The following is a 42110-nucleotide window of genomic DNA, read 5'->3' as shown; positions in this document are numbered from 1 at the left end:
GCCGTCGCCGATGAACTCAACGGCCGCCCACGCAAAACCCTCGGCTGGGACACCCCAGCCGAAGCCATGGCCAAGCTACTGTCGACGGCCCACGACGACGGTGTTGCGTCCACCCCGTGAATTCACCGGACCTGATCCACGCTGGGCAGCTCAGCGGCCGCGGGCGGGCGGGGGCTCGGGGTCGGTGAGCCGGGGGCCGTCCATCCGGCTGCCGGCCTGCTTGACCCGGCGCAGCACGGTGGAGGTCTCCATGGTGCGCACCGGCAGCGAGCCGACCTGCTCGGTGAGGAAGCGGTACAGGTGGGCGGTGTCCCGGCAGGTGACCGCCACCATCAGGTTGACCGGGCCGGTGACCACCGCGGTGAAGGCGGTCTCCGGCTGGCGGGCCAGTGACTCGCCCACGTGGGCGATGTCGGCCGGGGCCACGCCCAGCCAGAGCATGGCGCTGACCGGGTAGCCGAGCAGCTCGTTGGCGATCTCCAGGTCGAAGTACAGCGCCCCGGCCGCGCGCAGCGCCTCCACCCGCCGGGCCACCCGGCTCTCCGACCAGCCGGTGACCCCGGCCAGCTCGGCGTAGCTCAGCCGGCCGTCGGTGGCCAGCGCCCCGAACAGCAGCTCGTCCTCCGGGTCCAGGGCCAGCGGGCTGGTCGGCGTCGGCGCCGGGGCGGGACGCAGCGCCGCGAGCTGGTCGTCGGTCAGCGGGTCCTCGAAGCCGGTCCACTCGTACGCGCCGCCGACGTAGGCGTGCAGCACCGAGAACGCGGTCAGGTCGATGACCTGCACGGTGCGGGGCAGCCGGTCCAGCAGCAGCGCGTCGCGCTGCCGCGGCGTGCGCGGCCGGGTCGAGCAGGTGATCTCCGCGCCGCCGGCGGTGATGCTGACCCAGGACACCTCCGGCCGGCGGGCCAGCGCCTCGGCGACGGCACCGGCGGCGGCCGGCTGGACCCGCACCCGGATGTGCCAGCTGGGCTCGGTGGCGGCCGGGGTGGCCAGGCCGAGCACGCGCACCACGCCGTCGGCCCGCAGCCGTCGCCAGCGTCGCGCCACCGTCTGCTCGGAGACGCCCAGCACACCGGCCACCCGGCTGAACGGGGCGCGGCCGTCGACCTGCATGGCGTGCACGATCTGGCGGTCGGTGGCGTCGATCACGGACACGATCCTGCAGCACGTCCGGCTGCGGTGGAGGATACCGTCAGGACGACCGGGTCGCCGGGCGTGTTGTCCGGGGCAACGGCCAGAGTGGACGGCATGCGCAAGTGGTTGCCGCTGGTGGCGGTCTGCACCGGCACGTTCATGCTCCTCATCGACGTCACGATCGTGAACGTCGCCCTGCCCGACATGGCCACCGACCTGCAGACCAGCTTCGGTCAGCTGCAGTGGGTGGTCGACGTCTACGCGCTCGCCCTGGCCGCGCTCGTGCTGGGGGCGGGGTCGCTGGCCGACCTGTACGGGCGGCGGAGGGTCTACCTGACCGGGCTGGGGCTCTTCGCCGTCGCCTCGCTGGCCTGCGGGCTGGCCCCGGACGCGGAGCTGCTCATCGTCGCCCGGGCTGTGCAGGGGGTCGGGGCTGCGGCGATGCTGGCCACCACCATCGCGCTGATCAACACCAGCTACGAGGGCCGCGACCGGGGGACGGCGTTCGGCGTCTGGGGTGCCGTGGTCGGCGCCGCTGCCGCGCTGGGCCCCATCCTCGGTGGGCTGCTCACCGAGCTGTCCTGGCGCTGGATCTTCTTCGTCAACCTGCCGATCAGCGTGTTCGGCGTGGTGGTCACCCTGATGGCGGTGCAGGAGGCGCGCCAGCCGAACGCCCCCCGCCCCGACGTCCCGGGCATCACGCTGTTCACCCTCGGCGCCGGCGGCGTCGTCTTCGGGCTGGTGCGGGCCGCCGCCGACGGGTGGAGCGCCCCCGTCGCCGCCGGCCCGCTGGCCGCCGGCGTCCTCGTCCTGGTCGCGTGGGTGCTGGTGGAGCGGCGCCGCCGGGCCCCGATGCTCGACGTCTCGCTGTTCGGCAACCGCTCCTTCACCGGCATCATGCTGGGTGCGCTGCTGCTGAACGGGGCGGCGTTCGCGCACAACCTGTACATCTCGCTGTGGCTGCAGTCGGTGCTCGGGCTCTCGCCGCTGCAGGGCGGGCTGGTCTTCATCCCGCTGTCGGCGCTCAGCTTCTCCGTGGCCGCCTTCGCCGGCCGGTTCCTGCAGACGCTGGCCCCGCGGTTCGTGGTCGGCGGTGGCCTGGTCGTGATCGGGGTGGCCGGTCTGCTGCTGACCGTGGTCGACGCCGACTCCTCCTGGACGGCCCTCCTGCCCGGCCTCGCGGTGCTGGGCATCGGCGTCGGCGTGGCCAACCCGACGCTGGCCTCGGCCGCGCTGGCCGCGGTGCCCCGCGAGCGCAGCGGCATGGCCTCGGGTGCGGTCAACACCTCCCGGCAGCTGGGCTTCGCCCTCGGGGTGGCGGTGCTGGGCAGCGTGTTCACCGCCCAGACCGCTGACGTGCTGCGCGAGGGTGGCGCGGCCGACCCGGCGGGCACCGCCTCGGCGCTGACCGGAGGGCAGGCCGGGCAGCTGATCGGCGCGGCGCCCGCGGGCGACCGGGCCGACCTCGCCGACCTGCTGGGCGGCGCGTACGCCAGCGGTCTGCACGACGTGTTCCTGGTCAGCGGCACCGCCGGGATCGTCGGTGGTCTGCTCGTCCTCTGGCTGGTCCGCGCCGCCGCGCCCAGCCAGGCCGGCCACCGTCGGCAGCAGGCGGAGCAGCCGGCGGCCGCGCCGACGCACTGAGCGGGGGAGACTCGCGGGCATGGCACCCCTCCCGTTCCCCGACGACTGGCACCGCGCGCTCGTCGTCGCCGCGCACCCCGACGACATCGAGTACGGGGCGGCGGCGGCGGTGGCGGTCTGGACGGCGGCCGGCAAGGAGGTGCGCTACCTGCTCGCCACCCGAGGCGAGGCGGGCATCGCCGGGCTGCCGCCCACCGAGGCGGGCCCGCTGCGGGAGGACGAGGAGCGCCGTTCCGCGGCCGTGGTCGGCGTCTCGGAGGTGGAGTTCCTCGACCACCGGGACGGCGTCCTGGTCGCCGACCTGGAGCTGCGCCGCGACCTGGCCGCCGCGATCCGCCGCCACCGCCCCGACCTCGTGGTCACCATGTGGGGCGGGGACACCTGGACCCCGCCGGGAGCGTCGCCCGGGGCGCTCAACTCACCGGACCACCGCGCGCTCACCCGCTCGGTGCTCGACGCGGTGGCCGACGCGGCGAACGAGTGGATCTTCCCGGACCTGGCCGAGACGCCGTGGTCGGGCGTGGAGCACGTCGCCGTCCACACCGTCGAGCGGCCGCCGCCGCACGTCGTCGACGTCGGCGACGCGGTCGAGACCGCGGTCGCCTCGCTGTCGGAGCACCGCCGGTACCTGGAGGCGCTGTCCGAGGACCCGGTCGAGGAGCAGGCCCGTCGACAGGTCGACATGGCGACCCTCACCGAGGACGGCGACCGCCGGGTGGGCTTCCGGCTGTTCTGGGGCTGACCGCCAGGTAGGCTCTCCGGCACGACGGACGAGTCGGCTGGGCGGTCGCGTCGGTGGGGGAGACCCTGCCGCCGAGGAACGTCCGGGCTCCACAGGGCAGGGTGGTCGTCAACAGCGACCCGGGGTGACCCGCGGGAAAGTGCCACAGAGAACAGACCGCCAGTGCGTGCACTGGCAAGGGTGAAACGGCGGTGTAAGAGACCACCGCACACCGGGTGACCGGTGTGGCTCGGTAAACCCCACCCGGAGCAAGGTCGAAAGGGACGGCGGCTCGCCGCCGTCCTGCGCAGGCGATCGAGGGCTGCCCGCCCGAGCCTGCGGGTGGACCGCTCGAGCCTGCCGGCAACGGCAGGCCTAGATGGATGGCCGCTCATCGGGACGCCGTGAGGCGCCCGGGGACAGAACCCGGCGTACAGGCCGACTCGTCCGTCGCCCACCCCTGACCTGCACTTATGCCGTCAGAGGCTGGCGTCAGTCCGCACAGAGTCCGCAACTCGGCGGAGAACAGAGTCGACGGCGACCCTCGTCCGGTCGTCGGAGTCAGGCCAGAGATGGCTGTAGGTGTCGAGCGTCTCGGCGGCGCTGGCGTGCCCGAGCCGGGCCTGGACGGTCTTCACCGACTCCCCATGCCGGATGAGCAGGCTCGCGTAGAAATGGCGCAGGGAGTGCATGGTGACGCCGCTGAGGCCGGCCCGCTTCAGCGCCGGGCGCCAGATCCGCTCGGAGAACGCCGTGCGGCGGATCGGGTCGCCGAGCTCGGTGGTGAAGAGGAACTCGTCGGCCGGCCAGGTGGCGAGGTGGACCGCCAGGGCGTCGACGACGACCTGGGGGAGGGGGACCACCCGGGCGGACGCCTGGGTCTTGGGCGGCGCGAGATAGGGCGCACGGTCGGGCATGGTGACGAGCTGCCGGTCGACGGTGAGCTGCCGGCGCAGGAAGTCGATGCGGTCCGTCGTGAGACCGAGCATCTCGCCCTGCCGGAGCCCCGTGCCCGCCGCGAGGGTGACCAACGCCCGGTACCTCTCCGGCATCGTCTCGGTCAGGGCCTCCACCGCCTCGAGCGTCATGGGTTCGATGCGTTGCCGGTGGACCTTCGGCAACTTGGTGCCCTGGCACGGCGAGGCGACGATCCGGCGGTCGCGGACGGCGGCTTTGAAGATGCCCGCGAGGATCCGGTGGATCACTCCCACGGTCGCTGGTGCGAGGTCCAAGGACAGCTGCTTGACGAGGGACTGGACGTCGCTGGGCAGCACCGAGCCGAGCCGCTTGTCCCCGAGCCGGGGGTAGACGTGGCGGCGCAGCATCGTCTCGACGTGGGCCGCGGTGGTCGGCCGGTGCACCTGCGTGGCGCGCCACCGTTCGGCGTACTCGCGGAAGGTCACCCGACCGGCCGCGGGGTCGACGTACTGACCGGTGACCATCGCGGCGGTCATCTCGTCGAGCCACCGCTGGGCGTCGACCTTCCGCTTGAAGTGCCGGGCGTGCTCCTTGCCGGACGCGTCACGGAACCGCGGCCGGAACGTTCCGTCGGGCCGTCTGGCGATCGACGCCATCGCTTCATCGCCTCGCTCTCATGCTCGTCGTTCTCCCGCGGCGACCCGCTCCTCGAGTGCCTCGCGGGCCAGCTGGGAGACGGACTTGCCCTCCCGGGCGGCGATCTCAGCGGCCCGGTCGCGGGTGCCGGGAGCGATCCGGAAGGTGATGCGGGGTGAGGCGGCAGCGTCGCCGGTCAGGGACGGTCGCCCGACGCGGCGGCGGACCTCGTCGACGATCTCGGCCGCTCTGTCCTCGGTCAGTCGGCTTCCGTCGGCCAGCCGAACGTCCTCGGCGTCGAGGTCGACGTCGGGGCCAATGGGCGTGGTGGGGGTGACGTTGGGCGGGATGCGGTCGGCCATGGGGATCATCCTCGGAGCTGGGTGGGCATGACGTGGATGACGAGCAGGTACGGCTGCGCGGCGTCGGCCGGCTGGACCTCGAGCGCGATGATCTCCGGCTCGCGCCCTCGTTCATCGGGTCCGATGTAGAGCCAGGCATGGGCGCCGCTGCTGGTGCTGACCGGCGTGGGGTCGGTCGTGGCCAGCACATGCCGGGCGGAGGCCCGGCCGATGCGGTGCCTCCTCGCCGACTGGGTGAACCGAACCTCCCTGCGGCCAGTATTGTCCGACATAATGGCTCCGGTCAAGAGCGGCCGGTGTCGGCTTGCCGGCGTTGGGCGTCGATCCAGGAGTGCAGCTCGTCGCGGCGGTAGAGAACACGGCGGCCGAGTCGGAAGCTGCGCGGGCCGGTGCCCAGGTGGCGCCAGTACCGGAGCGTGGCGACGGGGGCGCGCAGCAGCTGGGCGGCCTCGGCGATGGTGAGCAACTCGGACGCGAGCTCGGCGGTGTGCTCAGGGCTGGGAGTCTGGTCGGGCATGGCTGTCTCCGGGGCTCGAGGGGTGTGGGCGGGGATTCACCTGTAGAAGGCGTCGTTTCGCGGCCATTGGTGACAGTCCACAGCCAACCTCTCCGGTCTTTCTCCGGATTTCCTCCCGCAGGCTGCCGTGCCCACGATCCGGTACGAGCGGCGCCCGAGGTCAGCGTCCGATTTCGGGGCCGGCGCCGGTGGACCGCAACCGGTAGAGGACCGGCTCCGGCGGACGCATGCTGCCCGTCGGGTCCGGTGGGGATGCCGCGGAGGCTGCCGTCCGGCGGGCGGCGCGTTCAGCGTCGTGGCCGACGCGCCAGGCGTCGCGCTCCTGGGCCAACCTGTCGGCCGGTTGGGTGAAAACGGCCGGCTCGGCGGTGAGATGGGCGATGCGTGCCCGGGCGGCGGTGAGCTCCTGCCGGGTGGCGGCGATGCCTAGGTCCAGCTCGGCGAGCCGGGCCTCGGGCTCGGGGGTCCAGGCGGCCGGTTCCAATCCCCGGAGTCGCCGGTCGCGTTGGCGGTGGGCCTCGGCCAGCGCGGACCGGGCCTGCGCGTGCTGCTGCCGGGCGGTGTCCGCTTCCCCGCGCAGGGCGGCGTGCTCGGGGTGGGCCTCTTCTGCCTCCTTCCGGGCGGAGGTGTCGAGCGCAGCCCACAGCGCGGGCCGGTCGTCGAACCAGCCGGCCAGGCGCACGAGCTCCTTCGCATCGCTGGGCAGGGAGGGAACGTGGGTGCGCCACCGGTCGGCCCAGTCGGCGAGCCGCTCGCCGGCGCGGGCGACCGCGCCCCGGCGCAGCCCGAACCGGCCGGCCCCGTCGAGCACGACCTTCGCCGCCGCGCGGACGGCGCCACGTTCGCCGTCCCAGGAGCCCAGCAGTCTGTCGCGGATCCGGTCGGCGTCGGTGGCGACCGCGGCCGCGCTGGCCTGGGCCCGCTGGTGGGCCTGCTGGGCGGCGATCGCCGCCCGCTCTCGGGCGGCCTCCAGCCTCGCGAGTTCGCCGGCGTGGGGAGCTTCGAGCGTGACCACCTCCCGTAGCTGGTCGCGCTGCGCCTGGTAGAAGTCCAGCCGATCCAGGCAGTTCTGCTCGACGGTCCACGCCCGGTGCAGGTCGGCCACGACCCGCTCCGGCGGACGGGGCGGGGAGTAGCGGGCGGCCTCGGCGGCGGCCTGTTCGGCGGCATGGGCGGGGCCGAGGTCGGCGCGGTCACGGGCGAAGACGGCGACCCAGTGCTCCCGCGCCTCCCCCGCGTCGGCGGAGACGAGGTGGGCGCTGTTGGCCTCGCGTCCTCGGGTCATCCCGACGTACGCCGACGCGGCGCCGGTGTGCTCCCCGACCACCAGGTGCGCGGCGGTGACGGTGTCGCCCTGGACGCCGTGGGCGGTGGTGGCGTAGGCGAGCTCGACGTGCGCGGTGACGTAGTCCGCGGGCAGTACCCGGGTCCCTGGACCGTCGGGGGTGACACCGCCGGACCCGTCATCGGGGACGGTGCCGGTGGGGGTGACAGCGACGAGCAGTCCGCCGCGGCGGCCGACGGCGGTGACGACCCAGACGTCGCGGTTGGCGACGTCGAGATGACGGTCGTTGCGCCGGGTGGCGATCCGGTCCCCGGCGCCGATCCGCTCCCCGGCCCCGGTAACGACCACCGTCCGGTCATCGACCCGGCCGGCGGCCACCAGCCGTTCCCGGATGGCATTGTTGAGTTCGGCGGCCTGCTCGCGGGTGTCCACCACCACGGCCACCCGGCGGCATTCGGCATAGGACTCGGCGACGGTGGCGGCCAGCGTGTCCTGCAGCGCGGCGGCGTCGGGGTGCAGCTGGATCTGGCCGCGGGCGAGGAGGGCGTCGAAGACGGCGCCGGGGTCCTCGCCGGTGCGCATGGCCAGGGTCAGCTCGGCGTAGCCGGTGTCGGGTGTCGTGCGACCCTGCTCGTCGGTTCGGGTGAAGCGGTGCACCGCGTCGAGTGTCAGGTGCGCGGCGGGGTCGGCCTGGGCGATGGCGAGATCCAGGACGCCGCCGCGGCCGACCGCGGACAGCTGGTGCCGGTCGCCGAGCAACGCCACCCGGACCTGGCACTCGTCGGCGACAGTCAGCAGGGCGCGGGCGGTGTCCTGATCGAGCATCCCGGCCTCGTCCACCAGCAACAGATCCCCGGGCCGCAGCCGCGCGGCCTCGCTCGGCCCGGCGTAGACCCGGCCGGTCGCCGGGTCGAGCTCGCCGACGGTGAGCCGGGTCCAACGCCCCTCGTCGTTCCAGCGCCAACCGTGCTGGAAGGCCAGAGACGCCGCCGACCCGGCGGCCGCCCCCACCTCACCGGCGGCCACCTTGGCCGCCTTGCGCGTGGGAGTGACCACCACCAGCCGGCGGCCCCGCGCCTCGAGCAGGCCGCGGGTGGCGGCCAGCGTGGTCGTCTTGCCCGCCCCGGCGGCGCCCTCGACCACCACCAGGGGCCGGTCGCCGGAGAGCGCGACGACCGCCGCGGCCTGGCCGACATCCAGCCGGCCGGCGGGTGCAGCGCGCTCGACCGGGACCGCAGGGCCGGTGTCAGGTACGGCGCGAGCGGCGAGCCGGGTGGTCAGGTCGGTCTCGACGTCGAGGACCGTTCGCGAGGTCCAGGCGCGGATGTGCTCCGGTACCCCGTCGCGGTCCAGCAACGGCATGCAGTGGTCCATCGCGCGGGCGGTGAGATCCTCGGCCAGTTCGATGCGCACCGCGGCGTCGGCGACGACGCCTTCGGCGGCGATCAGCCGCTCGGCCTCGCCCCGGATGTCGGCGGCGTTCCACGCCGACCGGCCGGCCGCGAGCCGGGCCAGTACCCGGTCCACCGCCTGCTCGCGGTCGAGCGCGCCGATCGGGCTTGGGGCCAGGTCGACCGGGCCGACCGGGTCGCGGTAGCCGAGGGCAAACAGCTCGGCCCGCCAGCGCGCCTCCAGCCTGACCCCGGGCTGGGCGGTGACCTTGTCCGGGCGGCCGTCGGCCCACGCCCGAGCGTCCCAGGATCCGCGCAGCCCCGGCCCGGGGGATTCGCCGGGGTGCGCCGCGGTCCATTCCCGTTCGTAGCGGTCCACATTCCGGGCGATCTGCGCGTGCCGTGCGCTGAACGGGCCCGCGTAGTCGGCGACCTCCTGAATTTCTCCCGTAGCGCCCTTCCGGTAGCCGTGCGCGGCGAAGGCGGCGTTCAATTCCGGGTCGCACGCCATCGCGGCGTGCCCGATCCCGTTGATCGCGCCCAGGAAATCGCGGATACCGACGGTGTGCAAACCGCGCCACTTCCCGGCCGCGAAAACCCGGGACAGCAGCTGCAGGTGCAGATGCCAGTGCGGGTCCTCCGCGCGGGAGGTGTAGTGCCGCACCGTGGCCGCCTCCAACACCTCCAGCGGTACCTGCACCTGGCCGCCGCGCGGCCCGACCCGGGTGGTGGCGTGCTGGGAGAGCCAGGCGATGATCTGCCCTGCCGCCCGGTCCTGCGCCGCCTCGTACGCCCGAGCGATCTCCGGGTGCAACGCGGCGGCCAGCGACCAGGTTTTCGGGCCGTTGACCACCACCTCGGCGAACCGCACCGCATGCTCGTCGCCGCGCAGCTGCCCCCTCGGCTCACCCGTCTCCGGGTCGCGGCCGGCCACCCACGTCTCGTAGCTGTCGCCGGTCAAAGGCGCCAGCTCGGTCACGCGACCGGCGGTGGCGGTGAAGCGGCGAGCCACCCCAGTGCCCTCGGTGAGGTAGTAGTCGTCCGCCCGGCCCCGGTCGGCCTCCACGTAGTGCCGGGCAGCCGCTGGCGCGCCGGCGTAGATCTTGATTCCGCCGTGCATTTTCAACGCCACCCGACAATAGCCAACGAGTCACCCCTAGAAACGCCACTGGGCCCCGCGAAGCGGGGCCCGAGCTACCTCAAAAGGTAGCATTCGTGCCGCTATTAGGTGAAGGCCTGAGCTTGCACGGAAAAGGCCGGAGTGGCGGGCGTAAAGTCGTCGCGGGCGCCATGGCGTTGGCCGTTTACGGCGATCGTCGATTGCGAGCAGGTCGCGTTCTTCCCGGCTACAGGGCTGATGACGATCAGCTCCGCGATGCACCGGCTCCCGTCACGCGGCCCCCTGCGACACGGTGGCGTGGATGTTGAGCGGCTGACAGACGACGAGGCTGCCACCGTCCAGCAGGGCATCCCGGTTGTCCTCCCCATGCGGGAAAATTCACCGGGCGGGTCTTAAGGGACGGCGGACGAGGGGCACCTGCTGTGTCCTGCGGTGTTCCCAGTAGGGGTTCCGGCTTCGGGACGGTCGACTCGAGTCGTGGGGGACCACCATGCGTGGCCGCGCGCAGTTGATGCTGCCGGTTAGCGTGTCCGCCGTGGAGTTCGATGCCGAGGCACCTGTGGCCTACCTAGGCGGCGACGACGTCATCGACGTGGAGCACCCCAAGGTGCAGGAACTCGTCATGCACCTGGCCGGGCAGGCGCCGGCCCCGGTCGAGTACGCCCGCAGCGCCTTTACATGGGTTCGCGACAACATCCGCCACTCCCTGGACGCCCAGGACTCCCGCGTGACCATCACGGCATCGCAGACCCTGCACGAGGGCGTGGGCCTCTGCTTTGCCAAGGCCCATCTGCTGGCCGCTCTCCTGCGCGCCCGTGGGATCCCCACTGGTCTGTGCTACCAGCGCCTCGCCGACGGAACCGGTTACTGCGTACACGGGCTGATCGCGGTGCACGTGGAGGGCGTCTGGCACCGGCAGGATCCTCGCGGCAACAAGCCCGGCGTGGACGCCCAGTTTGACCTCACCCAGGAGCGGCTCGCCTGGCCCGTCGATGTTGATATGGGTGAGGTGGACTATCCGCAGATCTTCACCGCCCCGCACCCCAAGGTCTTGGCCAGCCTCCGCGGGGCCGACGATGCCTTGGCCCTGTGCGACGGCGGGCTCCCCACCCAGTTGTAGGACCAGCTGGCAACCAGTGGACGAGCCGCCGCAGCCAGCTCGCTCCGTGGCAGTCCAGTGGGCTCGGACAGGTGACGCGCGAAGGCCGACCAACTAGCCCGTCCCCCGGAAGCGAAACCCTCAGCGGTCGCTCTCGTCAGGTGAGGAGACATCCGGCTTGGTGTCCCAGAGGGGATCCCGCTGGGACCATCTTCGGCCCAGGCGGCAGCTTGGCGGACTGGGGCCGTAGTGGGCGAAGGGCGTGCCGCCCGGAGGTCATGGTCTGGGTGACCGTGAGTGCAGCCGGGGTGATCTGCTGGGAGGAGCGGAACCCGGCACTGGTCGACCGGGTTCCGCTCCTGTCGCCGCCCGCCGGTATCGGCGGTTCTTGGCGATGTCCAGCTAGTGATCTGACGGTGGCGCCTCCACGGCAACCGCGTCAGTCTCGAGGGGCACGGAGTCCAACGGGTGCTCGCTTTCGTCTCGTGCCAGGCGACCAGCGGTCACGGCGACGACCGCGGCGAAGGCCGGGACGGCCGCCGCGAAAAGGAAGATGACCGGTATCGGGACGACTGTCGCCAGCGGCCCGGCGAGGGCGATCGACAGTGGCATGAGGGCGATGGAGACGAAGAAGTCCAGGCTGGCGACGCGCCCGATCATGTGCGGAGGCACGCGGCGCTGCAGCAGCGTGCCCCAGATGACCATGCCGGCGCCGGTCGAGGCTCCGATAACGAACAGGCAGGCCAGCAGCAGCCAGAAGGCGCTGGTGAGACCGACGAGCGCCAGCGGCAGGGTTCCGGCTCCCCAGAGCAACACCATGGTGGTGAGGTAGCGGCGCGGCAGACGCAGTGAGGACATCACCAGCGATCCGGCGGCACCGCCGACGCCGTAGGCGGCCAGCAACAGGCCGAAGGCCTGCTCCCCGTTGGAGAACTCCTCCCGGACCCGGAACGGCAGGAGCACCTCCAGCGGCCCCATGATCGCCAGCGTCATGACCGAGGCGAACAGCAGCGTCCACAGCAGCCATCGAGTGCGTACGACAAACGTGACGCCGTCGCGGAGCTCGGTGAGCAGCCGCGGGCGTGGCGTGGCGTCTCCGGCCGTCGGGGGCAGGTCGTGCCGTGTGCTCAGCAGGAGCGTGCAGCTCAGGGCGACGGCGGACAGCACCGCGGCGACGAGGGCGCCGACTCCGGGCATGGTGGCGCCGACGACCGCTCCGCCCAGGGCGGGGCCGAGGCCTTGCTGCATGGTCGGGCGGAGCGCTCCTTCCAGGCCGTTGGCAGCCAGCAGTTCCTCGCCCGGCAGCACCTGGGGAAGGTAGGCGCTGTAGGCCGGGAAGGTGAACGCGCTGCCGGCGCCCAGCAGGGCCGAGGCGAGCGCAAGGTGCCACAAGCCCACCGCTCCGCTCAGGGAGAGCGCGGCGACGGCGCTGAGGGTGAGCGTGTTGAGCAGTTGGACAGCCACGAGCACCATGCGGCGGGGATACCGGTCGGCGGCGACGCCACCGACCACGGCGAAGGCCAGCAGGCCGGCGCTGAGGCAGGCACCGACCGCAGACAACGCCTGGGGGCGGTCGTCGATGGCCAGTACCTGGAAGACCATCACGATGGTCCACATGCCGATGGCGCACAGGGACGTGGCGAGGAAGCCGAACAGCAGCCGGTAGTCGCGGTGGCGCAGCGGACGTAGTGCGCGCCAGCCGGCCAGCCGGCCGGGCCCTTCTGCGGTCGGGAGCGGCTGGTGGTCGGTGAGGGGATCGGGAGAAGTCATGAGGCGAGTCCTTCGCATTGTTCGGGGGAAGAAGGGGACGTGGTCTCGATCGCCAGGCGGGGCCAGGCGTCGAGGTCGTGTTGCAGCTGCCGGTCATGGGTGGCGACGACTACGGCCGCGTCGGTGGCCTGAAGGGCCTCGGTGAGCTCGTCGACCAGAGCGATCGACAGGTGGTTGGTCGGCTCGTCGAGAAGCAGCACCTGAGGGCGGCTCGCCAGCGCGAGCGCCAGGTCCAGCCGCCGCTGCTGACCCATTGACAGGTCCCCGACCGGCCGGCGCAGGTCAGCTGAGCGGAACAGCCCCAGACCTGACAGCGAGACGGCCGCGCCGCCGCCCCCGACGCCGGTCTGCACCAGGTGCTGTATGTGCGCGGCGAAGACCTCTGCCGCCGTTCGGGTGTCCGCGCGCGGGGACTCCTGACGCAGCAGGCGCACGCGGGCGGCCAATGAGCGATGGACCCGGCCCGCGGTGGGCGGTAGCTCGCCGGCGAGAACCGCCAGCAGGGTGGACTTCCCGGCACCGTTGGGGCCGGTGATCACCAGCCGCGAGCCGGACTGGACCTCCACGCTGACCGAGTGCGGCAGCCGACCGGTAACCCGGACGTCGTCCGCCCGCAGCAGAACGACACCCGGCCGGCCCGGCAGTGGCGGCATGCGGAAGCGAAGCGGCGGCTCCGGTGCATCCACCACGTGGCGCCGCAGCTCCTCCTGGCGGCGGTGCACCGCGCGCACCAATCCCGGGGCTCGGGTGGCCCGCTGGTGCTTGCCGGTGCCCTTGTCCGGCCGCCAGCCGGTCTGCAACCGGTGCTGCGCCTGAGAGAGGTCGTGGGCCAGGCGGGCCTGCTCGGCCTGCTGCTCGTCGAACTCCACCTGCCAGCGCGCGACCTCGGCGCGGCGTCTGGCCTGGTAGCCGGCGAAGCCGTCTCCGTAGACACGAGGGCGGCCGTCCTGGCTAGGGTCCAGGTCGAGAACCGACGTGGCGACGTCGGACAGCAACGCCCGGTCGTGGCTGACCACGACTACCCCGCCCGGATGACTGCGCAGCCGGTCGGTGAGGAACGCCAGGCCGGCCGCGTCGAGGTGGTTGGTGGGCTCATCCAGTAGCAGGAAGTCATGCCCCGCGCCGAGCAAGCAGGCCAGCCGAACCCGGTAGCGCTGCCCCACTGACAGCTCCGCCAGCCGTCGAGAACGGTCGGTCACCGCCCCCAGAGCCTCCAAGGCCACGTCGACCCGACGGTCGGCGTCCCAGGCATCCAGCACCTCGGCGGCGGCCAGCGCCGTGGCGTACTGCTCCTCCGCGCCGGGTGACCCGTCGGCCAAGGCGGCGGAACTCACCTCGAGCGTTCGCAGCGCCGACCGTGCTGCGGCCAGCTCATTCTCGACCGCGTCGGCGACGGTGGCGCCGTCGTCGGCCCGCAGTTCCTGCTCGGCCACCCCGATAGTGCCGATGAGGTGCACGGACCCGGCGTCGGGCGGCAGGGTCCCGGCCAGGACATGCAGCAGGGTCGACTTGCCGCGGCCGTTCTCGCCGACCACACCCCACCGGTTTCCTGGGGCCACGGTCAGCGAGACCCCGTCGAGGACGAGGTGCCCGCCGCGTTGAATGCGTACTTCTTGAACTGACAGTTGCGCCTGCGCGCGCGCAGGCAAAGATTTCGTGATCGTCACTGTTCCTCCGGACGGAGGCACACCCAAGCCCTGAAGAGGGAGAAGGGGGTGTGCTTCGTACTGACCCGGCCGCCCAGGCAGCCGATGACAGGTCAGGACGACCCGCGGACTCGCTCAACAGCGAGGCGGGGCCGTCCGAAGGTTGGTCAGAGGAACAGCAACTGAGGCACGGAAGCACCCTAGGCAGCGGGACAAGCGCTGGCAAACGCATTCCCCCCGAAGTGGTCGATCCGCTCCTCCCCTTTCTGGCATCGCGGCGGCAGGCGTGGGACAGCCAGTGCGCTTCGACGTGCTATCGCTCGAACGGCGGGCAACTTGCGGCCTCCCGATGCCACACCGTCACGACAGCAGGTTCTCCGCGGTAGCCGCGCCCGGCGGATCGGCGATGTCCCGTGACCTTCTGCCGAGGTGTCAAGCCGACGGGCCGGTCAGTCCCCGAACGCGCGAAGTGTCCGGGTGACGTGTGCGCGGACCCAGTCCGGGTCGATCGGCTTGGTCCTCAACAGCCATCGGTGGAACACCGGCCCGTAGAGCAGCTCTGCAGCGGCCTCGGCGTCCTCGACACCTCCCCGCGCGATCCGCCGCTCGACAGCCCGGAATTGCGGCTCCAGCAGACGGACGCGCAGCTGCTCAGCGAGATTCTCCCGGGTCTGGATCTCTGCGGTCACCGCACGCAACAACCGATCGGTCGCCGGATTGGTCATTTCCTCGGCCGTGGTCAGAAGAAGGTTTTCCAGATCGCGGGCCAGGTCTCCCGTGTCCGGGACGTCGATCTCGCCGTCCTCGTCGGTGCTGCGGGCCAGCAGCGCATCGAAAAGGATCGCCGCCGTCGAGGGCCAGGACCGGTACAGAGTCTGCTTGCTCAGCCGGGCCCGCGCCGCTATGCCTTCCATCGTCACAGCCGCGTAACCGCCCTCGGCAACGAGCGCGAGGACGGCATCGTGAACGCGAGCGACCGTACGGGCTCGTGCCACGAACCCACCATAGCAAACGAGACGGTCCGTCCAGTTCTGGTTATGGTGGGCGCATGACTACGGAACTGACCTGGCTGGTGACCGGTGCGAGCCGGGGACTGGGGCAGGCGCTGACCACCGCAGCGCTGGAGGCGGGGCACCGAGTCCTGGCCACCGTCCGGGGCGAGCACTCGCTCCCGTCACACGAGAGACTTCTCGTGCATCGACTGGACGTCCGCGACCGCGACGGCGCGCACGCCGCCGTCGCTCGCGCACAGGACCACTTCGGACGTCTCGACGTCCTGGTGAACAACGCAGGCTATGGACTGGTCGGCGCGGTTGAGGAAGTGGCCGAGGAGGAAGCCCGGCAGATCATCGACACGGATCTGCTGGGAGCGCTCTGGCTCACGCAGGCCGCCCTGCCGGTGATGCGCGCCCAGGGCGCTGGCCACATCGTGCAGATCTCCACCGTCGGTGCCGTCGGCACGATGCCGACCCTGGGGCTATACAACGCGGCCAAATGGGGGCTGGAGGGCTTCAGCGAAGCGCTCGCCGCGGAGGTGAGCCGGTTCGGCATACGCGTGACCATCGCCGAGATCGGCGGAATCGACACCGACTGGGCCACGGGCAGCATGCAGTTCGCCGCCCCCATCCCCGCCTATGACGAACTACGTAACGAGCTGTTCGGGAGCCCTGTCGTCCCGTGGCCGAGCACCGGCGGGACCGGAGGCGGCACACCGCCCCAGGAGGTAGCGACAGCGATCCTGCGACATGTCACCGACCCGCAGGACGACCGCCTTCGGCTAGTCGTCGGCGACGATGCAGCCGAGCAGGTGCTCGCAGCCCTCCGACTGCGCCACGTCGACTACCAGCGCGATGAACGATTCCACGGGGCCTTCTGACGGGCCGAGGACCGCTGCGTAGCCGGCCGCGGTGGTTGAGGCAGTCCGCGATGATGAAGCGACCGCTCGGATGAGGAAGTGATGACGACGCGACCGACCCTGTACCTGACCGTGGGACTGCCAGGCACCGGGAAGACCACAGAGGCGCGGCGCATCGAGGCCGAGGAGAAGGCGCTCCGCCTCACGAAGGACGAGTGGGTCAAGGCCCTCTACGGGCTCGCGAACCCGCCGTCGGCCTCGGACGTGATCGAGGGACGGCTCATCGAGATCGGACTGCGCGCACTCGCGCTCGGCATCAACGTGGTCATCGATTTCGGACTCTGGAGCCGAGAGGAGCGCTCCGCTCTACGCCAGGCAGCGGCCGACCTGGGTGCGGCGGTGGAGATGCGTTACTGCGAACTCACACCGTCTGAGCAGAGGCGCCGGCTTGACCGGCGCCAAGCGGAAGAGCCGCACACGACATGGCACATGTCCGACGAAGAGCTCGCAACGTGGGCTGCCGTCATTGACGTCCCGACGCCAGCGGAGCTGGACGGCAGCGAAGGTGTCAGCGATCCACCGGAAGGGTTCACGACGTGGGACGAGTGGCGCAGGCATCGCTGGCCTCCGTCGATCTTCTGACCCCAGGGTCACAGGCCGCCGCGTTACCAGCCGACGGTGCGCGAGCATTCGTCGTCCGTCCCGTCTTGGTGGTGTATTTCCTTGTGCGGGGCCCACAAGCGGATCCCCTTGTGGTGACGGTGGGCCGAGCCGCCGCCTGTCCCTGAAGGCGGCGGCGGAGGGCGACAGGGGCGCCCCTGATGACCCAGCAGGACGCGTGCCTCGTGTCAGGCAGCGCCGCGGTGCCCGGCTGGGAGGACCTGTCAGCGGAGCCGGTTACGGTCGCATCATGGCGTTTGACGCGCACGTCCTTCGAGTTCTTATCGCCTCGCCGGGCGACACGACCGAGGAGCGCGACGCGGTCGAGCGCAGCCTTCATGGCTGGAACGCCTCACGGGCCGAGCGCGAGCAAGTGCTCCTGCTGCCCGCCCGGTGGGAGACCGACGCAGTACCCCGCCTGGGCGGCTCCGGGCAGAGCGTCATCAACGAGCAGTTGGTCGACCGGGCGGACATCATCATCGCGCTCTTCGACTCCCGCCTTGGCCAGGCCACCGAGGAGGCGGTCTCCGGCACCGCGGAGGAGATCAAGAGGGCCCACGAGGCGGGCAAGCCGGTGCACGTCTACTTCTCGGAGGAGCCTCTCCCGCGAAACGTAGACGAGAAGCAGTTGACAGCCCTGCGCAGGTTCCAGGCGTCGCTGGAGTCCCAGGGCTTGTTGGGCCGTTACGCCAACCCCGAGGACCTCGGCTTCCAGGTCAGGAACGCCGTCGAGCATGACCTGGAGCACCTGAGCCTGGGGGCGGTGGTGCCCAGGCGCCCGGCCGAGGAGCACGCCATCCTCCGCGCCACCTACGAGTTCGAGCGCGAGCCCGAAACAGACAGGCAGGGCCGGACCAGGCTCAAGACGCGGCGCGAGCGGATCCGGATCACTAACCATGGCTCGGTCACCGCCGAGAAGGTCACCATCGCCCTGGAGTCGCTGGGCGACAGCAACGCGCCCATCCTCCATGGAGCCGAGGTCCAGCCCGACATCATCGCGACGAGTTACTACGACTATCCGGTGATCACCTACGCGGGTTCCGGCAGCGTGAACGTCGTCCTCACCTGGCACGAGGGCGACGCCGAGCAGACGGTTACCCAGGCACTCGTGGTCTGACCCGACCCGGGCCACCGGTAACTCGCCCGGTCTGCTGCGCCACCTGAATCCGTGGCCGACCTCCCACTTGGAGGTAGGTCATCAGCGCGTCACGCGCCGCAGTACTCAGCAGCATCCATCCTCGGGCAGTGCTGCCATCTGAAGCGGAATCGGTCCGCAGCGGGATCGGCGACCGGTGCCCCGGAAACTGACGTGTTACGCCCATCTCGGAAGGATCCGGCGGGGTGCCCCGACGCCTGCTGGCTGCCGGCACGACCGGCCACCCGCACCGGAGGCATCTGTTTTGGCGTCCGACTGCTTTCGAGTCATTGGTGGTCGGCCTCAATTTCCGAGTCTGCAACTCCTCTCATTCGATCAACGAAGTCCGCATACAGGTCTGGATGCGCACGGCGCAGAACCTTCCAGTGGAGGTCTTGAACCGAGTCGATGGCGTCAGGCACGGAGGCGTCCTGCTGGCGAGTGTGGTCTTCGATAAGGTGCATCTCGATCGACTGCGCCGCCTTACGAACGAACGAGTCGATGCCCTCGGCGGGGATCGAAAGCGGCGTCAGGATGGTGTCTCCGAGGCGATCAACGTAGAAGCCGGCCTGCTTGTCCGCGTTGCGCCTTCGGGCAGCTTCTTCGAAGGTGACCAAGTCCGCTGGGAAGTAATACTCCTCGCGACGGCTGGCGTCCCAGAACCCGCTGAGACCGGAGGTAAACTGTTCAGCAGCCTGCAGTTTCTGCAAGTGGGGGAGCCGTCGGGTGCTCATCTCTGGGGGAAGCAAGATGGGGCCCGACGGAGACGGGGGTTGGCCGTACAGGCCCAGTGGCCGGCTCCACTCATATTGGGCCGCCTCGTAAAGCCATAATGCCTTGGCCAACTCCTCCATGGCCAGCACCAGCAGCGCTTGCGCCCTACCGGCGCTGGCGTGTGCCGCGAGGATCGCGCCATCTTCCAGCAGCGCGCAGGCGTTGGCCACCAGCGTCTTCCACCACCGCCGGGCGAATTCGGGGCTGACTTCCTCTACCTGCTCCTCTTGTGCCATCAACGTCCAGCATGCTCTCCCGCGGAGCTCGCCGGGCACGTCGTCAACCGCGCAGACTGATGCGGTGTCCCAGGGAAGGATCCGCTTGAGCGCGTCCGGCGCGGCGATCCTCTTGCGGTGATCACCTGACCGGCATACTCGGCGCTTCGTACGGCTTGAAGGTCCCCGACGCCCATCCACACAGTTCTGGTCGCTTTCCACAACCGACCCCCATCCGGCTGCGGCGGGTCGGGTGAAGGGTGGGCCGCAGGCCCATCCCGCAGGGACGCGGAGCGCCCTTCGGGCGAACCCGTCGCAGCCGGCATCCTGAACCGGCTGTGGAGCGGCGCCGTCGTCCCGACACGGTCCGGGTGGGGCCACCCCGATCGTGCGCCCTGAGTCCGCACCCAGTCCGCAAATAGTCCGCAACTCAGCCGAATCTGGCCGTTACCAACCAGTAGCCTTCAACGGAAAATCCGCAGGTCAACCCCCATATTCGACGAAGTCCATGATCAGTCCAACACCGGCGAACTGTGCCCGGCGTACAGGCCGACTCGTCCGTCGCCCCGCCGTGCTCAGGTGCTCGTGAGCACCACGAGCTGCTGGGTGGCCCGGGTCATCGCCACGTAGCGGTCGACCGCACCCGCGATGCCGGTGCCGAACGACTCCGGGTCGACCAGCACGACCAGGTCGAACTCCAGCCCCTTGGCCAGCACCGGGCTCAGCGACCGGATGCGCGGGCTCGACGGGAACCCAGGGGCGCCGATGACGCAGGCGATGCCCTCGTCGTGCCCGGCCAGCCAGGTGTCCAGCACGGTGTCCAGGTCCGCGGCCGGGCCGTGGGCGACGGGCACCCCGGTGCGGCGGACCGAGGTCGGCACGTTGGCGTCCGGGAGAACGGCGCGGATGACCGGCTCGGCCTCGGCCATGACCTCCTCCGGCGTCCGGTAGTTGATCGTCAGCGAGGCCACCGTGACCCGGTCGAGCCCCACCCGGGCCAGCCGCTCCGGCCACGACTCGGAGAAGCCGAGCCGGGCCTGGGCGCGGTCGCCGACGACGGTGAAGCTGCCGGAGGGGCAGCGGGTGCGCAGCATCTGCCACTCCGCGTCGGTCAGCTCCTGCGCCTCGTCCACGACCACGTGCGCGAACGGGCCGGCGAGCAGGTCCGGGTCGGGCGTGGGGAGCGCGGCGTCGTCGACCAGCGCGTCCCGCAGGTCCTGGTGGCGCAGCGTCGTCATGAGCAGCAGCTCCGAGTCGTCGGCCTCGGCCAGCCGCTCGATGACGTCGGCCATCCGGCTGCGCTCGACCGCGGCAGCGGCTGCCTGCTGCCGGTGGCGACGGGCCGTCTCCGGGTCGCCGAGGCGCTGGCGTGCCGCGTCCAGCAGGGGCAGGTCCGACACCGTCCAGCGGTGCGGGTCGGCACGCTGCAGCGTCCGCACCTCGTCGGGGCTGAGCCACGGTGCGCACCGGCGCAGGTAGGCCGGCACCGACCACAGGTCCGCGACGAGGTCGGTCGCCGCGACCAGCGGCCACGCGCGGTCGAACGCCGAGCGCAGCTCCCGGTCCCGCAGCAGCGACCGGCGCAGCTCGTCACCGTCCTCGGCGTCGCCGTGGGAGTCGACCAGGATCGCCAGCAACGCCGACCAGACCTCCTCGCGGGCCTCGTTGTGCGGGGTGCCGGGCTCGGCGGCGGCGAACGCCTCGGCCCAGTCGTCGGCGCTGAGCCACAGGTCGCCGGCGTCGGTCTCCACCGTCGTCCCCCGGGTGGGTGGCTCCTCGTGGAAGCCGACCGCGGCCTCGATCGCCGCCACCAGGCCTGCGGAGGACTTGAGCCGGGCCACCGCCGGGTCGGCCTCCTGCACCGCCGCGGCGCCCTCGGGGACGAGGTCGCGCAGGGTGCAGGTCTGGACGCCCTCCTCGCCGAGGTCGGGCAGGACGTCGCTGACGTAGGCCAGGTACGGCTGGTGCGGGCCGACGAACAGCACGCCGCCCCGGCCCGGTCCCAGCAGCGGGTCGGCGTAGCGCAGGTACGCGGTGCGGTGCAGGGCGACGACGGTCTTGCCGGTGCCCGGACCACCGTCGACGACCAGGACGCCGGCCGACCCTGTGCGGATGACGGCGTCCTGGTCCGCCTGGATGGTGCCCAGCACGTCGCGCATCCGGGCGGTGCGGTCGGCGCCCAGGCTGGCGATGAACGCCGACTGGTCGTCCAGCGCCGCGTGCCCCGCCAGCCCGTCGGGGGTGAAGACCTCGTCCCAGTAGTCGGTGACCCGGCCGCGGGTCCAGCGGTACCGGCGGCGACTGGCCAGGCCCATCGGCCGGGCGTGGGTGGCGGCGAAGAACGGCTCGGCCGCGCTGGAGCGCCAGTCGACCAGCAGCCGGCGGCCGTCGCGGTCGGTGAGGCCCAGGCGGCCGACGTACACCGGCTCGGCGTCGCCGACGGGCACGGTGCGACCGAGGCAGAGGTCCAGCCCGAACCGGCGCAGGGTGCGCAGCCGGGCGGCCAGCCGGTGCACCTCCAGGTCGCGGTCCAGCGCGGCCTGGCCGGTCCCGCCCGGTGCCCGGCGGACGGCGTCGAGGCGGGCCGACAGCTCGGCGACCGACGCGGAGAGCGTCGCGCCGACCGCCGACAGGTGCTCGGCATCGGCGGCGATCAGGGCGGGGTCCGCCTTGGCGGCGAGCCGGTCGGGGAGGGCGAACACGTCGGCATCGCCGCAGGTCAGGGGCATGGTCGGCGATTCTGCGCGCAACCCCGGGGCTTGCCGCAAGCCCCGGGGTGCGCTATAGCTTGGAACTGGCGGGAGAGGGTGTCCCGCCGTCCGCGGTCAGTCCCTCGAGTCGCCGGCGACGTCGTCCACGATCGCCCGGAACGTGCGGGTGTCCACCTCGTCGTCCACGGTGACCCGGACGATGTCGCTGACCTGCTGCCGGGACGTCGTCCGGCAGGCGCTGACCCGCGCGGCGGCGATCAGCCGCAGCTGGTGCAGGCGGGCGGTGGAGTCGGGGACCGGGGGAAGACGGCGCTCGGGCATGGACGGACGGTAGGCAGTCCGTCCACCGCCGTCCGGCAGGTTGCGGCACCGTGTCGTCTCGTGTTCACCTCTCCTGCCCCACCGGGCGTCAGGGCCCCCGGTGGTGTCAGGCCCGGACGCCGGCGCGCAGCCGGTCGCGGACGGCGAGCCAGGCCTCGAGCTCGGCGGCGGGCAGCGGCGGGGAGTGCAGGTACCCCTGGCTCTCGTCGCACTCCAGCGCGCGCAGGTGCACCAGGGTGGCCGGGTCCTCGACACCCTCGGCGACCACCCGCAGGCCCAGCTGGTGCGCCAGCCGGACGGTGCTGGCCACGATCGCCGCCGCCCGCGCGTCGGTGAGCAGGTCGGCGGTGAAGGAGCGGTCCAGCTTCAGCTCGGCCACCGGCAGCTGGTGCAGGTACGTCAGGGAGGCGTAGCCGGTGCCGAAGTCGTCGATGCTCACCGTCGTGCCGAGGTCGGCGAGCGCGGCGACCACGGCGAGGCTGCGGTCGGGGTCGCTGAGCAGCACCGTCTCGGTCACCTCGAGCACGAGGGCGGACGCCGGCAGCTCGTGCGCGCGCAGCAGGTCGGCGACCCGCTGGGGCAGGCCGGTGTCGAGCAGGTTGCTGGCCGACAGGTTCACCGAGACGCGCAGCTGCCGGCCCGCCCGGTGCCAGGCCGCAGCCTGGGCCACCGCCTGGGCCAGCACCTCGTTGGTCAGCGGCCCCATCAGGCCGTGCACCTCGGCCAGCGGCAGGAAGTCAGCGGGCTGCAGCAGCCCGCGGGTGGGGTGCGCCCAGCGGACCAGCGCCTCGACGCCCACGGTGCGCCCGGTCGCCACGTCGACCTGCGGCTGGTGGTGCAGCACGAGCTCCCCGCTCAGCACGCCCGCCCGCAGCTCCTCGACCAGCGCCAGCCGGCCGCTGCTGTCGCCGTGCCGGTCGGCCTCGTAGTGCACCACCCGGCTGCCCGACCGCTTGGCGTCGTACATCGCCGCGTCGGCCTGGCGCAGCAGCGCCGCGGCGGGCACCGGCGCGCCGGTGTGCCAGGTCAGCCCGAGGCTGAGCGCGACGTGCACGGTGAGCCCGCCGACCGCGAACGGCGCCGCGGTGCACTGCTGCAGCTCCCGGCCCAGGGCAGCCGCGCGCTCGGCGGGCGAGCCACCGGCGGGCACCGTGGCGATGAGGGCGAACTCGTCACCGCCCAGCCGGCCGAGCGCGTCGTCGGTGCCCAGCACCTGGTGCAGCCGCTGGGCCACCAGGCGCAGCAGGTCGTCGCCGGCGGAGTGGCCGAGGCCGTCGTTGACCTCCTTGAACTTGTCCAGGTCCAGCACGCCGACCACCAGCGGGGTGCCCTGCGCGCACAGCTCCTCCACCCGGCGGAGCACGGCCCGACGGTTGGCCAGGCCGGTGAGGTCGTCGGTGAGCGCCTCCCGGCGGCTCTGGGTCAGCTGGGCGAGGTCGCGCACGTTGAGCAGCAGCCGGATGCCCGAACCGGTCGCGGCGATGCCACCGCACCAGGCCGCCGTGGCGCCGGCGTCGCAGAGCGCCAGCACCATGAGCACCACGGTCGAGGCGACCAGCACCACGAAGGCGCCGATCGTCGTGGTCGAGGGGTCGGTCGTGGTCCGGGGGACCGGCGTGCTCCGGAGGACGCCGGCCACGCAGAGGCAGCAGGCCCCGACGGCGGCCGCCGCCCAGCCCTGCGGGTGGCCCGCCGCGACGGCCGCGCCGGCGGTCACCTGGGCGGCCAACGCCGCCGTCAACCACCAGGCGCGCGGATCCCGGGACATCCCGGAGATGAAGGGCACGGTCGCGGCCGTCCCCAGCAGCACGAGCCCGGCAGCCGTCTGCATCAGCGCCGGCTGCACCTGCCACCAGGAGGCCGCGGTCAGGCCGCTGCCGAGGTGGCCGAGCGCGGTGTCGGTGACGGCGACGACGGCCAGCACGGCGGCGGCGCCGAGCAGGGTGTCGCTCGGGTCGGCGACGGCCGTGCTGTCCCGGTTCCAGAGCACCATCCCGCCGTAGACGAGTGGGAACGCGGCGAGGTGGGCCACGGCCAGCGGCACGGTCGTGGCGGTGCCGGCACCGTGGGCGGCGGTGAGCACGACGGAGGTGGCCAGGCCGCCGGCGACCAGCCCGGCGGCGACGGCCAGGCGCTGCCACAGCGAGCGGTCGTCACCGCCTCGGCGCACCCGCCAGGACAGCAGGGCGGCGACGGCGACCTGGAGGGTGAGTGCGAGGGCCAGCAGCACGACCCCGCCGGCGAGCTCGCGGCCGGGGGAGAGCGCCAGCGCGACCTGCGCGCCGGCCAGGACGCCGACGGTGCAGACCAGCCCACGCGGCAGCCCCGTGAGGAGCTGCGGGTTGCGGGCTGCGGGCATGCAGCAGTCATCGGTTGCCGTCGAGGCGGAGTGGAGCGCGATCCCAGGGATTCACCCGATGGGGCGCCCCGGGGACGACGGCCTGGCCGGGAGACCACCGCCTGCTCGAGTGGCTGCTGGGCCCGGCGGACGTGCCGGGGGCAGGGCGTCGGGTCAGACGCCGACGGCCTCCTCGATCTCCTCCTCGGTGCGGTTCCCGTCCGCACGGTCGTCCGGCCGGGGGTTGTCGGCGGGGGCGGTGGCGAGCCGGCGGCGCTCGGCCAGGCCCGCGACGGTCGCCAGGGCCAGGCCGGCGACGGCCCACAGGGCGACGGTGAGCACCTGCGCGCCGACGCCGACGGCGGGGAAGTACAGCAGCCGGCGGGCCGCCTCGACCAGGCCGGAGCCGATCCAGAAGCCGTGCAGCGAGGCGAAGAAGCCCGGCTGCACCGCCGGGGCGAAGACGCCGCCGGCGGAGGTGAAGTTGAGCATCACGAACAGGCCGACCACGGTGAGCGTCGTCCACCGGCCGAGGAACGAGTGCAGGCCGACACCGATCCAGACGACGGCGCTGACGTACAGCCAGGCCAGCAGGCCGATCTGCGGCACCGAGCCCGGCAGCGCGCCGTAGAGCGGCCCGGCGACCGCGGTGGCGACCGCCGCGATGACCGCCGCGACGCCGAGCCCGGCGAGCAGCCGCAGTCGCATCGGCAGGCGCGCGCCGGCCGCGCCGATCGCGATCGCGGCGCTGTAGCCGCCCACCGACAGCGCGACCAGGTAGAAGAACGCCCCCTGTCCGGTGGGGTCGGTGTCGGCGGTGGGGACGACGTCGGTGACCTGCAGCGGCTGGCCCTGGCCGAGGGCGACCGGGGCGAGCATCCGCTGCACGATCGTCGCGGTGGTGTCCGACGCGGCGCTGGCGAGCAGCAGGGTGGGCCGGCCGGGGTCGGGGACGTACGCACCGGCGATCTCCAGGTGCTCCAGCTCGGCCCGCGCCTCCGCGACGCCGGACACGGTGCGCACGGCGGCGGCGTCGCCGAGCCCGTCCTGCAGCGTCTGCGCCAGCACGGCGACCTGCGGGCCGGTGCCGACGACGTCGAGCCGCAGGCCGTGCGGCTCGGGCTGGTGGAAGGCGCCCAGATAGGCCAGGGCCATCCCGGTCGCCAGCAGGACCGGCACGACGAGGTGGCTGAGCAGGTGCCGGACCACCGTGCGGGTGGCGGGCACCTCGGGTGCTGCGTGCGCGGTCACTGCGCCGTCCTCCACTGTGTTGTAACTTGCAACTCAACGACGAGTTGCACGATACAACTTCCAGGGGTGGACGTGGACCGGGAGACGATCGCCGCCGGGGTCCAGCGCGAGCTGACGGTGTTCGCCCGCCGGGTGCGCGGCCTGCCGGAGCGGCTGCACCGCGAGCTGCCGTTCGTGGCCTACTCGATGCTCAGCTCGATCGGCGCAGAGGGCGGCTGTCGCAGCGTGGACCTCGCGGAGCTGTACCGGTTGGACCGCTCGACGGTCAGCCGGCAGGTCGGTGACCTGGAGCGACGCGGGTTGGTCACCCGGGCCAGCGACCCCGCGCGCGGGCGCGGCCAGCTGCTGAGCGTGACGACCGCCGGTCGCGCCCTGCTGGAGGAGGCAGCCGCCGCCCGGCAGGCCGAGCTGGCCCGCCGGGTGGCGGCGTGGAGCGACGAGGAGCTCGCCGCCTTCGGTGCGGCCCTGCGGCGCTACAACGCCGCCGAACCCGGCTGACCGACGCTCAGCGGGGCTGTGCGGGGTTGGTCGGGTCGCCCTGCGACGGCGGGTTGACCGGCGGGCCGGTGGTCGCCTCGGAGACCGCAGAGCCACCGGACGGCGCCGGGGCGTGTTCGGGCTGCGCGCCGGCCGGGTCGCCGCCGGAGGGCTGCGCGCCCTCCGTCAGCTGGCCGAGCCGGTGGTCCATCGCCTGCACCACCTGGATGCGGTTGGCGTGCGACTTCTCGTAGCTCAGCAGCGTCCGGAGGTCGTCGGCGTCCAGGGTGCGGATGCGGGAGGTGAGGCTCCCCACGGGCAGGTGGTCGTAGTCGGGCAGCGGGAGGGTCTCGTGCTCGGGCATCCCGGCTCCTTCCGATCGCTGGAACGGGTCCGAGACCGGCTACCCGGGGTGCGCGGGATGACACACGGGTGTGAACGGGTCGCACGCGTGGGTAGGCCGCGACGACGCACTGCCCGGGGCTGAGCCACGGCCCCGCCCGTTCTCCCGAACCCACGAAGGATCTCCCCGTCCCATGGACGTGACCTTCCTGCAGCCGGTCTTCGCCACCTCCGGCCCCTACGCCACGGTCTGCGCCGACATCACCCACAACACCGAGAACGCCGACACCGAGGTGGGTCTCCGGGTCCGCGCGGTGGGCGAGCAGCTGGCCGAGCAGGGCGCGCCGGAACAGGTCGTCGACGCGGTGCGCGAGCGTCTCCTGCAGACCAACGACGGCGGGCAGCTCGCCACCCTCCGCGGCCGCGCTCTGATCGTGGCCGCCGACGGCTCGGTCGTGCTGGACGAGGTCCTCGCCGACGCACCGCGCGACCCCGTCGCCCGCTGGTCGCCCGACCCCGACCTGATGCCGGTGCTCCGGCAGCTCGCCGGCCGCGTGCCCCACGTGGTCGTGTTCGCCGACCGGATCGGCGCCGACGTCGCGGTGGCCACCCTCGCCGGTCACGCCGAGGACCGGGACACCATCGAGGGCGACGGCTTCCACGCCCGCAAGGTGAAGGTCGGCGGCTGGGCACACAACACCTACATGCACACCGCGGAGAACCAGTGGGAGGCGAACGCCGGCCAGGTCGCCGACGAGCTGCACTCGCTGGTCACCCGGGACAAGGCCCAGTTCGTGCTGGTCGCCGGTGACGTGCGCGCCCGGCAGCTGATCAGCGACAAGGCCAGCAAGGAGGTCGGTGACGTCCTGGTCTCGATCGAGGAGGGTGGCCGGGCCGCCGGCGCCGACCGGGAGGTCGTCGAGCGACGCGCCGCCGAGCTGGTCGCCGAGCACGAGGCACACGAGCAGGCCCAGGCGGTCGAGCGTGTGCAGGCGGCCTCGGCCCACGGCCTCGCCGTGACCGGGACGGCGCTGGTCGTCGAGGCGCTGCGCAAGGCGCAGGTCGAGACCCTGGTGCTCGCCGACCAGCTCGACGACGAGCAGCTGTTCACCGGCCCCGACCCGCTCCAGCTCGGGGTGGGCGCCGACGACGTGGCCGCACTCGGGGTCGGTGACGCCCGGCGCGTCCCGGCCGACCAGGCCCTGCTGCGCGCCGCCGTGGGCAGCGATGCCGCCGTCGTCGTCGTGCCCCGCACGGCCATGCCCGGCGACATCCCGGTGGCCGCCGTCCTGCGCTACACCGACGACTCCACGCCCAGCTGACCCCGGTCAGCCTCCCCCGACACCGGCCGCGACGCGGCCGCACGAGAGAACGGAGCACCACCTCATGACCGACCCCCACCAGCCTGCGACGTCCCCGGGCACCGACCCGTCCGACATCGAGCACCGGGCCGCCATCGCCGAGGCGCTGGGCAAGGAGGTGTGGCCGGCCGACAAGGACACCCTCGTGGCCAGGGCGCAGGAGTCCAACGCGCCCGACCGGGTGCTCGCCTCGCTGAACCGGCTGCCGGCCCACGCCGAGTTCGCCAACGTGCAGGAGGTGGCCGAGGCCCTCGGCATCTCCACCGAGCAGCACCGCTTCTGAAGAAGGGCAGGCAGCCGTGCCCGACATGAAGGACCCCTCGCCCGAGGCGATCGCCAACGTCACCGAGCACAACGTCGAGACCCGGGCGCAACTGCTGCCCGAGGAGCGTTCCAGCGGGCCGAGCGCCGACCCGGAGAAGCAGGCCGCGGTCATCCTGGCCGAGTCCGAGGAGCGCACCGTGCACGCCGACCCGGACGACGCCCAGGGCGGTCACCGGCAGTCCTCCGACACCGCCGACTGACCCGCAGCGCCGACCGGTCCGCACCGCCCCGGGGGCTCAGCGCCCCCGGGGCGGTGCGGTGCTCTCCCGGACCACCAGCGCCGTGGCCAGCTCCAGCCGCGGCACCTCCAGCTCCTCACCACGGACCAGCCGCAGCACGGTGCGCGCGGCCAGCGCGCCCATCTCGGCCAGCGGCTGGTGCACGGTGGTCAGCGGGGGAGACGACCACCGGGCACCCGGGAGGTCGTCGAAGCCCACGACGCTGACGTCCTCGGGCACCCGCAGTCCCCGCTGTCGCACCGCCTCGTAGGCGCCCAGCGCCATCTGGTCGTTGGCCGCCACGATCGCCGTCGGCGGCTCGGGGTGGTCCAGCAGCTGGGCGCCGAGCCGGAACCCCGACTCGTGGTCGAAGTCGCCGACCAGCACCAGGTCCGGGTCGACGGTGAGCCCGGCCGCCTCCACCGCGGCGCGGTGCCCGTCCAGCCTCGCGCGGCTGGCCAGCAGCGCGGGGATGCCGGCGATCACCCCGATCCGCCGGTGCCCGAGCCCGATCAGGTGCTCGGTCGCGCTGAGCCCACCGGCCCAGTTGGTGGCGCCGATCGTGGGCACGTCCATGGCCGGGACGCCGGCCGGGTCGATGACGACCGCGGGGACGTGCAGCCGGCGCAGCTCCGCGGCCAGCGTCGGGTCGACCTCGTTGGTCACCAGGATCGCCCCGTCGCTGGCCCGGCCGGCCAGGTTGTCCAGCCAGCTGCGCGTGTCACTGGCCCGGCGGTGGATGGCGGTGACCACCGTGCCGACCCCCTCCGCGTGGGCAGCGTCCTCCACGCCCCGGATGATCTCCACCGCCCAGGGGCTGTCCAGGTCGTTGAACACCAGGTCGATCAGGCGCGCCGTGGTGCTCGTGCGGCCACCCCGGCGGCGGTAGCCGTGGTCGCGCAGCAGCTGCTCCACGCGTTCCCGGGTGTGCGGGGCGACGTCGGAGCGCCCGTTCAGCACACGGGAGACCGTGGGCACGGAGACCCCGGCCTCCGCCGCGATGGTCGCGATCGTGACCCCGCGGGCCTGGGTGTCGGTCACTGGGTCCTCCTCATCCGGCCGACAGCCTAGGGCGCGAGGGGGCAGTGCATGGTGCCCGTGCCCGCCGGGTAGGCCGGGCAGCGACGAGAGGAGCCGTCATGCCGAAGACGACGAAGAACGGCGACGCTGAGCAGGACGAGATCCCCAGCACCCTGCAGCGTTCGGACGAGAAGGCCCAGCGGACGTTCGCCAAGGCGCACGACTCGGCCGCTGAGGAGTACGGCGACGAGCAGCGCGCCAACCGGGTCGCGTGGGGCGCGGTCAAGCACACCCACGAGAAGGTGGGCGACCACTGGGAGCCCAAGGACCACAAGGGGCCCAGCGACCAGCAGTCGGCCGAGGGCAACGCCGGCACCGACCTGGACAGCAAGGGCGGGGTCGACGCCAACGCCTCCAAGGCCCACCTCTACGACCTGGCCAAGGACGCCGGCATCGAGGGCCGCTCGACGATGGACAAGGAGGAGCTGGCCGACGCCCTGCAGCGGTCCAACGACCGGAAGACCGCCGAGGCCCGCGAGAAGTGACCCGGCCAGACTGATCGGGTGACTCGGGAGGACCTGCGCCGGCGCTACGAAGAGGTCAGCCAGTGGCCGCTGGTGGTGCTGGCCCTGCTGTTCGTGGCGGCCTACGCCTGGGGGGTGCTGCGGCCGGACCTGCCCGGCTGGCTGCGGGCCACCCTGGGGGTGGTCACGCTGGTGACCTGGCCGGTGTTCCTGGCCGACTACCTGCTCCGGCTGGTGCTGGCCGAGCAGCGGTGGCGGTTCGTCCGGCAGAACTGGATCGACGGCGTCGCCGTGCTGCTGCCGCTGCTGCGGCCACTGCGCATCGTCAGCCTGGTGCGGGTCGCACGGGTGCTGGACCGCCGGCTCACCACGACGCTGCACGGCCGGGTCGCCGCCTACGTCACCCTCACCGCCTCCCTGGTGGTCTTCATGGCCTCGCTGGCCGCCTACGACGCCGAGCGCGGTGCCCCCGACGCGCAGATCACCAGCTACGGCGACGCGGTCTGGTGGGCGCTGACCACGATCACCACGGTCGGCTACGGCGACGAGTACCCGGTCACCACCGAGGGCCGGCTGGTCGCCGGGCTGCTGATGGTCGGTGGCATCGCCCTGCTGGGTGTGGTGACCGCCGCGGTCGCCTCCTGGTTCGTCGGCCGGGTCGCCGACGCGGCGCGGGCCGAGGACGACGCCGCGGACGCCGCGGCCGACGAGGCGATGCGCGCCGAGGTGCGGGCGCTCACCGAGGAGGTGCGCCGGCTGCGCGCCGAGCTGGCCGCCGGCGGGCCGCCGCCCGCCGGCTGACCGCCCGTCAGGCGGAGGGGATGAGGATCAGCTCGGTCTGCCGCTGGTCCAGGTACTCCACCCCGGCCGCGGTGAGCGCGATGCCCTGCTCCAGCGCCATCCGCACCAGCTGGCCGCCCCACTCGGCCACCGGCACCCGTACGCACAGCTCCAGGGCGTAGACGGTGTCCGGGTGCACGGCAGCCTGCCCCGCGCCCGGGACGCCGTCCTGCTGGTCCCACATGCCGATCGCCGGGCCTGCGCCGTGGCCGTGCACCCCGACCGGGTGGGAGTAGACGTCGCCGTCGATGCCGGCCGCGGCCGCGGCGGCGCGGGCCGCGGCGAGCACCTCGTCCCCGGTGCGGCCGGGGCGCAGCTCGGCGGTGGTCAGGTCCTGCATGCGGTTGCCGACGCCGAGGGCGGCGACCAGCCCGGCCGGCGCGGCGGTCTCCCCGGGGCGCAGCACGTAGGCGTTGCGCTGCGTGTCGGTCATCAGACCCAGGCTCGACAGCCCGACGTCGCAGTGCACCAGGTCGCCGGGTGAGACGACGGCGTCGTAGGGCACGCCGGGCAGCACGGTGCCGCGCTCGTCGGCCAGGGGGCTGCCGGCCCGCTGCAGGCCGACGGTGGGCTGGAACCAGGGGTCGACGCCCAGGTCGGCGAAGCGCTGGCGGATCCACCAGGCGACGTCCAGGGCGGTGGTCTCCCCGACGGTGATCACGGCGGGGGAGAAGGCCTCGTCGATCACCTCGTGGACCAGCCGGTTCATCGCGTGCAGCGCGCCGATCTCCTCCGGCAGCCGGGTCTCCAGCCAGCCGACGGCCAGCTCCTCGGCCGACACCAGCTTCTCCGCGTGCGGGCCCAGGGCCTGCACCAGCAGCTCGTGCTCGGTGTGGGAGAGCCCGTCGGCGTGGGCGAACACCCGGGAGACGTCGACCCCGATGGTGCGCGGTGCGGCCTGGTCGACGAACCGGCGCACCGCGGCCCACTGCGCGTCCTCGGCCGACAGCCCCTGCTGGTCGTCGGCCTCCCAGGCGGGGAGGAACTGACCGACCGGGTACCGGGAGACGGCGACCGCGGTGACCCCGTCGTCGCTGCGGTGGAACATCAGGATCGTGCGCCGCCGGGCGGACAGCCAGGTCGCGGGCAGCAGCGTCGGGAGCACCGGGTCCTCGTTGTACTCCCGGCCGATGACCACCCACAGGTCGATCCCGGCCCGGTCCATCAGACCGGGGAGGAGGTCCAGCAGCCGCTGGGTGAGCCAGCGGTCACGGACGTCGGCCTGGTCCCGGAGGGGGAGGGGCACCGTGCGGGTGGGGTCCGGGGTGGCGCGCTCGGTGATCACGGTCATGCAGGCAGGAAAGCAGACCGCCGGCCGTCCCGCTCGGAGTGATCCGGCGGTGTCCGGCAGGTCAGGCCATGCCCCCGGCGGTCGGGTGGGAGCTGCCGACCCGGCGGAACGGGACGACCGTGCTCCCGGCCACCACGACCCGGTCGCGGCCTCCCTGCTTCGCCTGGTACATCGCCGCATCGGCCCAGTCGACCAGCCGCCACAGGGCGTCGGTGGGGTCCTCGCCGTCCGCCGGGCCGGTCAGCGCCACCCCGATGGAGACGGTCACCTGGTGCTGCTGGCCGACCACGCTGCCCTTGACCGCCAGCCGGAGCCGCTCGGCCAGCCGGCGCGCCTCGCTGGGGTCGGCGACCAGGCCGAGCACGACCAGCTCCTCGCCGCCGGTGCGCGCCAGCACGTCCGGGGGGCGCACGGACGCCGCCAGCGCCGACCCGACGCTGCGCAGCACCGCGTCGCCGACGGCGTGACCGAACTCGTCGTTGAGCCGCTTGAAGTGGTCCAGGTCGAGCACGAGGGCACCCACGCGCTGGCCGTCGCGGCGGGCCTGGCGCCAGATGCGCGGGGCGTGGTCGACCAGCGAGCGGCGGTTGGCCAGCCCGGTCAGCGGGTCGGTGGAGGACATCTCCTGGGTGACGGCCAGCAGCCGCTGCACCCGGCGGCGCAGCAGGAACACCCCCAGCGTCGCGACGTCGAGGGTGAGGGCGCTGACCGCGACGTGCACCAGCAGCGACACGGTGTCCGGGTAGCTGCCGACCAGCACGACCCAGCAGGCCGCGACCACCGCCAGCATGTGCACGGCCAGGCCCCGGGTGTCCAGGAACCAGGCGGCCACGAAGCAGCAGAACAACAGCATGAGCGGCGGCGCGTGCCGCAACGGGTCGGCGGTGGCCCAGGCGAGCAGCACGTAGGTGGCGTCCCCCAGCAGCACCAGGACGGCGGTCGACGTCTCCCCGGCGCGCTGCCGGACCACCAGCGCCAGGGCCAGCAGCAGGCAGGCCCCCAGCGCACCGGCGTAGAGCGGGCGGCTCACCCCGTCGCGCAGTGCGCCGTCCACGAGCAGGTTGATCGACCCCAGTGCCGCGCCGGCGCAGAACAGCGCGGCCAGGCACCAGGCGACGAGGCGGTGCTCGCCGCCCGGGCGGGGCAGGTCGTGCAGCGGCCTGGACCGCTCCCGGTGCCGATGGCCCGTACCGGGCCGTTGCGCCCCCACCATGCGCAGCAGCATGCCGCAGCCCGGCCGCCGGCATAACCGGCTGAGGCACGCCATTTCCGGAACCCGCGCCCCTGCCGGGGCGGGTGGGGCACCTGTGGCCGGAGGGGCGGGTGGGCCACCCGGGTGCCAGGCTGGACGTGCCCGTGCACCCACCGGAGGGAGAGCGACGTTGACCCAGGGGCCCTGGTACTTCTGCCTGAAGCACCACACCGTCGAGGACCGGGACGGCTGCGCCGAACGCCACCGCCTCGGCCCGTACGCCACCCGAGCCGAGGCCGAGTCGGCGCTGCAGAAGGTCGCCGAGCGCAACGAGCAGCAGGACGCCGCCGACCAGGCGTGGGAGGAGGGCCGGCGCTGATCCGCTGCCGCGGCACCGCCGGCCACCGACCCGATCGGCCGGGTCGCGGCCGCCGGGGCATGATCCTCGGCAGAGGCGTGCCCGGCAGGGCGCCCGAGGGACTGGAGGGGTCGTGACGGACGGACGTGCGGTGGAGGACCTCGTGGTCGGCGTGCTCGGGGGCACCGGGCCGCAGGGCCGCGGGCTCGCGGTGCGGCTGGCCGCCGCCGGGCAGCGGGTGCTGCTCGGCTCCCGGGACGCCGAGCGCGCCGAGCAGGTGGCGGCCGAGGTCGCCGTCCGGGCCGGTGCCGCGGCCGGCGGGGTCGAGGTGTCGGTGCGCGGTGGGTCGAACACCGACGTCGCCGGCGCCGCGGACCTGGTGGTCGTCGCCGTCCCCTACGCCGGGCACGCCGAGACCCTCGCCGAGCTGGCCACCCCGCTGGCCGGCAAGGTCGTCGTCGACTGCGTGGTGCCCATGGGCTGGGACGAGCTCGGCGCCTACGTGCTCGACGTCGCCGAGGGCAGCGTCTGCCAGCAGGCCGCCGTGCTGCTGCCGGACAGCTCGGTGGTCGGTGCCTTCCACCACCTGTCCGCGGTGACGCTGGAGGACCTCTCCACGCCCACCCTGGAGGGCGACGTCATGGTCGTCGGCGACGTCCGGGAGGCCACCGACCTGGTGCAGGCGCTGGCCGGGCGGCTGCCCGGGATGCGCGGGGTCTACGCCGGCCGGCTGCGCAACGCCCGCCAGGTCGAGGCGCTGACGATCAACCTGGTCTCGGTCAACCGCCGCTACAAGGCCCACGCCGGCATCCGCATCACCGACGTGTGACACCGCGACCCTCCGGGCCGCACCGCGGCCAGGAGCCGTCCCCGGTTCGGCTGAGCTGTGTCGTGGCCTGACGGCGGGAGGCATCCGGCCCCCGCGCCGCCCTGCCACAGCGGCCGCACGGCCGCGGACGTCCCCGGCTCAGCGGCCCCGGGGTCGGGACCTGGCCGGGGACGCCCGGAGGTCGTCAGTCGAAGGAGTGCTCGGGGCCGGGGAAGACGCCGTCGCGGACCTCGGTGGCGTACTCCTGGGCGGCGCGCAGCAGCTCGCCGCGCAGGTCGGCGTACTTCTTGACGAACTTCGGCACCCGGCCGGCGGTCATCCCGGCCATGTCCGGCCAGACGAGCACCTGGGCGTCGCAGTCGGCGCCGGCGCCGATCCCGATCGTGGGGATGGCCAGCTCCTTCGTCACCTGCCCGGCGACCTGCGCCGGCACCATCTCCATGACGACGGCGAAGGCCCCGGCCTCCTGCACGGCGTGCGCGTCGGCGAGCAGCTGCTCGGCACCGGCGCCCCGGCCCTGCACCCGGAAGCCGCCGAGGGCGTGCTCGCTCTGCGGGGTGAACCCGATGTGCGCCATCACCGGGATGCCGGCCTGGGTCAGCGCCTGGATCTGCGGGGCGACCCGCACTCCGCCCTCCAGCTTGACCGCCTGCGCGCCGCCCTCCTTCATCATCCGCACCGCGGTGTCGAAGGCCTGCTGCGGACCGGACTCGTAGCTGCCGAAGGGCAGGTCGGCCACGATCAGCGCCCGCTTCGTCGAGCGGGTGACCGCCTTGGTCATCAGCAGCAGGTCCTCCACCGTCACCGCGACGGTCGAGGTCTGGCCCAGGACGACGTTGCCGGCGGAGTCGCCGACCAGCAGCACCGGGATGCCGGCCTCCTCGAACACCTGCGCCGCGTAGGTGTCGTAGGCGGTGAGCATCGCCCACCGCTCCCCGCGCTCCTTGGCCTTCTGCAGGTGGTGGATGCGGACCCGGGCGGTCGAGCCGCCCCCGTAGAGCACCGACTCGGTCATGCGCCTGCTCCTTCGCGGACGCTGGGCAGGCTCTCCCGCCAGCGGTTGGTGATCGGCAGCCGGCGGTCCCGGCCGAAGGCCTTCAACGAGATCTTGGTGCCCGGTGCGGACTGGCGGCGCTTGAACTCGGCCAGGTCGACCAGCCGCAGCACCCGGGCCACCACCTCGGGGTCGTGGCCCCGATCGAGCAGCTCGGCCATGCCGAGGTCGCGGTCGACGTAGTCGGTGATCACGGCGTCCAGCTCCTCGTAGGAGGGCAGCGAGTCGCTGTCCTGCTGGCCGGGGGCGAGCTCGGCCGACGGCGGCTTGTCGATCGAGTTCTGCGGGATCGGCTCCACCTGCCCGTGGTCCCGGGCGTAGGAGTTGCGCCAGCGGGCGAGGTCCCAGACCAGGGTCTTGAGCACGTCCTTGATCGGGGCGAAGCCGCCCGCGGCGTCCCCGTAGAGCGTCGAGTAGCCGACGGCGACCTCGCTCTTGTTGCTGGTGGCCAGCAGCAGGTGGCCGTGCTGGTTGGACAGCCCCATCAGCAGCGTGCCGCGCACCCGGGCCTGCAGGTTCTCCGCGGCCACCCCGGTCAGCTCCACCGAACCCCGGTAGGCCTCGACCATCGGCGCGATCGGGACGACGGAGTAGTGCATGCCCAGCCGCTGCGCGGAGTCCGCGGCGTCGCTGAGCGAGTGCTCGCTGGAGTACTCGCTGGGCAGGCCGACCCCGTGCACCCGGTCGGGGCCGAGCGCGTCGACGGCGAGCGCGGCGACCAGGGCCGAGTCGATCCCGCCGGACATGCCCAGCACGACCGAGGGCATGCCGTTCTTGTCGATGAAGTCCTTGAGCCCCAGCACCAGGGCCCGCCAGACCTCCTCGCAGTCGGTCAGCGGCTCGGCGACCGTGCCCGGCCGCGGCTCGTAGGGGGCGACCGGGGCGTCGGAGACCAGGTGCCGGGTGACCGTCATCGGGCCGAGCCGGCCCTCCCGCCGCTCGGGCACGGCCGCCGGGTCGATCGTCAGGTCGACGGTCAGCAGGTGCTCGACGAACTGGGGGGCGCGGGCCAGCAGCTCGCCGTCGGGGGAGACGGCGAGCGAGTCGCCGTCGAAGACCAGCTCGTCCTGCCCGCCGACCTGGTTGCAGTAGACGATCGTGGCCCGGGCCTCGGCGGCGCGGCGCTGCACCAGCGGCAGCCGCAGGTCGTCCTTGGCCCGCTCGTAGGGGGAGGCGTTGGGGGAGACGACCAGGTCCACCCCGGCCTGTCCGGCGACCCCGCACGGGCCGCCCTCGACCCACAGGTCCTCGCAGATGGTCAGCGCCACGTCGACCCCGTGCAGCCGGACGACCGGCAGCTCGGTGCCGGGCACGAAGTAGCGGGCCTCGTCGAAGACGCCGTAGTTGGGCAGGTGCCGCTTGTGGTAGCGGGCCACCACGGTGCCGCCGTGCAGCAGGGCCGCGGCGTTGCGCGGGGCACCCCGGCGGGGGTTGGCGTCGCCGGGGGAGTCGTCGGCGTCGGTCGGTGCCCGGTCCACCGGCGCCGGCCCGCTGCCCTCGGTGTGCGCCAGGTAGCCCACGACGACGGCGGTGCCGCCCAGGCCCACCGCGGCCAGCGTGGCGGCCAGGTCGACCAGCGCCTGCTCGCTGGCCCGGGCGAAGGACTCCCGCAGCACCAGGTCCTCGGCCGGGTAGCCGGTCAGGGTCATCTCCGGGAAGACCACGAGGTGCGCGTCGCGTGCGGCCGCCTGGCGGGTCCGGTCGACGACCAGCTCCGCGTTGCCCGCCAGGTCGCCGACCCGGGTGTCCACCTGGGCGAGGGCCACCCGCAGCTGTCGTGCCGACTCCGCCGTCCGCTGCTGATCACTCACGCACGAGAGTCTGGTCGGCGCCCCCGGGTGTCGGCCAGGCGGGGAGCCGCGCGGTGCCGGCCGGCCGGTCGCCCGCAGGACCCGCCCGACCTCCTGCCTGCTTCCACCGGCTCGCCGGAGGAGGCAGGCTGAGGGGGCCGTAACACCCTCGTCACGACCGGAGTGCAGCATGACCGCCATGGACCGCCAGCAGGAGTTCGTCCTGCGCACCCTGGAGGAGCGCGACATCCGCTTCGTGCGGCTGTGGTTCACCGACGTGTCGGGCTACCTCAAGGCCGTCGCCGTCGCCCCGGCCGAGATCGAGGCGGCCTTCGCCGAGGGGATCGGCTTCGACGGCTCGGCGATCGAGGGCTTCGCCCGGGTCTACGAGTCCGACATGCTGGCCAAGCCCGACCCGGCCACCTTCCAGGTGATGCCCGGCTCCCGGGGGCAGGCGAGCGAGACGGCGCGGATGTTCTGCGACATCACGCTGCCCGACGGCTCACCGGCCTGGGCCGACCCGCGGCACGTGCTGCGCCGGGCGCTGGCCAAGGCCGCGGACATGGGGTTCACCTTCTACACCCACCCCGAGATCGAGTTCTTCCTGCTCAAGGACCTGCCCAGCGACGGCAGCCCGCCCGAGCCCGCCGACGTCGGCGGCTACTTCGACCTGTCCACGCACAACGTGGCGCACGACTTCCGCCGGGAGGCGGTCTTCGCGCTCGAGGCGATGGGCATCTCGGTGGAGTTCAGCCACCACGAGGTCGCCCCCGGCCAGCAGGAGATCGACCTGCGCTACGCCGACGCGCTGTCGATGGCCGACAACATCATGACGCTGCGGCACGTCGTCCGGGAGGTCGCGCTGGCCCAGGGCGTGCACGCCACCTTCATGCCCAAGCCGTTCACCGAGCTGGCGGGCTCCGCGATGCACACCCACGTGTCGCTGTTCGAGGGCGACCGCAACGCCTTCTCCGACCCGGCCGACCCGATGCGGCTGTCGACCACCGGCAAGCAGTTCATCGCCGGGCTGCTCACCCACGCCCGGGAGATGACCGCGGTCACCAACCAGACGGTGAACTCCTACCGGCGGCTGCTGGCCGGCACCGAGGCGCCGACCGCGGCGACCTGGGGCCGGGCCAACCGGTCGGCGCTGGTGCGGCTGCCCTCCTACAAGCCGAACAAGGGCAACTCCGCCCGGGTCGAGGTGCGGTCGCCGGACTCCGCGTGCAACCCCTACCTCACCTTCGCCGTGCTGCTGGCCGCCGGCCTGCGTGGCATCGAGAAGGGCTACGAGCTCCCGCCCGAGGCCGAGGACGACGTCTGGTCGCTCACCGACACCGAGCGCCGGGCCGCCGGCTACGAGGACCTCCCGGTCTCCCTGGGCGAGGCGCTGACCGCGATGCAGGGCAGCGAGCTGGTCGCCGAGACCCTGGGCGAGCACGTCTTCGACTTCTTCCTGCGCAACAAGTGGGAGGAGTTCAACTCCTACCGGCAGAACGTCACGCCCTTCGAGCTCAAGCGCTACCTGCCGGGCCTCTAGCCGTGACGGCCCCCGCCGCCCAGCCGGGCGGCGGGGTGGCCCGGGGTCAGGGGCAGGGGTCGCCGGCCGGCACCGCCGGGACGCTCACCTGTCCTGTCGGGGTGCCGTCGCCGAGGTAGATCTCGCCGACGCCGCAGACCTGCCAGTCCGGCCCGACCTCCCGACCCCAGGCCCGCGCGTCGTACACCTCGACGAGGGCCCCGGCCGCCTCCAGCGCCGGCACCGCCTCCCCGACGGGCCGGCCGGCGACCTCGGGCAGCGGCCCGTCGACGTGCGAGGTGGGCGTGGGCAGCAGCACCTCCCTCGTCGGAGCGGAGGTGGTGGCCGTCGGTGCCGTCGACCGGGCCGCCGGGGTCCCCGCCGCCGCGGAGCCCGCTGCCTGGTCCGTGACGACCACGGTGCCGGCCACGACGGCGGCGGCGAGCACCGCGACGACCCCCCAGCCCAGCCACCGGGCCGGTCCGCGTGCTCCGCTGCGCTCGTCGTCCATGGGGTGCCCTCCTCGTGGTCGGCGGCACGCTACCGGTACGGGAGCCCCGACGGGCGTCCCCGCGACGTGTCGCACGGACGACCGGCGCAGCCCCCGGGAGCCCGGGACGACGCCGTTAGGCTCTGCGGCGTGGCCAGACTGCTCGTCGTCGTCCCCTCCGACACCGACCCGCCGACCCGGCTGGGGGAGTGGCTGCGGGACGCCGGACTCGAGCTGGACGAGCGCCGGCTGTCGACCGGGGAGCCGCTGCCGGGCGACCTGACCGGCTTCGACGGGCTGCTGGTGCTGGGCGGTCCGCAGTCCTCGCTGGACGACGAGGAGACCTCCCCGGAGCTGGTCGGGGTGCGGCACCTGCTGGGCCAGGCGGTGGCCGCCGACGTGCCGACCCTGGCCATCTGCCTGGGCGCGCAGCTGCTGGCCCAGGTCGGCGGGGGCAGCACCCGGGTCGGCGCGGGCGGCCCCGAGGTCGGCGCCACCCTGGTCGCCAAGCGGGACGCCGCCGACGCCGACCCGCTGTTCGGGCCGGTCCCGCTGTCCCCGGACGTGCTCCAGTGGCACCACGACGAGATCGACCGGCTGCCGGCCGGGGCCACCCTGCTGGCCAGCAACCCCCGCTACGAGAACCAGGCCTACCGGGTCGGGCAGCACGTCTACGGGCTGCAGTTCCACATCGAGACCGACGAGGCGCTGGTGCGCCAGTGGGCCACCGGGGACGCCGTGGGCGTGGCGAGCAGCGGGCTGGACGTGCCGACGATCTGCGCCCGGGCCGCCGCGGTCCTCGACGACCTGGCCGAGGTCTGGGCGCCGTTCGCCGCCCGGTTCGCCGACCTGGTGCGCGCCCGCGCCGCGACCGGGGCCTGACCCGTGTCGACCGCCCCGCAGGTCGACGACGAGGTGCCCCGCCGGGCCGTCGTCCGGCTGGTGCGGCTGGGCTTCCACGACGGTGCCCGGGCCGCCCGGCTGCTCGCCTCCCCGGCGCTGGGGCTCTGGGACCTCGACCGCAACGAGCCGGCCGACCCCGAGGCCGCGCCGGTGGTCTCCGCGCTCGCCCGGGTCGGCGACCCCGACCTCGCCGTCCGCTCGCTGACCCGGCTGGTCGAGGCGCTCGACGACGCCGACCCCGACGGCGGCCTCGCCGCGGCGCTGCTGGCCCGGCTGCGGGGCTCGGCCGGGCTGCGCGCCCGGCTGATCGCGGTGCTGGGCGCCTCCGCCGGGCTGGCCGACCACCTGGCCGCCCACCCGACCGACTGGGTCGTGCTGGACGTGGAGGACCGCGCGGCGCCGCGGCCCAGCCCGCAGGAGCTGGAGCAGCAGCTGCTGTTCGCGGTGGGCGCCGACCCCGACGACCCGCCGTGGGGCGTGCGGCTGGGGTCCGCCGCCCCCGACGCGAGCCCGGCCCGGGTGCGCGACCTGCGGCACGCCTACCTGCGGGCCGTGCTGTCGCTGGCCGGCCGCGACCTGGCCGACGGCCTGCCGGCCGACGAGGTGGCCGCCGAGCTGGCCGACATCGCCGGCGCGGTGCTCACCGCGGGCCTCGCGCTGGCCGTCGCCGAGCAGCCGGCCGACGCGGCGCCCTGCCGGCTGGCGGTGATCGGGCTGGGCAAGTGCGGTGGCCGGGAGCTCAACTACGTCAGCGACGTCGACGTCGTCTTCGTCGCCGAGCCGGTGGAGGAGGGCGAGGACGACGCGGCCGCCGTCGCCAGCGCCGCCCGGGTCGCCGGTGCGCTGATGCGGATCTGCGGGCAGGCCGCCTGGGAGGTCGACGCCGCGCTGCGCCCGGAGGGCAAGCGCGGTCAGCTGGTGCGCACCCTGGCCGGTCACCGGGCGTACTACGACCAGTGGGCCAGCACCTGGGAGTTCCAGGCGCTGCTGAAGATGCGCCCGGTGGCCGGTGACCCGGCGCTGGGCCGCGAGTACGTCGACCAGCTGTGGCCGCTGGTCTGGAAGGCCGGTGACCGGCCAGGGTTCGTGGCCGAGATCCAGGCGATGCGCCGCCGGGTCGAGCAGAACATCCCCGCCGCGCAGGTCGACCGGCAGCTGAAGCTGGGTCGGGGCGGGCTGCGCGACGTGGAGTTCAGCGTGCAGCTGCTGCAGCTGGTGCACGGCCGGGCCGACGTCTCGCTGCGGGTGGGCGGCACGATCCCGGCGCTGACCGTGCTCGGCGCGGGGGGCTACATCGGCCGGGAGGACGCCGCGACGCTGGTCGCCTCCTACCGGTTCCTGCGCACCGTGGAGCACCGGCTGCAGCTGCTCCGGCTGCGACGCACCCACCTGCTGCCGGTGGCCGACGACCAGCTGCGCTGGCTGGCCCGCTCGCTGGGCTACAAGCCCGACGACCGCGGCGACTCGGTCGCGGTGCTGCAGGCCGAACTGGCGCTGCACACCCGGGTCGTGCGCCGGCTGCACGAGAAGCTGTTCTACCGGCCGCTGCTGACCTCGGTGGCCCGGGTGCCCGGTGAGCAGCTGGCGCTGGGGTCGAAGGCGGCGGGGGAGTGGCTGCGCGCGCTGGGCTTCGCCGACCCCGACGGCGCGCTGCGGCACCTGACCGCCCTCACCGGCGGGCTGAGCCGGTCGGCGTCGATGCAGCGCTACCTGCTCCCGGTGCTGCTGCAGACCTTCGCCTCCTGCGCCGACCCGGACGCCGGGCTGCTGGCCTACCGCAGGGTGAGCGAGGCGCTGGGCAACGACCAGTGGTTCCTGCGGCTGCTGCGCGACGAGGGGCAGACCGCCGAGCGGCTGGCCGTGCTGCTGGGGTCCAGCCAGTACGTGGCCGGGCTGCTCACCCGCACCCCGGAGGCGATGCGCCTGCTGGCCGACGACGCGCAGCTGGAGCCGCGCAGCGCGGAGGCGCTGAGCACCGCCTGGCGGCAGGCGGTGGCCCGGGCCGGGGACGCATCGGCCGGGGTGCGGGTGCTGCGCTCGCTGCGTCGCCAGGAGCTGCTGCGGATCGCCTGCGC

The 42110-nt window shown here is 73.4% G+C and carries 38 protein-coding genes and 1 other RNA gene (1 of these 39 cut by a window edge); 18 read left to right on the top strand and 21 right to left on the bottom strand.

The window, feature by feature from the left end:
• Positions 1-150: 150 nt before the first annotated feature.
• Entirely contained in the window at positions 151-1149 is a 999-nt protein-coding gene (locus ACJTNH_RS01540) for an Lrp/AsnC family transcriptional regulator (RefSeq protein ID WP_458172474.1), read from the bottom strand.
• Positions 1150-1248: 99 nt separating this feature from the next.
• Between ACJTNH_RS01540 and ACJTNH_RS01535 the strand changes: the two genes are divergently transcribed.
• The 3 genes from ACJTNH_RS01535 (at position 1249) to rnpB (ending at position 3949) form a co-directional block, all read left to right on the top strand.
• Complete coding sequence (locus ACJTNH_RS01535; RefSeq protein ID WP_458172473.1) at positions 1249-2778, top strand: MFS transporter; 1530 nt, start codon at positions 1249-1251, stop codon at positions 2776-2778.
• Positions 2779-2797: 19 nt separating this feature from the next.
• Entirely contained in the window at positions 2798-3520 is a 723-nt protein-coding gene (locus tag ACJTNH_RS01530; RefSeq protein WP_458172472.1) for a PIG-L deacetylase family protein, read from the top strand.
• 29 nt (positions 3521-3549) lie between these two features.
• An RNA gene (rnpB, locus tag ACJTNH_RS01525) (RNase P RNA component class A) lies at positions 3550-3949 on the top strand.
• Between the two features lie 29 nt (positions 3950-3978).
• Here the strand turns inward: rnpB and ACJTNH_RS01520 are convergent.
• The 5 genes from ACJTNH_RS01520 to mobF form a co-directional block, all read right to left on the bottom strand.
• Positions 3979-5073, bottom strand: a complete 1095-nt coding sequence (locus ACJTNH_RS01520) for a tyrosine-type recombinase/integrase (protein WP_458172470.1) — start codon at positions 5071-5073, stop codon at positions 3979-3981.
• An 18-nt stretch (positions 5074-5091) separates the two neighbouring features.
• Positions 5092-5415: a hypothetical protein gene (locus ACJTNH_RS01515; RefSeq protein ID WP_200492083.1), complete on the bottom strand. Its 324-nt coding sequence runs from the start codon at positions 5413-5415 to the stop codon at positions 5092-5094.
• A 5-nt stretch (positions 5416-5420) separates the two neighbouring features.
• Positions 5421-5603: a hypothetical protein gene (locus ACJTNH_RS01510; RefSeq protein WP_200492082.1), complete on the bottom strand. Its 183-nt coding sequence runs from the start codon at positions 5601-5603 to the stop codon at positions 5421-5423.
• 95 nt (positions 5604-5698) lie between these two features.
• Complete coding sequence (locus ACJTNH_RS01505; RefSeq protein WP_200492081.1) at positions 5699-5932, bottom strand: helix-turn-helix transcriptional regulator; 234 nt, start codon at positions 5930-5932, stop codon at positions 5699-5701.
• A 160-nt stretch (positions 5933-6092) separates the two neighbouring features.
• Positions 6093-9728 (bottom strand): MobF family relaxase, encoded by a 3636-nt coding sequence (mobF, locus tag ACJTNH_RS01500; protein ID WP_458172469.1) that lies wholly within the window; start codon positions 9726-9728, stop codon positions 6093-6095.
• Between the two features lie 535 nt (positions 9729-10263).
• On the opposite strand from mobF, the gene ACJTNH_RS01495 reads away from it, so the two are divergent.
• The gene (locus tag ACJTNH_RS01495; RefSeq protein ID WP_200492080.1) at positions 10264-10848 is read left to right on the top strand and encodes a transglutaminase-like domain-containing protein; all 585 of its coding nucleotides are present in this window, start codon (positions 10264-10266) and stop codon (positions 10846-10848) included.
• 381 nt (positions 10849-11229) lie between these two features.
• Here the strand turns inward: ACJTNH_RS01495 and ACJTNH_RS01490 are convergent, their stop codons facing one another.
• From ACJTNH_RS01490 to ACJTNH_RS01480, 3 genes are all read right to left on the bottom strand, one after another.
• Complete coding sequence (locus ACJTNH_RS01490; RefSeq protein WP_375539227.1) at positions 11230-12597, bottom strand: MFS transporter; 1368 nt, start codon at positions 12595-12597, stop codon at positions 11230-11232.
• On the bottom strand, positions 12594-14264 hold the full coding sequence (locus ACJTNH_RS01485; RefSeq protein ID WP_309229580.1) for an ABC-F family ATP-binding cassette domain-containing protein: 1671 nt from the start codon (positions 14262-14264) through the stop codon (positions 12594-12596). Before ACJTNH_RS01485 ends, ACJTNH_RS01490 begins: the two co-directional genes overlap by 4 nt.
• Positions 14265-14692: 428 nt before the next feature.
• Positions 14693-15238 (bottom strand): TetR/AcrR family transcriptional regulator, encoded by a 546-nt coding sequence (locus ACJTNH_RS01480; protein ID WP_200492077.1) that lies wholly within the window; start codon positions 15236-15238, stop codon positions 14693-14695.
• 53 nt (positions 15239-15291) lie between these two features.
• Between ACJTNH_RS01480 and ACJTNH_RS01475 the strand changes: the two genes are divergently transcribed.
• From ACJTNH_RS01475 to ACJTNH_RS01465, 3 genes are all read left to right on the top strand, one after another.
• On the top strand, positions 15292-16119 hold the full coding sequence (locus ACJTNH_RS01475; RefSeq protein WP_200492076.1) for an SDR family NAD(P)-dependent oxidoreductase: 828 nt from the start codon (positions 15292-15294) through the stop codon (positions 16117-16119).
• Between the two features lie 81 nt (positions 16120-16200).
• The gene (locus ACJTNH_RS01470; protein WP_200492075.1) at positions 16201-16740 is read left to right on the top strand and encodes an AAA family ATPase; all 540 of its coding nucleotides are present in this window, start codon (positions 16201-16203) and stop codon (positions 16738-16740) included.
• Positions 16741-17008: 268 nt separating this feature from the next.
• Positions 17009-17875, top strand: coding sequence for a hypothetical protein (locus ACJTNH_RS01465; protein ID WP_200492074.1), 867 nt, complete (start codon positions 17009-17011; stop codon positions 17873-17875).
• A 305-nt stretch (positions 17876-18180) separates the two neighbouring features.
• Here the strand turns inward: ACJTNH_RS01465 and ACJTNH_RS01460 are convergent, their stop codons facing one another.
• From ACJTNH_RS01460 to ACJTNH_RS01440, 5 genes are all read right to left on the bottom strand, one after another.
• Entirely contained in the window at positions 18181-18903 is a 723-nt protein-coding gene (locus tag ACJTNH_RS01460) for an AbiV family abortive infection protein (RefSeq protein WP_200492073.1), read from the bottom strand.
• A 554-nt stretch (positions 18904-19457) separates the two neighbouring features.
• Positions 19458-21611, bottom strand: a complete 2154-nt coding sequence (helR, locus tag ACJTNH_RS01455; protein WP_458172467.1) for an RNA polymerase recycling motor ATPase HelR — start codon at positions 21609-21611, stop codon at positions 19458-19460.
• Positions 21612-21707: 96 nt separating this feature from the next.
• On the bottom strand, positions 21708-21914 hold the full coding sequence (locus tag ACJTNH_RS01450) for a hypothetical protein (RefSeq protein ID WP_458172466.1): 207 nt from the start codon (positions 21912-21914) through the stop codon (positions 21708-21710).
• Between the two features lie 106 nt (positions 21915-22020).
• Entirely contained in the window at positions 22021-24273 is a 2253-nt protein-coding gene (locus ACJTNH_RS01445; RefSeq protein WP_458172465.1) for a putative bifunctional diguanylate cyclase/phosphodiesterase, read from the bottom strand.
• A gap of 153 nt (positions 24274-24426) precedes the next feature.
• The gene (locus tag ACJTNH_RS01440) at positions 24427-25503 is read right to left on the bottom strand and encodes a hypothetical protein (RefSeq protein ID WP_458172464.1); all 1077 of its coding nucleotides are present in this window, start codon (positions 25501-25503) and stop codon (positions 24427-24429) included.
• 66 nt (positions 25504-25569) lie between these two features.
• On the opposite strand from ACJTNH_RS01440, the gene ACJTNH_RS01435 reads away from it, so the two are divergent.
• Positions 25570-26001: a MarR family winged helix-turn-helix transcriptional regulator gene (locus tag ACJTNH_RS01435; RefSeq protein WP_458172463.1), complete on the top strand. Its 432-nt coding sequence runs from the start codon at positions 25570-25572 to the stop codon at positions 25999-26001.
• Positions 26002-26008: 7 nt separating this feature from the next.
• Here the strand turns inward: ACJTNH_RS01435 and ACJTNH_RS01430 are convergent, their stop codons facing one another.
• On the bottom strand, positions 26009-26344 hold the full coding sequence (locus ACJTNH_RS01430; RefSeq protein ID WP_458172462.1) for a hypothetical protein: 336 nt from the start codon (positions 26342-26344) through the stop codon (positions 26009-26011).
• 172 nt (positions 26345-26516) lie between these two features.
• Here ACJTNH_RS01430 and ACJTNH_RS01425 point away from each other — a divergent pair, with 172 nt between their 5' ends.
• From ACJTNH_RS01425 to ACJTNH_RS01415, 3 genes are all read left to right on the top strand, one after another.
• On the top strand, positions 26517-27644 hold the full coding sequence (locus tag ACJTNH_RS01425; RefSeq protein ID WP_458172461.1) for a baeRF2 domain-containing protein: 1128 nt from the start codon (positions 26517-26519) through the stop codon (positions 27642-27644).
• 64 nt (positions 27645-27708) lie between these two features.
• Entirely contained in the window at positions 27709-27966 is a 258-nt protein-coding gene (locus ACJTNH_RS01420) for a DUF2795 domain-containing protein (RefSeq protein WP_458172459.1), read from the top strand.
• A 25-nt stretch (positions 27967-27991) separates the two neighbouring features.
• Entirely contained in the window at positions 27992-28207 is a 216-nt protein-coding gene (locus ACJTNH_RS01415) for a hypothetical protein (protein ID WP_458172477.1), read from the top strand.
• A gap of 36 nt (positions 28208-28243) precedes the next feature.
• Here the strand turns inward: ACJTNH_RS01415 and ACJTNH_RS01410 are convergent, their stop codons facing one another.
• Positions 28244-29266, bottom strand: a complete 1023-nt coding sequence (locus ACJTNH_RS01410; RefSeq protein WP_458172457.1) for a LacI family DNA-binding transcriptional regulator — start codon at positions 29264-29266, stop codon at positions 28244-28246.
• Positions 29267-29364: 98 nt separating this feature from the next.
• Between ACJTNH_RS01410 and ACJTNH_RS01405 the strand changes: the two genes are divergently transcribed.
• Entirely contained in the window at positions 29365-29790 is a 426-nt protein-coding gene (locus tag ACJTNH_RS01405; RefSeq protein WP_458172456.1) for a ChaB family protein, read from the top strand.
• A gap of 18 nt (positions 29791-29808) precedes the next feature.
• Complete coding sequence (locus ACJTNH_RS01400) at positions 29809-30570, top strand: potassium channel family protein (protein ID WP_458172454.1); 762 nt, start codon at positions 29809-29811, stop codon at positions 30568-30570.
• A 7-nt stretch (positions 30571-30577) separates the two neighbouring features.
• Here ACJTNH_RS01400 and ACJTNH_RS01395 read toward each other — a convergent pair whose 3' ends face one another.
• Positions 30578-31900, bottom strand: coding sequence for a M24 family metallopeptidase (locus ACJTNH_RS01395; protein ID WP_458172452.1), 1323 nt, complete (start codon positions 31898-31900; stop codon positions 30578-30580).
• A 61-nt stretch (positions 31901-31961) separates the two neighbouring features.
• Entirely contained in the window at positions 31962-33125 is a 1164-nt protein-coding gene (locus ACJTNH_RS01390) for a diguanylate cyclase (RefSeq protein ID WP_458172450.1), read from the bottom strand.
• 157 nt (positions 33126-33282) lie between these two features.
• Here ACJTNH_RS01390 and ACJTNH_RS01385 point away from each other — a divergent pair, with 157 nt between their 5' ends.
• Together ACJTNH_RS01385 and npdG are read left to right on the top strand one after the other, a co-directional pair.
• Positions 33283-33471, top strand: a complete 189-nt coding sequence (locus ACJTNH_RS01385; protein WP_458172449.1) for a hypothetical protein — start codon at positions 33283-33285, stop codon at positions 33469-33471.
• 112 nt (positions 33472-33583) lie between these two features.
• Positions 33584-34279: an NADPH-dependent F420 reductase gene (gene npdG, locus ACJTNH_RS01380; protein ID WP_458172448.1), complete on the top strand. Its 696-nt coding sequence runs from the start codon at positions 33584-33586 to the stop codon at positions 34277-34279.
• A 184-nt stretch (positions 34280-34463) separates the two neighbouring features.
• Here npdG and panB read toward each other — a convergent pair whose 3' ends face one another.
• Both panB and ACJTNH_RS01370 read right to left on the bottom strand, forming a co-directional pair.
• Entirely contained in the window at positions 34464-35294 is an 831-nt protein-coding gene (gene panB, locus ACJTNH_RS01375) for a 3-methyl-2-oxobutanoate hydroxymethyltransferase (protein ID WP_458172447.1), read from the bottom strand.
• Positions 35291-37144: an NAD+ synthase gene (locus ACJTNH_RS01370; protein WP_458172446.1), complete on the bottom strand. Its 1854-nt coding sequence runs from the start codon at positions 37142-37144 to the stop codon at positions 35291-35293. Before ACJTNH_RS01370 ends, panB begins: the two co-directional genes overlap by 4 nt.
• A gap of 169 nt (positions 37145-37313) precedes the next feature.
• Between ACJTNH_RS01370 and ACJTNH_RS01365 the strand changes: the two genes are divergently transcribed.
• Positions 37314-38663 (top strand): glutamine synthetase family protein, encoded by a 1350-nt coding sequence (locus ACJTNH_RS01365; protein ID WP_246625831.1) that lies wholly within the window; start codon positions 37314-37316, stop codon positions 38661-38663.
• 46 nt (positions 38664-38709) lie between these two features.
• On the opposite strand, the gene ACJTNH_RS01360 is transcribed toward ACJTNH_RS01365, so the two are convergent.
• On the bottom strand, positions 38710-39153 hold the full coding sequence (locus tag ACJTNH_RS01360; RefSeq protein WP_458172445.1) for a hypothetical protein: 444 nt from the start codon (positions 39151-39153) through the stop codon (positions 38710-38712).
• Between the two features lie 129 nt (positions 39154-39282).
• Between ACJTNH_RS01360 and ACJTNH_RS01355 the strand changes: the two genes are divergently transcribed.
• Both ACJTNH_RS01355 and ACJTNH_RS01350 read left to right on the top strand, forming a co-directional pair.
• Positions 39283-40014, top strand: coding sequence for a type 1 glutamine amidotransferase (locus ACJTNH_RS01355; protein WP_458172444.1), 732 nt, complete (start codon positions 39283-39285; stop codon positions 40012-40014).
• A 3-nt stretch (positions 40015-40017) separates the two neighbouring features.
• Positions 40018-42110, top strand: the 5' portion of a protein-coding gene (locus ACJTNH_RS01350; RefSeq protein ID WP_458172443.1) for a bifunctional [glutamine synthetase] adenylyltransferase/[glutamine synthetase]-adenylyl-L-tyrosine phosphorylase. Its footprint extends 1012 nt past the window's final position; 2093 of the gene's 3105 nt are visible here — the first part of the coding sequence; the start codon lies at positions 40018-40020; its stop codon lies beyond the right edge, outside the window.

This window comes from Modestobacter lacusdianchii (assembly GCF_054177765.1).
The sequence above is the reverse complement of the archived record's forward strand: the minus strand, read 5'-3'. Positions and strand labels throughout refer to the sequence as shown.

What these genes read in the sequence shown, in the direction of transcription:
- ACJTNH_RS01535 (WP_458172473.1), top strand. Translation starts at nt 1,249, where the DNA reads ATGCGCAAGTGGTTGCCGCTGGTGGCGGTCTGCACCGGCACGTTCATG.
- ACJTNH_RS01530 (WP_458172472.1), top strand. Translation starts at nt 2,798, where the DNA reads ATGGCACCCCTCCCGTTCCCCGACGACTGGCACCGCGCGCTCGTCGTC.
- ACJTNH_RS01520 (WP_458172470.1), bottom strand. Translation starts at nt 5,073, where the DNA reads ATGGCGTCGATCGCCAGACGGCCCGACGGAACGTTCCGGCCGCGGTTC.
- ACJTNH_RS01515 (WP_200492083.1), bottom strand. Translation starts at nt 5,415, where the DNA reads ATGGCCGACCGCATCCCGCCCAACGTCACCCCCACCACGCCCATTGGC.
- ACJTNH_RS01505 (WP_200492081.1), bottom strand. Translation starts at nt 5,932, where the DNA reads ATGCCCGACCAGACTCCCAGCCCTGAGCACACCGCCGAGCTCGCGTCC.
- mobF (WP_458172469.1), bottom strand. Translation starts at nt 9,728, where the DNA reads ATGCACGGCGGAATCAAGATCTACGCCGGCGCGCCAGCGGCTGCCCGG.
- ACJTNH_RS01490 (WP_375539227.1), bottom strand. Translation starts at nt 12,597, where the DNA reads ATGACTTCTCCCGATCCCCTCACCGACCACCAGCCGCTCCCGACCGCA.
- ACJTNH_RS01475 (WP_200492076.1), top strand. Translation starts at nt 15,292, where the DNA reads ATGACTACGGAACTGACCTGGCTGGTGACCGGTGCGAGCCGGGGACTG.
- ACJTNH_RS01470 (WP_200492075.1), top strand. Translation starts at nt 16,201, where the DNA reads ATGACGACGCGACCGACCCTGTACCTGACCGTGGGACTGCCAGGCACC.
- ACJTNH_RS01465 (WP_200492074.1), top strand. Translation starts at nt 17,009, where the DNA reads ATGGCGTTTGACGCGCACGTCCTTCGAGTTCTTATCGCCTCGCCGGGC.
- ACJTNH_RS01460 (WP_200492073.1), bottom strand. Translation starts at nt 18,903, where the DNA reads ATGGCACAAGAGGAGCAGGTAGAGGAAGTCAGCCCCGAATTCGCCCGG.
- helR (WP_458172467.1), bottom strand. Translation starts at nt 21,611, where the DNA reads ATGCCCCTGACCTGCGGCGATGCCGACGTGTTCGCCCTCCCCGACCGG.
- ACJTNH_RS01450 (WP_458172466.1), bottom strand. Translation starts at nt 21,914, where the DNA reads ATGCCCGAGCGCCGTCTTCCCCCGGTCCCCGACTCCACCGCCCGCCTG.
- ACJTNH_RS01445 (WP_458172465.1), bottom strand. Translation starts at nt 24,273, where the DNA reads ATGCCCGCAGCCCGCAACCCGCAGCTCCTCACGGGGCTGCCGCGTGGG.
- ACJTNH_RS01430 (WP_458172462.1), bottom strand. Translation starts at nt 26,344, where the DNA reads ATGCCCGAGCACGAGACCCTCCCGCTGCCCGACTACGACCACCTGCCC.
- ACJTNH_RS01425 (WP_458172461.1), top strand. Translation starts at nt 26,517, where the DNA reads ATGGACGTGACCTTCCTGCAGCCGGTCTTCGCCACCTCCGGCCCCTAC.
- ACJTNH_RS01420 (WP_458172459.1), top strand. Translation starts at nt 27,709, where the DNA reads ATGACCGACCCCCACCAGCCTGCGACGTCCCCGGGCACCGACCCGTCC.
- ACJTNH_RS01415 (WP_458172477.1), top strand. Translation starts at nt 27,992, where the DNA reads ATGAAGGACCCCTCGCCCGAGGCGATCGCCAACGTCACCGAGCACAAC.
- ACJTNH_RS01405 (WP_458172456.1), top strand. Translation starts at nt 29,365, where the DNA reads ATGCCGAAGACGACGAAGAACGGCGACGCTGAGCAGGACGAGATCCCC.
- ACJTNH_RS01395 (WP_458172452.1), bottom strand. Translation starts at nt 31,900, where the DNA reads ATGACCGTGATCACCGAGCGCGCCACCCCGGACCCCACCCGCACGGTG.
- ACJTNH_RS01390 (WP_458172450.1), bottom strand. Translation starts at nt 33,125, where the DNA reads ATGCTGCTGCGCATGGTGGGGGCGCAACGGCCCGGTACGGGCCATCGG.
- panB (WP_458172447.1), bottom strand. Translation starts at nt 35,294, where the DNA reads ATGACCGAGTCGGTGCTCTACGGGGGCGGCTCGACCGCCCGGGTCCGC.
- ACJTNH_RS01365 (WP_246625831.1), top strand. Translation starts at nt 37,314, where the DNA reads ATGACCGCCATGGACCGCCAGCAGGAGTTCGTCCTGCGCACCCTGGAG.
- ACJTNH_RS01360 (WP_458172445.1), bottom strand. Translation starts at nt 39,153, where the DNA reads ATGGACGACGAGCGCAGCGGAGCACGCGGACCGGCCCGGTGGCTGGGC.